At 34.6% G+C, this 57,671-nt stretch carries 57 protein-coding genes and 4 tRNA genes (1 of these 61 running past the window's edge); 37 read left to right on the forward strand and 24 right to left on the reverse strand.

The window, feature by feature from the left end; genetic code table 11:
- The first annotated feature begins 90 nt into the window (after positions 1 to 90).
- The 6 genes from ACRD62_RS13510 (at position 91) to ACRD62_RS13535 (ending at position 6,062) form a co-directional block, all read left to right on the forward strand.
- Complete coding sequence (locus ACRD62_RS13510) at positions 91 to 1,626, forward strand: hypothetical protein (protein WP_430820640.1); 1,536 nt, start codon at positions 91 to 93, stop codon at positions 1,624 to 1,626.
- Position 1,627: 1 nt separating this feature from the next.
- Entirely contained in the window at positions 1,628 to 2,713 is a 1,086-nt protein-coding gene (locus ACRD62_RS13515) for a sensor histidine kinase (RefSeq protein ID WP_430820641.1), read from the forward strand.
- A 6-nt stretch (positions 2,714 to 2,719) separates the two neighbouring features.
- The gene (locus tag ACRD62_RS13520) at positions 2,720 to 3,439 is read left to right on the forward strand and encodes a LytR/AlgR family response regulator transcription factor (protein WP_430820642.1); all 720 of its coding nucleotides are present in this window, start codon (positions 2,720 to 2,722) and stop codon (positions 3,437 to 3,439) included.
- 98 nt (positions 3,440 to 3,537) lie between these two features.
- Positions 3,538 to 4,386, forward strand: a complete 849-nt coding sequence (folP, locus tag ACRD62_RS13525; RefSeq protein WP_430820643.1) for a dihydropteroate synthase — start codon at positions 3,538 to 3,540, stop codon at positions 4,384 to 4,386.
- Positions 4,387 to 4,392: 6 nt separating this feature from the next.
- Positions 4,393 to 5,160 (forward strand): diadenylate cyclase CdaA, encoded by a 768-nt coding sequence (gene cdaA / locus ACRD62_RS13530; protein WP_321410831.1) that lies wholly within the window; start codon positions 4,393 to 4,395, stop codon positions 5,158 to 5,160.
- Between the two features lie 35 nt (positions 5,161 to 5,195).
- Positions 5,196 to 6,062 (forward strand): TIGR01777 family oxidoreductase, encoded by an 867-nt coding sequence (locus ACRD62_RS13535; protein WP_430820644.1) that lies wholly within the window; start codon positions 5,196 to 5,198, stop codon positions 6,060 to 6,062.
- A 73-nt stretch (positions 6,063 to 6,135) separates the two neighbouring features.
- Here ACRD62_RS13535 and xerD read toward each other — a convergent pair whose 3' ends face one another.
- The gene (gene xerD / locus ACRD62_RS13540) at positions 6,136 to 7,035 is read right to left on the reverse strand and encodes a site-specific tyrosine recombinase XerD (protein WP_321410827.1); all 900 of its coding nucleotides are present in this window, start codon (positions 7,033 to 7,035) and stop codon (positions 6,136 to 6,138) included.
- Between the two features lie 189 nt (positions 7,036 to 7,224).
- Here xerD and aroQ point away from each other — a divergent pair, with 189 nt between their 5' ends.
- From aroQ to ACRD62_RS13570, 6 genes are all read left to right on the forward strand, one after another.
- Positions 7,225 to 7,653 carry a type II 3-dehydroquinate dehydratase gene (gene aroQ, locus ACRD62_RS13545; protein ID WP_430820645.1) on the forward strand — a complete coding sequence of 143 codons (429 nt, stop codon included), beginning with the start codon at positions 7,225 to 7,227 and terminating at the stop codon, positions 7,651 to 7,653.
- Positions 7,654 to 7,757: 104 nt separating this feature from the next.
- Complete coding sequence (gene pyk, locus ACRD62_RS13550) at positions 7,758 to 9,185, forward strand: pyruvate kinase (RefSeq protein WP_430820647.1); 1,428 nt, start codon at positions 7,758 to 7,760, stop codon at positions 9,183 to 9,185.
- Positions 9,186 to 9,480: 295 nt separating this feature from the next.
- A tRNA-Asp gene (locus ACRD62_RS13555) sits at positions 9,481 to 9,554 on the forward strand.
- 38 nt (positions 9,555 to 9,592) lie between these two features.
- A tRNA-Asp gene (locus ACRD62_RS13560) sits at positions 9,593 to 9,666 on the forward strand.
- Positions 9,667 to 9,689: 23 nt separating this feature from the next.
- Positions 9,690 to 9,763 (forward strand) — tRNA-Asp (locus ACRD62_RS13565).
- A 22-nt stretch (positions 9,764 to 9,785) separates the two neighbouring features.
- A tRNA-Asp gene (locus tag ACRD62_RS13570) sits at positions 9,786 to 9,859 on the forward strand.
- Between the two features lie 47 nt (positions 9,860 to 9,906).
- On the opposite strand, the gene ACRD62_RS13575 is transcribed toward ACRD62_RS13570, so the two are convergent.
- From ACRD62_RS13575 to ACRD62_RS13600, 6 genes are all read right to left on the reverse strand, one after another.
- Entirely contained in the window at positions 9,907 to 10,338 is a 432-nt protein-coding gene (locus ACRD62_RS13575) for an acyl-CoA thioesterase (RefSeq protein WP_430820648.1), read from the reverse strand.
- Positions 10,323 to 10,703 (reverse strand): NifB/NifX family molybdenum-iron cluster-binding protein, encoded by a 381-nt coding sequence (locus ACRD62_RS13580; RefSeq protein WP_430820649.1) that lies wholly within the window; start codon positions 10,701 to 10,703, stop codon positions 10,323 to 10,325. Before ACRD62_RS13580 ends, ACRD62_RS13575 begins: the two co-directional genes overlap by 16 nt.
- Before the next feature lie 15 nt (positions 10,704 to 10,718).
- On the reverse strand, positions 10,719 to 11,006 hold the full coding sequence (locus ACRD62_RS13585) for a DUF134 domain-containing protein (protein ID WP_430820650.1): 288 nt from the start codon (positions 11,004 to 11,006) through the stop codon (positions 10,719 to 10,721).
- A gap of 103 nt (positions 11,007 to 11,109) precedes the next feature.
- Positions 11,110 to 11,643, reverse strand: coding sequence for an RsmD family RNA methyltransferase (locus ACRD62_RS13590; RefSeq protein WP_430820651.1), 534 nt, complete (start codon positions 11,641 to 11,643; stop codon positions 11,110 to 11,112).
- Entirely contained in the window at positions 11,634 to 12,488 is an 855-nt protein-coding gene (locus ACRD62_RS13595; protein WP_430820652.1) for a DUF3822 family protein, read from the reverse strand. Before ACRD62_RS13595 ends, ACRD62_RS13590 begins: the two co-directional genes overlap by 10 nt.
- Before the next feature lie 4 nt (positions 12,489 to 12,492).
- Positions 12,493 to 13,122, reverse strand: coding sequence for a hypothetical protein (locus tag ACRD62_RS13600; protein ID WP_430820653.1), 630 nt, complete (start codon positions 13,120 to 13,122; stop codon positions 12,493 to 12,495).
- Positions 13,123 to 13,212: 90 nt separating this feature from the next.
- On the opposite strand from ACRD62_RS13600, the gene ACRD62_RS13605 reads away from it, so the two are divergent.
- Entirely contained in the window at positions 13,213 to 14,637 is a 1,425-nt protein-coding gene (locus ACRD62_RS13605) for an ATP-dependent DNA helicase (protein WP_430820654.1), read from the forward strand.
- A 50-nt stretch (positions 14,638 to 14,687) separates the two neighbouring features.
- Here the strand turns inward: ACRD62_RS13605 and ACRD62_RS13610 are convergent, their stop codons facing one another.
- The 6 genes from ACRD62_RS13610 to ACRD62_RS13635 form a co-directional block, all read right to left on the reverse strand.
- A complete protein-coding gene (locus tag ACRD62_RS13610; protein WP_430820655.1) occupies positions 14,688 to 16,433 on the reverse strand; it encodes a phospho-sugar mutase in 1,746 nt (581 codons plus the stop codon).
- Between the two features lie 26 nt (positions 16,434 to 16,459).
- Entirely contained in the window at positions 16,460 to 17,332 is an 873-nt protein-coding gene (rfbD, locus tag ACRD62_RS13615; RefSeq protein ID WP_430820656.1) for a dTDP-4-dehydrorhamnose reductase, read from the reverse strand.
- A 2-nt stretch (positions 17,333 to 17,334) separates the two neighbouring features.
- Complete coding sequence (rfbC, locus tag ACRD62_RS13620) at positions 17,335 to 17,886, reverse strand: dTDP-4-dehydrorhamnose 3,5-epimerase (protein WP_430820657.1); 552 nt, start codon at positions 17,884 to 17,886, stop codon at positions 17,335 to 17,337.
- Positions 17,887 to 17,955: 69 nt separating this feature from the next.
- Entirely contained in the window at positions 17,956 to 18,828 is an 873-nt protein-coding gene (gene rfbA, locus ACRD62_RS13625) for a glucose-1-phosphate thymidylyltransferase RfbA (RefSeq protein ID WP_430820658.1), read from the reverse strand.
- An 18-nt stretch (positions 18,829 to 18,846) separates the two neighbouring features.
- Positions 18,847 to 19,806: a UDP-glucuronic acid decarboxylase family protein gene (locus ACRD62_RS13630; RefSeq protein WP_430820659.1), complete on the reverse strand. Its 960-nt coding sequence runs from the start codon at positions 19,804 to 19,806 to the stop codon at positions 18,847 to 18,849.
- A gap of 120 nt (positions 19,807 to 19,926) precedes the next feature.
- A complete protein-coding gene (locus ACRD62_RS13635; RefSeq protein ID WP_430820660.1) occupies positions 19,927 to 21,237 on the reverse strand; it encodes a UDP-glucose dehydrogenase family protein in 1,311 nt (436 codons plus the stop codon).
- Between the two features lie 363 nt (positions 21,238 to 21,600).
- Between ACRD62_RS13635 and rpsA the strand changes: the two genes are divergently transcribed.
- The 3 genes from rpsA to ACRD62_RS13650 are packed head-to-tail and all read left to right on the forward strand — an operon-like array spanning position 21,601 to position 24,773.
- The gene (rpsA, locus tag ACRD62_RS13640) at positions 21,601 to 23,469 is read left to right on the forward strand and encodes a 30S ribosomal protein S1 (protein ID WP_430820661.1); all 1,869 of its coding nucleotides are present in this window, start codon (positions 21,601 to 21,603) and stop codon (positions 23,467 to 23,469) included.
- A 25-nt stretch (positions 23,470 to 23,494) separates the two neighbouring features.
- A complete protein-coding gene (locus ACRD62_RS13645) occupies positions 23,495 to 23,851 on the forward strand; it encodes an STAS domain-containing protein (RefSeq protein ID WP_321410793.1) in 357 nt (118 codons plus the stop codon).
- Positions 23,852 to 23,855: 4 nt separating this feature from the next.
- The gene (locus ACRD62_RS13650; RefSeq protein ID WP_430820662.1) at positions 23,856 to 24,773 is read left to right on the forward strand and encodes a ribonuclease Z; all 918 of its coding nucleotides are present in this window, start codon (positions 23,856 to 23,858) and stop codon (positions 24,771 to 24,773) included.
- A gap of 8 nt (positions 24,774 to 24,781) precedes the next feature.
- Here ACRD62_RS13650 and ACRD62_RS13655 read toward each other — a convergent pair whose 3' ends face one another.
- From ACRD62_RS13655 to murB, 5 genes are all read right to left on the reverse strand, one after another.
- Positions 24,782 to 25,291, reverse strand: a complete 510-nt coding sequence (locus ACRD62_RS13655) for a UpxY family transcription antiterminator (RefSeq protein ID WP_430820663.1) — start codon at positions 25,289 to 25,291, stop codon at positions 24,782 to 24,784.
- Between the two features lie 112 nt (positions 25,292 to 25,403).
- Complete coding sequence (locus ACRD62_RS13660; protein WP_430820664.1) at positions 25,404 to 26,594, reverse strand: FprA family A-type flavoprotein; 1,191 nt, start codon at positions 26,592 to 26,594, stop codon at positions 25,404 to 25,406.
- A gap of 123 nt (positions 26,595 to 26,717) precedes the next feature.
- Positions 26,718 to 27,167 (reverse strand): SPOR domain-containing protein, encoded by a 450-nt coding sequence (locus ACRD62_RS13665; RefSeq protein WP_430820665.1) that lies wholly within the window; start codon positions 27,165 to 27,167, stop codon positions 26,718 to 26,720.
- Positions 27,168 to 27,270: 103 nt separating this feature from the next.
- Positions 27,271 to 28,338, reverse strand: a complete 1,068-nt coding sequence (gene mltG / locus ACRD62_RS13670) for an endolytic transglycosylase MltG (RefSeq protein WP_430820666.1) — start codon at positions 28,336 to 28,338, stop codon at positions 27,271 to 27,273.
- A gap of 75 nt (positions 28,339 to 28,413) precedes the next feature.
- On the reverse strand, positions 28,414 to 29,427 hold the full coding sequence (gene murB, locus ACRD62_RS13675; protein WP_430820667.1) for a UDP-N-acetylmuramate dehydrogenase: 1,014 nt from the start codon (positions 29,425 to 29,427) through the stop codon (positions 28,414 to 28,416).
- Positions 29,428 to 29,541: 114 nt separating this feature from the next.
- On the opposite strand from murB, the gene ACRD62_RS13680 reads away from it, so the two are divergent.
- The 5 genes from ACRD62_RS13680 (at position 29,542) to ACRD62_RS13700 (ending at position 35,733) form a co-directional block, all read left to right on the forward strand.
- Positions 29,542 to 30,447 carry a 1,4-dihydroxy-2-naphthoate polyprenyltransferase gene (locus ACRD62_RS13680; protein ID WP_430820668.1) on the forward strand — a complete coding sequence of 302 codons (906 nt, stop codon included), beginning with the start codon at positions 29,542 to 29,544 and terminating at the stop codon, positions 30,445 to 30,447.
- A 1-nt stretch (position 30,448) separates the two neighbouring features.
- Positions 30,449 to 31,495, forward strand: coding sequence for an o-succinylbenzoate synthase (locus tag ACRD62_RS13685; RefSeq protein ID WP_430820669.1), 1,047 nt, complete (start codon positions 30,449 to 30,451; stop codon positions 31,493 to 31,495).
- The gene (locus ACRD62_RS13690) at positions 31,495 to 32,601 is read left to right on the forward strand and encodes an AMP-binding protein (RefSeq protein ID WP_430820670.1); all 1,107 of its coding nucleotides are present in this window, start codon (positions 31,495 to 31,497) and stop codon (positions 32,599 to 32,601) included. The genes ACRD62_RS13685 and ACRD62_RS13690 overlap by 1 nt, the downstream gene beginning before the upstream one ends.
- Before the next feature lie 43 nt (positions 32,602 to 32,644).
- Positions 32,645 to 34,393 carry a DUF4091 domain-containing protein gene (locus tag ACRD62_RS13695; protein ID WP_430820671.1) on the forward strand — a complete coding sequence of 583 codons (1,749 nt, stop codon included), beginning with the start codon at positions 32,645 to 32,647 and terminating at the stop codon, positions 34,391 to 34,393.
- 155 nt (positions 34,394 to 34,548) lie between these two features.
- A complete protein-coding gene (locus ACRD62_RS13700; protein WP_430820672.1) occupies positions 34,549 to 35,733 on the forward strand; it encodes a C1 family peptidase in 1,185 nt (394 codons plus the stop codon).
- A gap of 587 nt (positions 35,734 to 36,320) precedes the next feature.
- Here ACRD62_RS13700 and ACRD62_RS13705 read toward each other — a convergent pair.
- Together ACRD62_RS13705 and pheT are read right to left on the reverse strand one after the other, a co-directional pair.
- Positions 36,321 to 36,821 (reverse strand): O-acetyl-ADP-ribose deacetylase, encoded by a 501-nt coding sequence (locus ACRD62_RS13705; RefSeq protein ID WP_430820673.1) that lies wholly within the window; start codon positions 36,819 to 36,821, stop codon positions 36,321 to 36,323.
- Between the two features lie 223 nt (positions 36,822 to 37,044).
- Entirely contained in the window at positions 37,045 to 39,492 is a 2,448-nt protein-coding gene (gene pheT / locus ACRD62_RS13710; protein ID WP_430820674.1) for a phenylalanine--tRNA ligase subunit beta, read from the reverse strand.
- 384 nt (positions 39,493 to 39,876) lie between these two features.
- On the opposite strand from pheT, the gene surE reads away from it, so the two are divergent.
- The 16 genes from surE (at position 39,877) to ACRD62_RS13790 (ending at position 54,697) form a co-directional block, all read left to right on the forward strand.
- Positions 39,877 to 40,653: a 5'/3'-nucleotidase SurE gene (gene surE, locus ACRD62_RS13715; protein ID WP_430820675.1), complete on the forward strand. Its 777-nt coding sequence runs from the start codon at positions 39,877 to 39,879 to the stop codon at positions 40,651 to 40,653.
- Positions 40,643 to 40,939, forward strand: a complete 297-nt coding sequence (locus tag ACRD62_RS13720) for a hypothetical protein (RefSeq protein ID WP_430820676.1) — start codon at positions 40,643 to 40,645, stop codon at positions 40,937 to 40,939. The genes surE and ACRD62_RS13720 overlap by 11 nt, the downstream gene beginning before the upstream one ends.
- A 24-nt stretch (positions 40,940 to 40,963) precedes the next feature.
- On the forward strand, positions 40,964 to 42,106 hold the full coding sequence (lpxB, locus tag ACRD62_RS13725; protein WP_430820677.1) for a lipid-A-disaccharide synthase: 1,143 nt from the start codon (positions 40,964 to 40,966) through the stop codon (positions 42,104 to 42,106).
- A gap of 8 nt (positions 42,107 to 42,114) precedes the next feature.
- Entirely contained in the window at positions 42,115 to 42,846 is a 732-nt protein-coding gene (gene gldF / locus ACRD62_RS13730; RefSeq protein WP_430820678.1) for a gliding motility-associated ABC transporter permease subunit GldF, read from the forward strand.
- Positions 42,847 to 42,869: 23 nt separating this feature from the next.
- Positions 42,870 to 44,558, forward strand: a complete 1,689-nt coding sequence (gene gldG, locus ACRD62_RS13735; RefSeq protein ID WP_430820679.1) for a gliding motility-associated ABC transporter substrate-binding protein GldG — start codon at positions 42,870 to 42,872, stop codon at positions 44,556 to 44,558.
- A gap of 195 nt (positions 44,559 to 44,753) precedes the next feature.
- Positions 44,754 to 45,881, forward strand: a complete 1,128-nt coding sequence (dnaN, locus tag ACRD62_RS13740) for a DNA polymerase III subunit beta (RefSeq protein WP_321410754.1) — start codon at positions 44,754 to 44,756, stop codon at positions 45,879 to 45,881.
- Between the two features lie 176 nt (positions 45,882 to 46,057).
- Positions 46,058 to 46,396, forward strand: coding sequence for a hypothetical protein (locus ACRD62_RS13745; protein ID WP_430820680.1), 339 nt, complete (start codon positions 46,058 to 46,060; stop codon positions 46,394 to 46,396).
- 88 nt (positions 46,397 to 46,484) lie between these two features.
- On the forward strand, positions 46,485 to 46,685 hold the full coding sequence (locus ACRD62_RS13750) for a hypothetical protein (protein WP_321410750.1): 201 nt from the start codon (positions 46,485 to 46,487) through the stop codon (positions 46,683 to 46,685).
- A gap of 250 nt (positions 46,686 to 46,935) precedes the next feature.
- Positions 46,936 to 48,084 (forward strand): COG1470 family protein, encoded by a 1,149-nt coding sequence (locus ACRD62_RS13755; RefSeq protein ID WP_430820681.1) that lies wholly within the window; start codon positions 46,936 to 46,938, stop codon positions 48,082 to 48,084.
- 3 nt (positions 48,085 to 48,087) lie between these two features.
- Positions 48,088 to 49,053, forward strand: a complete 966-nt coding sequence (locus ACRD62_RS13760; protein WP_430820682.1) for an ABC transporter ATP-binding protein — start codon at positions 48,088 to 48,090, stop codon at positions 49,051 to 49,053.
- Complete coding sequence (locus ACRD62_RS13765) at positions 49,046 to 50,011, forward strand: ABC transporter permease (protein ID WP_430820683.1); 966 nt, start codon at positions 49,046 to 49,048, stop codon at positions 50,009 to 50,011. The genes ACRD62_RS13760 and ACRD62_RS13765 overlap by 8 nt, the downstream gene beginning before the upstream one ends.
- A 102-nt stretch (positions 50,012 to 50,113) precedes the next feature.
- Positions 50,114 to 51,037, forward strand: a complete 924-nt coding sequence (locus tag ACRD62_RS13770; RefSeq protein ID WP_430820684.1) for an ATP-binding cassette domain-containing protein — start codon at positions 50,114 to 50,116, stop codon at positions 51,035 to 51,037.
- A gap of 30 nt (positions 51,038 to 51,067) precedes the next feature.
- Positions 51,068 to 51,793 (forward strand): ABC transporter permease subunit, encoded by a 726-nt coding sequence (locus ACRD62_RS13775; protein WP_430820686.1) that lies wholly within the window; start codon positions 51,068 to 51,070, stop codon positions 51,791 to 51,793.
- 11 nt (positions 51,794 to 51,804) lie between these two features.
- Positions 51,805 to 53,304: a GldG family protein gene (locus ACRD62_RS13780; RefSeq protein ID WP_430820687.1), complete on the forward strand. Its 1,500-nt coding sequence runs from the start codon at positions 51,805 to 51,807 to the stop codon at positions 53,302 to 53,304.
- A complete protein-coding gene (locus tag ACRD62_RS13785) occupies positions 53,297 to 54,262 on the forward strand; it encodes a DUF4340 domain-containing protein (protein ID WP_430820688.1) in 966 nt (321 codons plus the stop codon). The genes ACRD62_RS13780 and ACRD62_RS13785 overlap by 8 nt, the downstream gene beginning before the upstream one ends.
- Before the next feature lie 216 nt (positions 54,263 to 54,478).
- Complete coding sequence (locus tag ACRD62_RS13790) at positions 54,479 to 54,697, forward strand: Nif11-like leader peptide family natural product precursor (RefSeq protein WP_430820689.1); 219 nt, start codon at positions 54,479 to 54,481, stop codon at positions 54,695 to 54,697.
- Positions 54,698 to 54,789: 92 nt separating this feature from the next.
- Here the strand turns inward: ACRD62_RS13790 and ACRD62_RS13795 are convergent, their stop codons facing one another.
- The 4 genes from ACRD62_RS13795 to ACRD62_RS13810 form a co-directional block, all read right to left on the reverse strand.
- Positions 54,790 to 55,233: a GNAT family N-acetyltransferase gene (locus ACRD62_RS13795; protein ID WP_430820690.1), complete on the reverse strand. Its 444-nt coding sequence runs from the start codon at positions 55,231 to 55,233 to the stop codon at positions 54,790 to 54,792.
- A 135-nt stretch (positions 55,234 to 55,368) separates the two neighbouring features.
- On the reverse strand, positions 55,369 to 56,043 hold the full coding sequence (locus ACRD62_RS13800) for a response regulator (protein ID WP_430820691.1): 675 nt from the start codon (positions 56,041 to 56,043) through the stop codon (positions 55,369 to 55,371).
- A gap of 291 nt (positions 56,044 to 56,334) precedes the next feature.
- Positions 56,335 to 57,183, reverse strand: coding sequence for a hypothetical protein (locus tag ACRD62_RS13805; RefSeq protein ID WP_430820692.1), 849 nt, complete (start codon positions 57,181 to 57,183; stop codon positions 56,335 to 56,337).
- Positions 57,184 to 57,283: 100 nt separating this feature from the next.
- Positions 57,284 to 57,671, reverse strand: the 3' end of a protein-coding gene (locus ACRD62_RS13810; RefSeq protein ID WP_430820693.1) for a mechanosensitive ion channel family protein. 509 nt of this gene lie beyond the right edge of the window; 388 of the gene's 897 nt are visible here — the last part of the coding sequence; its start codon lies off the right edge, out of view; its stop codon occupies positions 57,284 to 57,286.

Genomic DNA, 57,671 nt, shown 5'->3' on the forward strand with positions numbered 1-57,671 from the left:
TCAATTCAAATCGTCACGCTATTAAAAATCGCTACAAGTACGACTAACAAAGAATTTCAAAGATCGTTTTTTAATCTTAATCGCCCACTAGTGAAAACTGCTAATACAGAAAGAATTGTTAGGGACTTTGTAAAAGAACAGGAAGAAAAAGTAAAGCTACACCAGAGTCTTATCAATGAATCCTACTGGCAAATGGCCCTTCAGGTTCAGAATGAAGATAGTCTTTTAGATTATTTTAGTCTTTTATTACAACAACATTCCATTTATCAGGAATTACAGTCATGTAAAGAACCTCTATTTAATGATTTTTCAGATTTTGAGTTTCTAAAAAAGGTAAGAGAGTCAGGTGTTTTAAAAGATAAACTACTTCTTAAACAAGTTGATGAATTATGGAAGTTATTTCTTGCTTCACAATTAGGATATAATAAAATAGAAGAACAGCGAGCAGATATACTCAAACAATTATTTGAATTAAACCAAAGAACTCAAAAGGCCTGGAGAAAGAATGATTCTCTTTGGATGTATTATCAATCAAATATATTAAATCTGCATTCAGGGTTGAAAAAACTGGTTTTGTCATCAAATGATTTTGCTACTCAAATGGGCTATAATAATTACTTCTCTTTAATTCTTGAAGAAAGTAAGATGAATGAGCTGTCTTGGACAAATATGATAGCATCAATTGACAGTATAACGCGATCAGATTACATAGTAATGAAAAAAGAGTCAGAGAAATTTCTTTGTGACAGTTTAGGTTTAAAAAGAAATGTACTGACATTTAAACATTATGATCTGTTATTTAAACAATGCAGGTGGCCAATAAATTGGCATAAAAGTATTAGTGTGGATGAATTAAAAAATCAAACCAATAAACTTTTTCTTTCATATGGATTAGACCTAAAGCACTATGTTGATAAGAGTAATATCTATTTGGCAAAGAACGACTCAGTTGGTCGTTCAATCGTTCTTAACTGTGATAATTTCTATGATATAAGATGCTGTTATGCTTCATACAATACTGAACTTGATAAGGTCTTATTTATGACAGAACTTGGTGAGGTTGCAGCTTCTGCAATTATTGATGAAAGTGTACCCTATTTCTTGAGAGGACCTAACCATGTAGTTGAGAGCGTAATGCGAAATTTATGGGGTAATTTACCATATATTTCTGCAGATGCCCGGCGGGTATTGCATCTAAATAAGCCTGAATTCCAAATTGCATTTAGTACAGATCATTCATGGTATTTATACAGATTAAGATATCTTTTGGTTATTGCTCAAATGGAACATGAAGTTTTGGATAATCCTGACCAGAATTTTACAAAATTGTATTGGAGTTTAGTTGAAAAATATATGCTTATTAAAGTGCCGGAAAGACTCCAAGATGACTACTGGGTCAATGATCGTAATCTCATGTTAATGGATGGATCAGTTCAATACGAATTGATGGGAGCAATTCTCGCCGGGCATATTTGGCATACTATGACAAACGAAGAGGATGAGAAATTGATCGAATTACTTTGGTATTCGGCAAGTGATATTGACATGTATAACAAGATTGAGGCATTAACGAAGGAGACTATTAATCCAGCATTTATTAAAGGACTTTATACAGAGGAGGGATGATATGGGAAATATAAAGTTTCATTTTCAGTTTTGGGTAGTTTACATCACATTAATTGCGGCTCTTGTCAGTCTTGAAGGAAGTTTTCCATTTACTTTTTATTGGATGCATTTCTTATTGGATTTACCCGCAATTGCAATTTGTGCTTATCCTTTAACCTATTGGATTTATTTATTATATGGTTCTAAAAATATTTATTTATTAGGAGGTTTGGCTTTGTTCTTTTTAATCATTGCCAGTATTCTAAAGCTTTTTACAACTTATTACTTATTCTACAATATTTATTTGCCAAATGAATTGGCTCCGGATAATCTTTTTTCCTTGGAGCAGTTTGCAAGAAACCTGTTTTGGGTTGCTTTACCTTCAGCTTTATTGTTGTTATTCAGGTTAAATAAAAGTTGGATTTTTCTGCAGAATGAGCGATCTGAACTCCTAAGGTATCGTTTAGAGGCAGAATTGCAGATGCTTAAATCACAATTGAATCCGCATTTTCTGTTTAATGTGCTAAATAACTTGTATGCTCTTGCATTAATCAAGTCAGAGAAAACACCTAATCTGATAGCACGACTGTCAAATTTATTCGAGTATATGCTTTATCAAAGCAATAAATCGGTTGTGACCTTAGGAGAAGAATTAGAATTAATAAAAACATATATTGAACTACAGGAAATGAAATATGGAAACAGGTTAAAAGTATCTGTTAAATATGATAAGCATGCTGTTAATTTAAAGGTAGCTCCTCTATTGTTATTTCCTTTTGTTGAAAATTGCTATAAGCATGGTTGCAGTAATGACCCCATTAATCCTAAAATTAGTATTGAAATTCAAACGAATGGGGATCGAATTGATTATTTTATAGAAAATACAAAACCTGGTAATACCAATTCAAATAGTCCGAATCAAAAACACGGATTAGGAATAAAAAATACAATCAAACGATTACAAATACTTTACCCAAATAAACATAGTCTTGATATCAAAGATGACGAATTTTCTTACAAGGTTCATCTTAGTTTAATCGGGAATCCGTTAAATGAAAGAAAAATTGACAAAAATGTTATTTGGGATACAAACCTGGCACTAAATTGAGATATAATGAAAACTTTGTGTTTAGTAGTTGATGATGAGCCATTGGCACGACAATTAATACGTGAACATATTGGTAAGATACCTGGTTTTGAATTATCAGGTGAATGTAGTTCTGCGATGGAAGCAATGGCCTTTTTAAGAGAAGAGCGTGTTGATCTAATTTTTTTAGATATTCAGATGCCTCAAATAACAGGTCTGGATTTTTTAAGAACCATCGTAAAAAGACCCAAAGTTATTATTACTTCAGCCTATCGAGACTATGCTTTGGAAGGATTTGATTTGGATGTTATCGATTATCTTTTGAAACCAATCACTTTTGATCGTTTCTTTAAATCGATTACCAGGTATTGTCAATCAAATCAACCTGGTACATTAAATGAAGTTATAGTAAATGATAAATCTGCTCAGAACTTTTTATATGTTCGGGAAAACAAGCGATTTGTTAAAGTTGTGTATGATGATGTGCTTTATGTTGAAGGGTTTAGTGAATATGTAAAGATATATACTACCGAAAAGAGAGTAATAACAAAGCTATCGCTTTCATGGATGGAAGATCAGCTTCCTGAAGATAAATTTATTCGTATTCATAAATCATATATAGTGGCTTTAAATAAAATTGATGCCTTTACTTCCGGTTCAATTGAAATAGGAAGTAAAAAATTACCAATAGGTAGAAGTTTCAAGTTTAGTGTAGCTCATGTTCTTAATTTGGGAGTGGTGCAGTAATAAAGATAGTTTGGAGTTGTTGTGAATATTAAAAGTAAATTGGCTTATTTTGTACTTACTCATTAAAAGCAAAGTATCCAATTTCATTTATTGGCAACATGACTAATCTTAAAGGAAAAACAATAAACCTAAAAGGACAATTATATAACTGGGATATTCCAATGGTAATGGGTATCCTTAATATTACACCCGATTCGTTTTTTGATGGAGGCCAATATCAGCATAAGGTTGATATTCTTCATCGTTGTGAACAAATTTTAAAAGAAGGAGCTCAGATAATCGATATTGGAGCTTATTCAACCAGACCAGGGGCAGAGAATATATCGGAAGCAGAAGAACTTAAACGACTTACGACCTCATTAGAATGGATAAGAAAAGAATTTCCGGATATTATTATTTCAGTTGATACATTTCGATCGTTTGTAGCAGAAAAAGTTGTTTGTGATTTTGAAGTAGATATCATTAATGATATAGCTGCAGGTGAGCTTGATCAAAAAATGTTTAAGACTATTGCCCGTTTAGGGGTTTCTTATATCATGATGCATATGAAAGGAACACCTCAGAATATGCAGGAGAATCCACAATTTACGAACCTCATTCAGGAGGTGAGTTCTTATTTTTCCAGAAAGGTTGAAGAACTAACATGGCTTGGTGCAAACGACATAATTATAGATCCTGGGTTTGGATTTGGAAAAACGCTGGATCATAATTATCAGTTGCTGCGCGAATTAAAGCAATTTCAGCTTTTTGAATTACCTGTTTTGGTTGGAGTTTCCCGTAAGTCAATGATTTATAAGTTACTTGAGTTAGATGCTGCACATGCATTAAATGGTACATCTGTTATAAATACAATAGCTTTATTAAATGGAGCCAATATTTTACGAGTACATGATGTGAAAGAAGCGGTGGAATGTGTTAAATTAGTGCAGCAACTTCAAAATGCTTAAGATTAGATGACATTTTTAGAAATTCGATTAATAGATCTTGTAGATATAGTACTTGTAGCGTACCTGATGTTCCGTATCTATAAACTTATAAAAGGTACAGTTGCACTTAATATCCTAATCGGAATCTTTGCTTTCGTCTTATTATGGCTGTTAATAAAGGCCTTTAATATGGAATTATCTGCCAGTATTATGGATAATTTCGTAAATGTTGGAGTATTGGCATTTATTGTTGTGTTTCAACAAGAGATAAGACGATTTCTTATTTTATTGGGATCAAAATATAACCTTTCATCGAAGTTTTCGCTTGATAAAGTTTTTATGAATGAATCCAAAGGAATGATGGATATTTATAACATACCTGTGGTCAGGGCCTGTGAAAATCTTACCAAGACGAAAACCGGAGCACTAATTGTTATCTCAAAAAATTCAGAACTAATTGATTATGTACAAACAGGTGAGTTGATTAATGGGGTTATCTCAACTCAATTGCTCGAAAATATATTCTTTAAAAACAGTCCTTTACATGATGGTGCTGTAATTATTACCCGAAATAAAATAAAAGCAGCTGGTTGTATTTTGCCGGTATCACAAAACAGGAATTTACCGAAAAAAGTAGGCTTGCGACACAGGGCTGCCATGGGTATTACTGAGGCAACAGATGCCATGGCAATTGTAGTTTCAGAAGAAACCGGGAGAATTTCATTTTTTAGTAAAGGACAAATGGAAATGGGCGTTAGTCCTGATGAATTAAAAGAACTTTTATTGAATAATTAACGTAAGGCTAATTAATTGATACAATACTGGGTTTAATGAAGGTGAAAGATAAAATAGCAATTAGTGGAGCTACCGGCTTTATTGGCAAAGAATTAGTTAGTTTTCTTGAGAAAAATGGCTATGAGGTTGTGAAATTGAGTCGTGAACTATTGCATGAACCTTCAGAATTAACAAAGGCGATAAATGGATCAGACGCTGTAATTAACCTGGCCGGTCATAGTATTGCAGGCAGATGGAATGAGAAAGTGAAGAAGAAAATTCTTTACAGTCGTTTGAATGTAACACGAAGAATAGTTGATGCAATAGAAGCAGCAGTTGATAAGCCCAATGTTGTTATTTCAGCTTCTGCAGTTGGAATCTATGATACTTTTGAAGTTCATGATGAATTCTCAACAAATTATGCGAATGATTTTCTGGGTGAAGTTTGTCAGAAATGGGAAGAAGAAGCTTTGCGATTAGGTCATTCAAAGGATGTTCGTCTTTGTTTAGTTCGTTTGGGAGCCGTGTTGGGTAAAAGTGGAGGAGCATTTCCAAAATTAGTGAAGCCATTCAAATTTGGTTTAGGTGCGTCAATGGGAGACGGCCATCAGGTATTTCCAATAATTCACATTCAGGATGTATTAAGTAGTATTTGGTATTTACTGAAAAGAGAAGCGTCAGGAGGTATTTATAACCTGGTTGCCCCTGAAATGATATCTAACCTTGAATTCAGTGTAGCATTAGCAGAAAAACTAAAACGCCCTCTTTGGCTGAAATTACCCGAATTTCTATTGAAGTTGTTATTAGGAGAGGGTGCTGTTATTTTATTGGAAGGACAGAAGGTTATACCTAAAAGAATGTTAAAGGATGATTTTCATTTTTCTTTTCCAACGCTGGAATCAATGCTTGACGATCTTTGTTAAAACCATCAACAATCTATACAGCATAAAAAAGGGCTATCTTTTCAGATAACCCATTATTCAGTTTTGTTTTTTATTACGATCTTGGATGAAATTGTATTAAAGTATTCTTTAAATACTCTTTATCAAGATGAGTGTAAATCTCAGTAGTAATAATAGATTCGTGACCTAACATTTCCTGAACAGCTCTTAAATTAGCACCACCATCAATTAAATGTGTAGCAAACGAATGACGGAAAGTGTGCGGACTAATGTTTTTCTCAAAACCTAACTTTTTAGTAAGGTTTTTGATGATTGTAAAAATCATTACCCTTGATAATTTCTTTCCTCTTCTATTTAGGAATAGAATATCTTCGTCATCATGATTTATCTTAAGATTACGACGATATTCACTCAGGTAAAGATTAATTTCTTTAATTGCCTTAGTACTGATTGGAACTAATCTTTCTTTGTTTCCTTTTCCTTCAATTTTAATAAAACCTGATTCGAAGAAAAGATTTGAGATTTTAAGGTCAATTAATTCTGAAACACGAAGACCACAGCTATACAAAGTTTCCAAAATAGCTTTGTTACGTTGTCCTTCTGGTTTCTTGGTGTCTACAGCACTGATGATAGAATCAATTTCCTGAACAGAAAGAATATCTGGTAATTTTCTTCCAATTTTAGGTGATTCTAATAATGCAGTTGGATCTTTTTCTACTTTCTCTTCAATTAAAAGAAATTTATAGAAAGATTTAATGCCACTGATTACCCGGGCTTGAGTTCTTGGACTGATCCCCCTATTACCAATCCATTCCATCATTTCTTTAAGGTCTGCAAGAATGATATCTTCAGGACCTTTTTTCAACTTCTTATCTTCAAGGAAGGTCACCAGCTTGGTGAGGTCAGTCACATAAGCGTGAATGGAGTTTTCCGATAAACCTTTCTCGATTTTAAGATAGTTGCGAAACTCATTAATTTCTGATTCCCAATTCATAATTTTTTAAGTTTATTACAGTTTCCCAATTGTAAGTATAACCAAAAATAAATATTACAGTAACAAAGATCAAATATTTTACTAAAAATTACTATTATAAATATTAAAAACTGTTATTGTTAGGTGTTTTAAGTTTTATATTCCAATAAACAATCGTAATTTTGCGGCATTAATATCAAGAGGTATTATATGAACATACTTATAATTAATGGTCCAAATCTTAATTTATTAGGCAAACGAGAGCCTGGTATATATGGATCGGATACTTTTGAAGATTATTTTAATATTCTTCTTGAGAAATTTAATGGTGTTGATTTAGAATATTTTCAATCTAATCATGAAGGCGAAATTATCGACAAGCTTCATGAAAAGGGATTTGAAATTGACGGTATTGTTTTAAATGCTGGTGCGTTTACACATACGTCATTAGCAATTGCCGATGCCATTTCTGCCATTAAAAGTCCGGTTGTTGAAGTACATATTAGTAATGTATTTAAAAGAGAGGCAGTAAGGCATCATTCATTTATAAGTCCGGTATGTATGGGAAGTATATCAGGCTTTGGTCTTGATTCATATCGTTTAGGAGTTGAGGCTTTATTGAGTATTAAATCAAAATAATTGTTACAATTAAATATAGAATTTTATTAATTTTTTGGATCGAGCAGGGGAAGGGCTGGATTCAATATGTTTAAATAGTTGCATACCTCCAGAAAAATTTAATTATGAAGAAGTTTACGAAAATTGTTGCTACAATTTCAGATCGTGATTGCGAAGTTGACTTTTTAAAGCAGTTGTATAAGGCTGGGATGAACGTTGTTCGTTTGAATACCGCTCACCAGGACTTCGAAGGTGTTAAAAAAGTAGTTGATAATGTGAGAGCTGTTTCTGACAAAATCGCTATTTTGATTGACACTAAAGGCCCGGAAATTAGAACTTCAAAATGTGAAGGTAACCTCAAGTTTAAAACGGGTGATGTTGTTAAGGTTAAAGGCGGAATTGAAAATGAATCGTCTAAAGAATGTATCTATGTAAGCTACGAAAGCTTTGTTCAGGATGTACCTGTTGATGGTGATATCTTGATTGATGATGGTGAAGTAGCTCTTAAAGTTAATGCAAAAGAAGGTGATGCATTGGTTTGTACTATTACCAATGATGGTGAAGTTGGAAGTCGTAAGAGTGTGAACGTTCCAGGTGTTCGTATTAACTTACCTTCCGTTACTGAAAAAGACAGAAATTTCATTAAGTATGCAGCTGAGATCGGAATTGACTTTGTAGCACACTCTTTTGTTCGTAATAAGGAAGATGTTTTAGAAGTTCAGTCTATTCTTGATGAGAAGAACAGCCCGATGAAAATTATTGCTAAGATTGAGAATCAGGAAGGTGTTGAAAACCTAGAGGAGATCTTAGAGCATGTTCACGGTATCATGGTTGCTCGTGGAGATTTAGGTATTGAAGTTGCTCAGGAAAAAATTCCTGGAATTCAGCGTCAAATGATTCGTGCTTGTGTTGAGGCTAAAAAACCGGTTATTGTGGCAACTCAGATGTTACACACAATGATTAAGAATCCTCGTCCAACACGTGCTGAGGTTACAGATGTTGCAAATGCTATCTATCACCGTACTGACGCAATCATGTTAAGTGGTGAAACTGCTTATGGTAGTTATCCTATTGAGGCTGTTAAAACAATGTCAAAAATTGCCAAAGAGGTTGAAGCTGCCAAAGATTCACGTAACGATATTCCTGTGCCTAAAAACGAAGCTGAAGTTACAGCTTATTTGGCAGATACTGCAGTTAATGCAAGTAAAACATTGGATATTAAAGCCGTGTTAACTGAAGCTTTAACAGGAAAAACAGCTCGTTATATTGCTGCTTTCCGAGGAACAGCTCCTGTATACGCATTGAGTCACTCTGCTGAAGTTGGTCGTCAATTAGCTCTTTCATATGGTGTTTATCCTCGTGTTATGGAAGAAGGTGCTGATAGCAACGATATTCTTAAGAAAACCCTTAAAAAACTAATGAAAAAAGAAGTTTTAGAAGGAAATGATTTGGTTGCCTATTTAGGTGGAAGTTTAGGATTTGGTGGTGGTACCACTTATCTTGAAATTATCACAGCTGATGCTTTACTTAAGAAAATTGATGGAGCAAAATAATTATCACAGATATTAAAAGGAGCGCCATTCTTACGAATGGCGTTTTTTTTGATCATTTTTAAATTTTATAAAAAGCTGATAAGCAGTTGTTGTTGGATTTAGTGAAGTTAATTTTTTAAATGATTTTGAAAATAGGTTTGCATATAAGAAAAGAAGAGTTACCTTTGCATCGCTTTCAGAAAAGGACATTCTTAGTGATCTGACGAAAGTCTTACTAGTTAAGGGGTACAGAAGAAAGCAATTGAATTTCAAATGTGAAGTTCGACAAAAAAAGATGTTGAAAGATATCTAAACTGGTCTGGTAGTTCAGCTGGTTAGAATGCCGGCCTGTCACGCCGGAGGTCGCGGGTTCGAGTCCCGTCCAGACCGCTAGTTTAGAAAGAAGATTTTGTGATAATCCAAAAGAGGGTCTGGTAGTTCAGCTGGTTAGAATGCCGGCCTGTCACGCCGGAGGTCGCGGGTTCGAGTCCCGTCCAGACCGCTTTCTTTGACATTATCATTTTAGGTCTGGTAGTTCAGCTGGTTAGAATGCCGGCCTGTCACGCCGGAGGTCGCGGGTTCGAGTCCCGTCCAGACCGCAATCTTTTTTAAAACATCTTAGGTCTGGTAGTTCAGCTGGTTAGAATGCCGGCCTGTCACGCCGGAGGTCGCGGGTTCGAGTCCCGTCCAGACCGCAAAAAGGGAGCAATTTGCTCCCTTTTTTGTTTTAATAATTATTCTTTTAAACCAACACGGTTTTAGTAATCAATCGCTCTTTGATAAATTCAGGTGTCCTTACTGGTTTACCTGAATCTGCTTTGATAAATGCAAGAGTTACCATCGCCTCATTAATTAGCTCACTATTTTGGTTAAACGTTCTGTAGGTAAAGGCTAATTTAATGTTTAAAATGTTCTCAACCCTAACTTCTATACTTAGGTTGTCATCGTAAAAAGCAGGCTTAATAAACTTAAAATCCATGTTTATAACCGGCATGAATAATCCCTTCTCTTCAATAGCAGAATAAGGAATATTAAGTGATCTGAAAAACTCCCATCTCGCATTTTCATAGATACGCGCATAATTGGAATGATGAAGAAACTGCATTTTATCTGTTTCTGCATAACCAACTCTGTGGTGGTGGATATAAGAATTGCTTTTTAGTGATGACTGCATTGATGATCTTCTTTGTTGTTATGACTTGAATGAGAATCACACACTATTTTTGAGTCAATGGCTTCACCTTTAATGTACGATTGAATAACATCTTCAATCGGACCAGAACATCCTCTTATTACGCGGATATTGGCATTATTTATTTTGTTAACTGCTCCCTGTCCCATATTTCCTGCAAGCATAACAGTTACACCTTTATTTCTAAGTGTACCGACTATGTCGGTCTTACAGCCACATCCATTGGGTGAAGGAACTTCTTCGATATCAACAATTTTATTATTGTCAACTGTAGCTATGCTAAAATATTGACAATGTCCAAAATGATCATCTACTAAATTGTCTTTAGTTGGAATTGCAATTTTCATAATCTGTATTTTAAATTATTCACTTTGTATATCTTTAATCGCAATAGCCTGACCTTTGATTAATGCTTCGGCTATTTTTTTATGTGCAGAGGTAATAATGCGACCAAATGTTTGACGACTAATATTCATTTGTTTGGCAGCTTCTTCCTGATATAATCCCATAAAATCTGCCAGGCGGATACTTTCATATTCATCGAGAGTTAACTCAATTTCTTCAATATCTCTTAAAGGTACTCCTGCAGGTTTATAGTAGGTTATGGTTGGTTTACCACAAATATGTCGTTGCGTCTTTTTTCTTGGCATATGCTCATTATAAAATCATGACAAATATAAGCATATGCTCATAATATACAAATGAATATGCGTGTTTAAATTTGAAGGTTATTTGTATCTGGTATAAAATGAGCTAACTAAAGAAACTGAAGTGTACCTTTCCGTATTTTTTTACTTCCTTAAAATAAGGATGAGATTCAAATGTTTTTTTATCCGAATGTTCAAGAATGAAAATTCCATCTTCTTTCAGTAGGTGCTGTTTAAAAAAGTGGTCAGGAATTGTATCGAAATTTTTTAAGTCAAAAGGAGGATCAGCAAATACAAGATCGAATTTTTCACTCGTTTTTTGGAGGTATTTAAAAGCATCAGCCTTTAAAATTCTAATGAACTGATCAATTTCAAGTTCTTGTATTGTTTTCTTGATGAATATATAATGGTTATAATTTAATTCAATAGTAGTAATGTCTTCACAACCTCTCGAAGCGAATTCATATGAAATACTACCAGTGCCAGCAAATAGATCCAATACTTTCAATTCTTCAAAGTTTACACGGTTAACTAAGATGTTGAATAAACTTTCGCGTGCTATATCTGTAGTAGGACGAGCTTTAAAGCTTTTGGGTGGTGAAAATCGTCGGCCTTTTAAAAATCCACTAATTATACGCATATCGCTAGATTGAAAAGATTGTGATGCTCTTGTTTAACTTGTTCCTTTATCTTTAATGTATCACTAAAATTAAAGTGAAAAGATGAATCTGTGATTTTAGTGTTTCTTAAATAATTTTTAAGAGCTACATAATTAGGATTTTGTCTGTCGTAAATACCGTGTAAGTGAATTTTTGTATTATCGGTTGACATTTTTAACTGTTCAAATGCAAAAAGAACAAAATAGACAAAGTCGTTGGTATTAGTAAATTTAAATGAATTGCATAGTTTGAGTGATCTTGATTCCATAACAACAATATCAAAAAAGTTTTGATGAAGATTAATGTGAATACTATTCTCCTGCTTTTGATTTTGAGCAGATAGCAAGCACCCTTCAACAAAAGGTGAATATTGCTGATAAAATGATACAGAATCAAATTGGTTACTTATCAGGTAATAAAGAAACTTAGGGATTGCAAAAATATTCCAGGCATCTGCCATTTTTATTTTTTGATCCTTTAGAATCCAATCATCCGTTGTTATACTATGATTTAAATTGTATAATTCGCGCTTTTTTGCAGGATCATATAAGGCTGATGGAACTAATGTTGCATAAGGTGTTTCTATCATGAATAATACCTTCTTATAAGGTAAATTCAGAAGTTTCTCTGTGATTAAAAGCTCCTGCGTTTTAATATGATCTGTGCTTGTATCTCTGAACGGAATATCTGCGTAGGCAATATAGGTATTCGTTACAGGATCAAGAACACAAAAAGAAAGTCCATCCGAAGCAGATCGGATGGACAAAAAATAAGAAGTTGTAATGCTTTCGTCGAATGACGGAGATACAACGTATGTTTTGGTCATATTACTATTCCCAGTTACCAGCATTATTGTTAGCTTCCTCTAATGAACCTACTTTAAGTCCAGGATATTTTTCAAATTTCTGAGTCTTGTCATTTAAGTTGATAATTTCCTGTTCTTCAAGTCCTTTTAGATAAATGTTGTTGTGTACTTTAGCTTCAAATACATGAACTTTAACACCTGAACCTGTTTCAACAACTCCGGCTCCCATTTCATATTTTTCGCCGTCAACAAAAGGAATAAATGGTAATGAATCAACCGAATATCCTACTGGAAATAAAGAGTCTTTAACACTAACGCGAATAGTGTCCCTTGTAATTATGCCTAATGCTAAAGCTTTTACTTCAGTCATACCAGCCTCCAACATACTGTCGGTTAAACTACCTTCTTTCATAACTAGCGGTAGTGAATCGTTTTTGATAAAATTAATCAAAGTGTCGAAGCTTCCTGTATATTTGTTGTAAACAGACTTGTACGCAACCTGTGCATCGCGCATAAACATCAACTTTTCCACATTAGCTTTCTTTCTCAATTCATGAGCATCCTGAAAGCGGATTGGTTTTTGAATACTCTCAACACACAAATAGCCTAAAGCAATAATAGCAACTGTAAGGACAATCTGAATCACTGTTTTCATTATCTTCGGAATTTTGTTTTAGTTTGAATGCCCCAAAGTTAAAAAAAAAATCAAATTATGATTTTTTGTGAGGCTTTATATACAATAAAAATGCTAAATAAACATATAAGTAACTTAATTAAGGAAGGGTTTCAATTCGAACCAACACCTTCTCAAAGCAAATTGATTGAAGGTTTAGCTGATTTTGTTGTTTCGGAAGAAAGTGAAAGTGTCTGTCTTATAAAAGGATATGCAGGAACAGGTAAAACAACTTTAATGAAAGCATTCACTGATATGCTAAATCAGTTGGAAATTCCGTTTCAGCAGATGGCTCCAACCGGAAGAGCTGCAAAAGTATTAAGTAGTTATACTGGAAAACCTGCATATACTATACACAAGCAAATTTATAGACGGGAATCATCCAATAACGATTTTAGTAATTTTCATCTAAACTATAATAAATCAAAGGATGCAATTTTTATTGTTGATGAGGCATCAATGATTTCCAATAGTAGCTTGGAATATACATCCTTTGGGTCTGGTAGGTTATTAGAGGATTTATTGAATTTTGTTTTTGGCAAAGGGAATTGTAAACTTATATTAATTGGAGATATCGCTCAGTTACCTCCTGTAGGTTTTGATGATAGTCCGGCATTAGACAAAGATAACCTGCGCAGCCTTGGATTAAATGTTCATGATTATTTTTTAAGTGAAGTAGTTCGACAGGAGGGCAATAGTGGTATTCTTCATAATGCAACTAAGCTGAGATCTAAAATGGAAGAATCTTTTTTTGATCTTGGATTCCCCGAATTGGAAACAAAAGGATTTGTTGATTTTAAAAGAATTACCGGTGAAGAACTCATTGATGAATTAAACTGGTGTCAGGAACATTACGGTTTGGATGAGACATTGGTCGTTTGTCGTTCTAATAAAAGAGCAAATCTTTTTAATAAAGGCATTCGAAACAGTATTTTATACCGGGAAGAAGAATTAACCTCTACAGATCATTTATTGATTGTAAAAAACAATTATCATTGGTTGAAAGATAGTAAAGAAGCTGATTTTATTGCAAATGGTGATATTGCAGAGGTTGTTCGAATCAACGGCTATGAGGAATTGTATGATCGACGATTTGCCAATGTAACATTAAGGTTGACTGATTATAAATATCTGGAAATTGATGCAAAAATTGTTTTGGATGTTTTACATACCGATACGGCTGGTTTTTCAAAAGATGAACAGGAAGCCTTCTTTAATACAGTAATGGAAGATTATCAGTTTGAAAGATCAAAGCAGAAGCAATATGAATTATTGAAGCAGAATCCTTATTACAATGCTCTTCAGGTAAAGTATGCTTATGCCATGACTTGTCATAAATCGCAAGGTGGACAGTGGAAGGCTGTTTTTATTGATCAGGGTTATGTGCCAGAAGAACAAATGGGGAAAGGGTATTTTCGTTGGTTATATACAGCGATTACCAGAGCTACAGAGAGGGTTTATCTGGTTAATTTTAAAGATGACTTCTTCGATGATTAAATCAAAAAAAACTCCGCTCAAGGCGGAGATTTTTTGATTATCTTTTAGAATTAAATTCCTAAGTCTTTTACCATGTTTGCAATGATTTCATCTGCTTTTTCGTTAGCAGACTGGAACTCATCTTTACTATTCATGAGTACCTGAACTTCAAAATAGAACTTAATTTTTGGCTCAGTACCTGAAGGACGAACAGATACTTTATATCCTTTTTCGGTGAAGAATTGTAATACATCAGAAGTTTCAGGTAAATCAATTGCTACATTTTTGTCCTCTAAAACATATTGCGCGTTTAATTTCGAATAATCTTTAATGATACTTACCTTGTCGCCACCTAATGATTGAGGCGGTGTAGTTCTGAAATCTTTCATTAGTTGTTTGATTTCATCTGCACCACTCTTGCCTTCACGAACAATATAAATCATTTTCTCCTTTGAGAAACCATATTCCATGTAGATGTCCTGTAAAACTTCATACAATGATTTACCATTATCTTTTGCCCATGCAGCAATTTCAGCTGTAATTGTAATGGCTGCAACAGCGTCTTTGTCACGAACATAGTCGCCAGGAAGGAATCCATAAGATTCTTCACCACCACAAATGTATTTTTTCCTACCTTCTAATTCGCGAATGACTTTTGCAATCCATTTAAAACCTGTGTAAACATCAAAGTATTCAACACCACTTTTAACCGCGATTTCTTTTAAAAGCTCAGAAGTAACGATTGTTTTAACAATAAACTCATTGCCTGTTAAACGACCTTGTTCTTTCCATTTTTTAAGAATGTACCAAGTCAAAAGGGTAGCAGTTTGATTACCATTAACCAATACAAATTCTCCTTTATCATTTCTTACCGCAATGCCCAAACGATCACTGTCAGGATCTGAAGCCATAACAAGATCAGCGTTTGTTTCGTTGGCTTTGTTAATAGCCATTTCAAGAGCAGCAGGTTCTTCAGGATTTGGTGAAACAACTGTTGGGAAATCTCCGCTAACAACATCTTGTTCCGGAACGTTAATGATATTTTCAAATCCACATAAACGTAATGCTACAGGAATCATTTTTACACCAGTTCCGTGAATCGGAGAGTAGACAATTTTAATATCCTTGTTGCGGTTGATAACTTCCTGGTCTAAAACCAAAGATTGAACTTGTTTAAGAAATTTGTTATCCATTTCTTCACCAAGAATTTCAATCAAATCTTTGTTTCCTTCGAATTTAATATCAGCAACAGAAGTAATTTTATTAACCTCGTCAATAACATTTGTATCATGAGGTGCTGTTAACTGAGCTCCATCGTTCCAGTATGCCTTATAACCGTTGTATGCTTTAGGGTTATGAGAAGCCGTGATAATAACACCACTCTGGCAACCCAACTGACGAATGGCATACGAAATTTCCGGTGTTGGACGTAGATCTTCAAATAGATATGCCTTGATTCCATTGGCACTGAAAATATCAGCAACAACTTCTGCAAATAATCGGCTGTTATTACGACAATCATGTCCGATAACAACACTTATCTGATCAAGATTTGAAAATTCAATGTTCAAGTAATTAGCCAATCCTTGAGTAGCAGCTCCAACTGTGTATCGATTCATTCGATTTGAACCCGGCCCCATGATACCTCTTAAACCACCTGTTCCGAATTCTAAATCTTTATAAAATGAATCAATAAGTGCAGTTTTATCTTCATTGTCCATCATTTTTTTGATGGCATTCTTTGTTTCTTCATCGTAAGCTCCATCCAACCAGGATTGTGCTTTTTCTACTACTGAATTTAATACGTCCTTTTGCATCTTTCTTTAATATACAGTGTGTTAGATTACTGATTAATGTTTGCTATACATTCCTTTAAACTGTCTTTCCAGTATGGAATATCTACATTATAAACTGTTTTGATCTTTGATTTATTCAAAACACTATAATGTGGTCTTGGTGCAGCTGTTGGGTAATCTTTACTTTCAATAGGTTTAACATTACAGGTAATATTAGCTATCTCGTGGATCGTTCTGGTGAAATCGAACCATGAACAAACGCCTTCATTACTATAATGGTAAATGCCACTCTGAAAAGAAATTTCAAAGGTAATGTCTTTTTCTATAATATTCAGAATGACTTTTGCTAAATCTCTGGCAAAAGTAGGGGAGCCAACCTGATCAAAAATTACATTTAGATCAGATCTTTCTTTGCCTAACGTTAACATGGTTTTTACAAAATTATTTCCAAACATTGAATACAACCATGATGTGCGCAGTATGATCGAATTAGCATTTGCATTCATCAATGCCTTTTCACCAGCTAGTTTGGTTTTACCATAAACTGAATTGGGAGATGTTACATCAATTTCAGTATACGGCTTATAGTTTGTGCCATCAAAGACATAATCAGTGGATACATGAATTACTTTTGCACCAATTTCAGAAGCGCTTTTACCAATTGTTTTTAAAGCCTGATGATTTATTTGATCGGCTAAGGCCTGATCACTCTCCGCTTTGTCAACTGCCGTGTAAGCAGTGCAATTTATAATGTAACTATAAGAATCAGACGTAATCTGGTTTGTTAAATCAGTTTGATTGGTTACGTCAAGCGATTCTATGGTTGTAAAAGTAAATTCCGCTTTATCGAAATTGGAGTGAAGTAATTTTAATTCACTACCTAATTGTCCTTCTGATCCAATTACTAATATCTTTTTCATTTTTAAACAAAGTTATGTTCTGCCTCCTTTAGAATAGGTAGAATATTATCTTTCTGAGATACGATGACTTTGTCTGTAGGTATTTTCCAGTCTATATTTAATGCAGGATCATTATATGCCAGACCTCTTTCTGCTTCACGATTGTAATAATTATCGCATTTATACATGAAAAGGGCTGTTTCACTTAAAACCGAAAATCCATGAGCAAAGCCTTGTGGTATAAAAAACTGAATTTTGTTTTCGGCTGTTAGTTCAATCGCATAATGTTGACCAAATGTTGGAGATTTTTTTCTCAGGTCAACAGCTACATCCAAAACCTTACCTTCTAACACCTGAACCAATTTAGACTGAGAAAAAGGAGCCAATTGATAATGCAATCCCCTAACAGTACCATAACATGATCTTGAAATATTATCCTGAACAAAGTGTGGAAGTACTTCATTTTCAAAATATCTGGATTCATTGTATGATTCCATGAAAAAGCCTCGGTCATCAGCAAAAATCTGAGGCTGAATAATTACCAATCCTGGTATATGTGTTTTTTTTATTTCCATTTAAAGTTGATTGAATTGCAAAAATAACAATGCTGATTTAATTGTACATCATTACGGGGAGTTTCATCATTATTTTGCTATACGAATCAGATATTTTCCGTACTCGTTTTTCTTTAATGGTTCTGCTAATTGTAATAATTGGTCTCTATTTATATATCCTTTATTAAAAGCAATTTCTTCAATGCAGGCAACTTTCAATCCTTGTCTATTTTCAATGGTAGAAATAAAATTACTTGCTTGTAATAAACTATCGTGTGTGCCTGTATCGAGCCATGCTGTTCCCCTTCCAAGTTTGCTTAATTGCAATCTCTTTTCATTTAAGTAAAGCATGTTTAAGTCTGTAATTTCTAATTCGCCACGTTTTGATGGTTTTAAACTTTTAGCCTTCTCAACAACATCATTAGGGTAGAAGTATAAACCGGTTACGGCATAGTTTGATTTGGGTATTTCTGGTTTTTCTTCAATAGAAGTTACCATTCCTGACTGATCAAATTCTGCAACTCCGTATCTCTCCGGATCTGTAACGTAATAACCAAAAACTACTGCTGCATCTTCTGTTTTTGATACTCTTGAAAGTGTTTCGCTAAAAGCATAGCTATAAAAGATGTTATCCCCCAGAACCATTGCAACGTTACTGTCCCCAATAAACTCTTCCCCAATAATAAAAGCCTGAGCTAAACCGTCAGGTGATGGTTGTTCTGCATAACTAATTTGTAAACCAAGATCAGAACCATCTCCAAAGAGATTTTTGTATAGAGGCAGGTCGTGAGGGGTGCTAATAATCAGTATTTCCTTTATGTCAGCCAGCATTAAAACTGATAGAGGGTAATAAATCATTGGTTTGTCATAAACAGGTATGATCTGTTTTGAAATACTTTTAGTTGCAGGATATAATCTTGTGCCAGAACCACCTGCCAGGATGATGCCTTTTCTTTTATTCATAGGATTTAGTTTAATATTTTATTTTCTTGTCCAACCTTGTTTAAGTAAACCATCAAAATATTCAATGGTTTTAGTTAGACCTTCTCTTAGTTGAATTTTAGGTTCCCAACCATTTAATTCCTTTTGAGCAAGTGAAATATCAGGTTGGCGTTGAGTTGGGTCATCAGCTGGTAGAGGTTCGAAAGATAGTTTAGATTTTGAGTTAGTTAATTCAAGTATCGTATTTGCCAATTCAATCATTGTGAATTCATTCGGGTTGCCAATGTTAACGGGACCAACAAATTCCTTGCCTGTAGCCATCATTCTGATCATTCCTTCTACCAAATCATCAACATATTGAAAACTGCGGGTTTGTTTACCATCACCAAAAATAGTAATGTTTTCACCTAAAAGTGCCTGTACAATAAAATTTGAAACCACACGTCCATCCTCAGGATTCATCTTAGGGCCATATGTATTAAAGATTCTGATGATCTTTATATCAACATTATTTTGTACGTGGTAATTAACAAATAAACTTTCTGCACAACGTTTACCTTCATCGTAACAAGAGCGGATTCCAATAGGATTCACATTCCCCCAATAGGATTCCGGTTGTGGGTGGATTAATGGATCACCATATACTTCGCTTGTCGAAGCTTGAAGGATACGGGCTTTAATACGTTTGGCCAGACCTAACATATTGATCGCTCCCATCACTGAAGTTTTTATTGTTTTGATCGAGTTGTATTGGTAATGCACAGGTGAAGCGGGACAAGCCAAATTGTAAATTTCATCAACTTCAATGAAATAAGGGTGAGTAACATCGTGACGAATTAATTCAAAGTAGTGATTGTCAAGCAGATGTACTATATTGTCTTTAGCGCCTGTAAAGTAATTGTCCATACAAATCACTTCATTGCCTTCACTTAATAATCTTTCACATAAGTGAGAACCAATAAATCCAGCCCCTCCTGTTATTAAAACTCTTTTTTTCATTGAAGATATTTAAATCACTACTTTTTAAAGTAGAATGAATATTAATTGCAATATTATGAAATTAAATAAAAAAAGTCTGGAAAAGATTTGTCCAGACTTCTTATTATGGGAATAGTTTTATTAACGACCTATACCATAGTAGGTAAATCCATTTTCTTTAATTTCAGCAGGGTCGTAAATATTACGGCCGTCAAAAATTACTTTTTCATTCATTAATTTTTCCATCACCTTAAAGTTTGGCATTCTGAATTCAGGCCATTCCGTGATTAATATTAATGCATCAGTATCAATTAATGCATCATATTGATCTTTACCATATTCAATGGAATCACCTAATATTTTATGAGCCTCTTCAATTGCTACAGGATCGTATGCTTTAACTTTGGCACCAGCTTCTATTAAAGCCTCAGCAATTACCACAGATGGCGCCTCGCGCATATCGTCAGTTTGTGGTTTAAAAGATAGTCCCCACATACCAAATGTTTTACCTTTGATATCACCAAAATGGCTCATGATCTTTTTTACAATCACCTTCTTTTGATCATTGTTTACATCTTCAACAGATTCTAACAATCTTAATCGGTAATTATATTGTTGTGCTGTTTTAATTATTGCTTTCACATCTTTAGGAAAACAAGAACCTCCATATCCAGCACCTGCATAAATGAATTTATTACCAATTCTTGAATCAGATCCGATGCCACGACGAACATTTGAAACATCAGCACCAACTATTTCACATAGGTTGGCAATGTCATTCATGAAACTGATTTTTGTTGCAAGCATTGCATTAGCTGCATATTTTGTCATTTCTGCTGATGGGATATCCATGAAAAGAATCGGATGGCCATTTAACACAAATGGTTTGTACAACCGTTGCATTATTTTTTCTGCTTTTTCAGATTCTATTCCCACAACAATTCTATCCGGTTTAAGAAAGTCTTCAATGGCATTTCCTTCTTTTAAGAATTCAGGATTAGATGCAACATCAAAGTCAATTTGTACACCTCTTTTTTCTAATTCATCCTGTATCGCAGCTTTAACTTTTTTAGCAGTCCCAATCGGCACAGTACTTTTGGTAACCACTACTATATGATTATTAATATGTTTTCCTATCTCGCGGGCTACAGATAATACGTGACTTAGATCTGCGCTACCATCTTCTTCTGGAGGGGTGCCAACAGCAATAAAAACTGCTTCTGCACCTTCAATACTGTCTTTTAAACTTGTTGTGAAATGCAGTCTGTCTTTTTCTACATTTGAAAGAACCATTCTGTCTAAGCCTGGTTCATAGATAGGTATTATACCTTTTTTAAGTTTTTCAATTTTGTCCTTATTTATATCAACGCAAGTTACATAAATACCTGTGTCAGAGAAGCATGTTCCTGTAACTAGTCCAACATAACCAGTCCCTATAATTGAAATTTTCATAATTCTTATTTATTCTGTTTAGAAATAAAGTTGATTGAGTATTGATCTTTCAATCTTCAAAAATAGAAAATATTATATGAATTGAACAGTCTAATATTGTGGATTCATATTTGATGATGTAAAAGTGGTAGATAATCAGATGTCTGAGTAATGAGTGATGGTTGAGAAAATATTTGGATGAAACTTAATATATGTGGTTTTTAATAATATAAACATCTTGACAAAAATTTATTCTCCAATTATTTTTAATACTTAGCTTAAATTATTGGCTTAGAAAGTTTTTTAACTCAGAAAAAGTTAATAATTTTGCACGGATTTTTACAATATAATGTCTAACTACTAGTTATTTAACGATTTAGAGAAATGGCAGAAGAAAAAGAAAATGTTCAGGAGCCTGTAGAAAATACTCCTGAAGTAAACGAAACTCCTGTTGCTAACGAGCCAGTTGCAACTGTTCCAGCTGATGATTTTGACTGGGATAGCTATGAAGCAGGTGATGTATTAGGCGCTGGTGCATCAAAAGAAGAATTGGCTAAAATGTATGACGAAACTTTATCAACTATTTCTGAAAAAGAAGTAATTGAAGGAGAAGTTATCGCATTAACAAAACGTGAAGTTGTTATTAATATCGGATTCAAATCTGATGGTATCGTTAGCCGTAACGAATTTCGTTACAATCCGGAATTAAAAGTTGGCGATAAAGTAGAAGTTTACGTTGAAAGTCAAGAGGACAAAAAAGGACAATTAGTTCTTTCTCACAAAAAAGCAAGAGCATTACGTTCTTGGGATCGCGTAAACGAAGCTTTGGATAACGATGAAGTTATCAAGGGTTACATCAAGTGTCGTACTAAAGGTGGTATGATTGTGGATGTATTTGGTATTGAGGCTTTCTTGCCAGGTTCACAAATTGATGTTAAGCCTATTCGCGATTACGATATGTATGTAGGTAAAACTATGGAATTCAAAGTGGTGAAAATCAACCCAGAATTCAAAAACGTAGTTGTATCTCATAAAGCACTTATTGAAGCTGAACTTGAGCAGCAGAAAAAAGACATTATTTCTAAGCTTGAAAAAGGTCAGGTTCTTGAAGGAACCGTTAAAAACATCACTTCTTATGGTGTATTTATCGACCTTGGTGGCGTAGATGGTTTGATTCACATTACTGACCTTTCTTGGGGCCGTGTGACTCATCCGGAAGAAATTGTTCAATTAGATCAGAAATTGAACGTTGTAATTCTTGATTTCGATGATGAAAAGAAAAGAATTGCATTAGGTTTGAAACAATTGACTTCTCATCCTTGGGATTCATTGGATTCAGAGCTTAAAGTTGGTGATGTAGTGAAAGGTAAAGTGGTTGTTATGGCTGACTATGGTGCATTTGTAGAAATTGCTCCAGGTGTAGAAGGTTTGATCCACGTTTCTGAAATGTCATGGTCACAACACTTACGTAGCGCTCAGGATTTCTTGAAAGTGGGCGACGATGTAGAGGCAATGGTATTGACTTTAGATCGCGACGAGCGTAAGATGTCTCTTGGTATTAAGCAATTAAAAGCTGATCCATGGGAGAAAATCGAAGATGTATATGCTGTTGGAACTAAACACAAAGCATATGTACGTAACTTCACTAACTTCGGTGTGTTTGTAGAAATTGAAGAAGGAATTGACGGATTGATCCACATTTCTGATTTATCTTGGACGAAGAAAATTAAGCACCCAGCAGAATTTACTGCAATTGGTGACGAAATTGATGTAGTAGTTCTTGAAATCGACAAAGAAAACCGTCGTTTGAGTTTAGGTCACAAACAACTTGAAGAAAATCCATGGGATGTATTCGAAACTATCTTCACTGTTGATTCAGTTCATGAAGGTACTATTGTTGATATTTTCGACAAAGGTGCTGTAATTGCATTGCAATACGGTGTTGAAGGATTTGCTACTCCACGTCACCTTGTAAAAGAAGACGGAGCTCAGGCTAAAGTGGAAGAAAAACTTGATTTTAAAGTGATTGAGTTCAATAAGGCTGCTAAGCGTATCATACTATCGCATTCACGTATTTTCGAAGATGTACAGAAAGATGAAGAAGTAGCTGCTAAGAAAGCTCAAACTAAAGCCACTAAAAAAGGTGTGAAGAAGTTGAATGATAACTTAGAAAAAACTACTTTAGGAGATATTTCTGAATTAGCTGCCTTGAAAGATCAATTGGAAGCTGATGAGAAATCATCTAAAGAATAGTTATTACTAAGTTAAAACGATAAGAATGGACTTTAAAATTGATAAATTAGACGGATTTACATTGGTTCAGGTTTTGAAAGAAAAGTTGGATACGCATATTGCACCAACGCTGAAATCAGAGTTAGTGTTACTTTCGGGTAATGGTGAGAAAAATATTCTGCTTGATCTTGGAAAGTGTAATTATTGCGATTCGTCTGGTTTAAGTGCCATTCTTGTTGCTAACAGACTTTGTAAAAATGCCGATGGGGTATTTGTATTAGCAGGATTACAGCCTGCGGTTGAGAGATTAATCTCGGTTTCGCAGTTGGATTCTGTTTTAAACATAGCCCCGTCATTAAATGACGGAACTGAAATGATACGTAAAGCGATTGATTCGAACTAATTCGATGAGTAGCTTTTCAGTAACCATTTTAGGAAGTAATTCAGCATTACCAACATCGGATAGATATCCTACCGCTCAGATACTACGTGTATCTGAGCGTTTTTTTTTGATTGATTGCGGTGAAGGAACACAGATGCAGTTGAGGAAGAATAAGATTAATTTTTCCAAAATTCATCATATTTTTCTTTCTCATCTACATGGCGATCATGTTTTTGGTTTAATGGGTTTAATATCAACTTTTGGATTATTGGGTAGGAATAAAAAACTTACTATTCATGCACATCCAGATTTGAAAACATTATTAAAACCACATTTGGATTATTTTTGTGAAGATCTTCCGTTTGCCATTGAATTCAATGATCTAACATACGATTCATCTAAAGTTATTTATGAGGATAAAAAGGTGACTGTTGAGTCATTTCCTTTGTCTCATCGCATACCTACTTGTGGTTTTCTTTTTAAAGAGAAAGAAAAGGAACCAAACATTCGTAAGGAAGCCATATTCAAATTCAATTTAGGTATTGCCGATATTGTATCAATAAAGAATGGGAATCCATATTTTGATGAGGATGGGAGAGAGGTTAATCAGAAAGAGTTAATTATTCCTGCGCCTAAAGCACGTTCATATGCTTTTTGTTCAGATACAAAATATTTCAGAAAAATCATTCCTGTAATTCAAGGCGTCGATCTTTTGTATCATGAAGCTACCTTTTTGCATGAATTAAAAAGTCTTGCAAAATCGTCTAGTCATACAACTGCACATCAGGCTGCCACAATAGCAAAGGATGCTGCTGTTGGTAAGTTACTAATTGGACATTTCTCCAGTAGATATTTCGATCTTACACCTCTTAAGGAAGAAGCCTCTGCAGTATTTGAGAATGTTGAGTTAGCCCTGGATAATAATGAGTATTTTATCGATTAGATAAGCGTTTAACTTTCTTTTGTAAAGGAAGCGTCGGCTAAATCAACTACCAGGGTATAACCAATATTACTGATTCTTAGATATAGCTTTTTAGCACCTTGTACTTCCAATACTTCGCCAGTTATACCTTTTAGTGGCCCTGATGTAACAGTTATTGTCTGACCTTTTTTAAGTTGGTCTGTTTCGACATCAAAATCCAATTGATTCTCTATGGTGCGTCTCATGGCTTCAATATCAGAATCAGGAATAGTACAGGCATGTCCTTTATAGGATACATAAGCAACCACACCATTTGCTTCAAATACTTTACGGTAATCTTCTTTGAGGATGTTTACGAAGATGTATGAACTGATTACTGGCATTTCAACCCATTTCTTGCGATCGCTCCATTGACGAAGGATTTTTTTCATGGGAAGATATGCTTTAATACCCATATTGGTTAATTGTTCCAATACCTTCTTCTCAGCTCTTGACTTGGTATAAAGGGCATACCAGGTGTATTTCTTCTTATCGTCCAAAATAGTTCGTGTATGTTTGTCGCGAAGGTAATAAATTTGCCTTTTTTGACATGATAAAACAAAAAAAAGAGCACTTGTTCAATGCTCTTTTTTGTTAGTTTATTATACTCGATTAACTTCTTAATTTGTCGGCCATGGCTACACCTAATTGCCAGCAGGCTTCGTATTTGTCTTCTTTAAGCGAGTGTTTCTCTTCAACAGGTTCAGCAACAGCTTCCCATTTTAGTGACTCCGCTGCTTCATTTAGTTTCTTAACTGAAGCCCCGGCCCATGTGTAAGAACCAAGTATTCCATAGTAGTGATTAGTTACGCCCATATGTTGAAGTTTTGAAACCAACGCTTCCATGTTAGGATGTAATTCATTGCTATACGTTGGACTTCCCAAAATAATTCCTTTGAATTTGAAGATGTCTGAAATTATGTAGGATGGATGTGTTTTACTTACATCATAAACTCTTACATTTTTAATCCCTGATTCAGCCAGTGCTCTCGCAGCTACTTCAGCCATCTCTTCGGTATTACCATACATCGATGCATAAGCAACAACAACGCCTTCTTCACCTTCATATTGACTCCATTGATTGTACCAATTAATCATTTGAGTAATGTTTTCGCGGTATATTGGTCCATGAGAAGGGGCAATCATTTTCATTTCTAAGCTACCTAATTTTTGAAGTGCTTTTTGAACAGGATTTCCATATTTACCCACAATATTGGAGTAATAGCGTCGCATTTCATCTTTGAAATATTCAAAATCCAATTCATCATCAAAAATGCCACCATCTAATGTTCCAAAGCTTCCAAAAGCATCAGAAGAAAATAGTATCTGGTTGGTTTCTTCAAAACATACCATTGATTCAGGCCAGTGAACCATTGGGACCGTATAAAATGTTAATTTGTTCTTGCCTAATTCAAGAGTGTCTCCTTCTTTAATTTCTTTAAAGTTAGAGCTTATGCCATAATACCCTTCTATCATGGGAAGTGTTTTTTTGTTCCCAACAATTTCCATATCAGGATATAATTCTGTAAGAATGCGAATTGCCCCTGAGTGGTCGGGTTCCATATGATTAACGATGAGGTAGTCAATAGGACGATCATTGATAACAGCGCGTACTTTGGCAATCCATTTTTCAAAATGACCGGCTTCAACAGTGTCTATTACAGCTACTTTTTCATCGGCAATAAGGTATGAGTTATATGAGACTCCACGATCTAAGGGCCACATGTTTTCAAACAATGCTGTTCGGCGGTCGTTTACTCCAACGTAGAAAATTTGTTCAGATAGATTTACTGGTCTATACATCTTGAATCTGGTTTTATCTTTAATTGTTACTAATTCGGTATTTGAATGCGCAAAAATAAAAAAAAGATAGTGGTTAAAATAAAAAAAGCTCCTGAAAAGGAGCTTTTAAGTCTTATTTAAATTTTACATTTTTCTAATTAATAACCATACATCACTATATTTTTCATAGTTAGCACGTATACTTCCAATCTTTGTGCGGGCTGGATTTTCATCGTTATAAGCTGCAACTGAAACACGGTATAATCCATTTTCATTTTCAAGTATAACGGGCGTAAAACCTTCGTTGATTAATTGTTGTTTGTAGTTTTTTGCATTATCAAGTACTTTAAAAGAACCAATGATGACATAGTATTTAAATACTTCGTCTTCGTTGGCATCAACGGTTTTTACTTTCTCCTCTTTAACAACAATTTCTTTTTCAGGTTTTGGTTGTTCCTTAACCTTTGGCTTCGTTTCTTCTGTAACATACGGACTGTCACTATCATCGAAGCTAGAAGAGCCTTTTTTTAAGGATGCACAAGAAGCCAAAATGGATATTGAAATAAGTAAGGTGAAGATGGTTGATAATTTCATATACTATTGTTTTATCAGGTTACTGTATTATTCTAAAATGATTTTCAGTTTACGAAAATAATTCAATTTTCTATTAAAGTTACGTTAGGCGTTAAAATAAAAACTATCGATAGATCTTTCTTTTATTAAGGGCTTTCTGAAATTTGGCAGCATTCTGATTATGCTGTTTTAATGTTTTTGCAAAGTTGTGGTATCCCGAGAAGTCTTCTTTTGCACACATGTATAGGTAATCATGTTTTGTGTGATTTAGTACAGCATTAATTCCCGAAATTGAAGGAATTCTTATTGGTCCAGGAGGAAGACCACCATATTTGTAGGTATTATAGGGTGAGTTTATTTCCAAATCTTTTGTAAGAATTCTTTGGATACTAAAGTCGCCTAATGCATATTTAACCGTGGGGTCAGCTTGAAGACGTATGTTCTTTTTTAGTCGATTGAGATATAAACCGGCAACCATTGGTTTTTCATCAGGTTTGATAGTTTCTTCATCTACTATGGCAGCCAAAATACTAACTTGTTTTGGAGTTAGGCTTAATGCCTTTGCTTTTGCTGTTTTTTCATCATCCCAAAACTTTTGATATTCAGCGTTCATTCTTTTAATAAACTTTTCTGCTGTTGTATTCCACCACAATTCATATGTATTCGGTAAAAACAAGGAGAGAATGGTTTCAGAATTGACTCCTAATTCACTCAGTAGTACCGGATCATTTAAACTCTCAAGTAAACTAATACTATCTGCTTCGATATAATGACTAATTGTGCCTGCTAGCTCTTGTTTGGTTCGGATGTTATTAAAAGTAACTTTGACTGGAGTCTGTTTACCTGAACGAAGAAGATTAATTAAGGTGTTGTTCGACATTCCTTCTTTTATCTGGTATCGACCAGGTTTTACTGTATTGAACTTCTTAATGGTGGCGACCCATTCAAATGATTTTTTGTTTAAGAGCAATTCATTCTCGTCAAGAATTGTTTGCAGATCTTCAAATGTAGAGTGTGTTGGTATATATAGAAATTCTGCTTGCTTATCAGATAAATTAATGTTGTCGGAAAATATCCATTTGTAATACTTCAATCCCATTAAACCAACAATTGCAAATACACCAAGTATAATAGTAAGCCCAATTAAAAGCTTACCTGTTTTCTTCTTTTTATTACGCTGTTTTATTGTCATTTAATAATTTTGTTTGGATGATAAAATTAATCATTCCGACCTCTTTAATCAACGGTAATTTTTCGTGATTATTTTCTAAATGATGTTAACTTCTGGTTCCAAAGTAATTCCAAAACGGTTATTTATGTCAGTGATAATGTTGTTAGCCAGATTGATAATGTCCTGTGCCTTAGCCTTATTTTGGTTGATTAAAACCAATGCTTGTTTTTCATGTACAGCTGCTCCGCCAAATGATTTACCTTTCCAACCACTTGTTTCAATTAACCATCCGGCAGGTATTTTTATTAAGTCTTCTGACAAAATATAGTTCGGAATTTGTGGAAAGTCTTTTTGTAAAGAATCGAACTGACTTTTTGTAACAACAGGATTTTTAAAGAAAGAACCTGCATTTCCTATTTCGGAAGGTTCAGGTAATTTACTTTTTCTAATTTCTATTATTGTCTCCCTTAATGTTTTTAAATCTCTTTCGTCCTTTTTAAATAATTCATCTTTTACCGGACCATAGGAGAGGTTTAATTCACCTGCTTTATCAAGTTTATAAACCACAGATGTGATTATAACTTTATTTTTTAGTTCATTTTTAAAAATGCTGTAACGATAATCAAACATACATTCATCATTGTCCATTGTAAATGGCGTTGCATCCTCAATATAAATTCCGTTTACTTCTTCAATGCAATCTTTTACTTCAACACCATATGCGCCAATATTTTGAACAGGTGATGCGCCAACATTACCGGGTATATACGAAAGATTTTCGAGTCCATAGAAGTTGTGGTTGACACAAAAAGCTACTAAATCATCCCAATTCTCTCCAGCACCGGCTTCAATCCAAATGTGTTTTGGATCTTCTTTAATTACTTTAATGCCTTTTATTGTTGGATGGATAATAATTCCATCAAAATCCTTTGAAAATAAAAGATTACTTCCACCACCCAGAATAAGATAAGATGTTGGGTTTTTATGCAAATAAGTTATGATTTCAAGTAAACTTTCATGATCAGGGCAAATGGCCAGTTGATTGGCTTTTACTTCAAGGCCAAATGTATTATAGGGTTTTAGATTAGCGTTTTTTTCTATCGAAAGCATATTGTGTGTTTTGAAATGCAAATATAGTTGATTCCTATTCTCATGAAAATTATGAACTTTTTTCAGGTTCAATAATTATTACAAATATGTACTTTTGCCTCAAATAGTTTAAATATGTCATCAACTAAAGCCTGGATAACAGCTTTTCGTTTACGTACCTTGCCACTCGCTTTTTCATCAATCTTGATGGGGAGTTTTATCGCAGCCTATTATGGTAAATTTCAATGGAGTATTTTATTGCTTGCATTGTTAACAACCTTGTTTCTGCAGATACTGTCAAACTTGGCAAATGATTATGGTGATAGCGTTAATGGAGCTGATCATGATGGAAGACAAGGTCCTCAAAGAATGGTTCAAAGTGGGGCTATATCATTGAATCAAATGAAAATTGCCATCATTATTTTTACACTTTTGTCTCTAGGTTCAGGTATTGGTTTAATTTATGCTTCTTTTGGAGGTTTAATTCAAATTCGATTCTTACTTTTTTTGCTTATTGGATTGGGTGCTATTGCGGCTGCTTTAAAATATACTATGGGTTCGAATCCATATGGATACAAGGGTTTAGGTGATGTTTTTGTACTAATATTTTTTGGATTGGCCGGAGTTGGAGGTACCTACTTTTTGCATGCCAATGATTGGGATTGGAGAGTTTTATTACCAGCACTGAGTGTTGGTTTTTTGAGTTCAGGTGTTCTGAATGTGAATAATATGCGTGATATTGAAAGTGATCGTACGGCAGGCAAGAAAACGATAGTTGTGAAAATGGGCTTGAAAGCAGCGAAGGTTTATCATTATGTATTAATTTCATTCTCATTTATCTTTTTATTGATTTTTGTTTTAATCAATGATTTTAGGTTGATTCATCTACTTTTTATAGCCAGTATGCCATTATTTCTTAGTCATATCTTATCCATTAAAAAGGCATGGGTGGCCGATGATTTTGATCCTCAGCTTAAGAAGCTAGCTATATCAACATTAATTTTTGTGCTGTTTATGGGAGCAGGATTAAACATGTTCTAGTATGTTGGAAGCTGATTTTAAAAAGCATATTCTCAAGTTTAATTTTCCTGGTGGGACATCGCGAGGGGTGCTTTATGAAAAGCCAAGCTGGTATCTCAGATTGCGGGATGATAATGGAAAAACCGGGATAGGAGAAATTTCAGTTATACCCGGATTGAGTCCTGATGAAGAAAGTCATTTAGATGAAATGTTGCCGGAGCTATGCAGTAATATAAATACAATAATTCCTGAATTTCATACGAAATATAAGAGTTTACCAGCATTGCGTTTTGGAATAGAAATGGCATTGCAAAGCTTACAGGCTAAATCAACATTTGAATTATTTGAATCGAGCTTTACAATTTGCAGTGATTCAATAAAAATCAATGGTTTAATATGGATGGGTGATATCCCGAATATGAATCGTCAGATTGAATCTAAACTGGAACAAGGTTTTTCTTGTCTAAAAATGAAAATCGGAGCCTTGAATTTTGAAGATGAGTTAAAGGTGCTTCAAGGAATCAGACAAAGGTTTTCAAAAGATGTGCTTGAAATAAGGGTTGATGCAAATGGATCCTTTCAGATGGAAGATACAATGAATAAGCTCGATCAATTGGCAGCATTGCATTTGCATTCAATAGAACAACCAATTAAGGCAGGGCAATGGGAGAAGATGTCAGAGATATGCAGTAAAACGCCATTACCTATTGCATTGGATGAAGAATTGATTGGAGTTCATGATTCTGAAGAACGAAATAAGATGCTTTCCTTAATTAAACCTCAATACATCATTTTAAAGCCAAGTTTGACAGGCGGTTTTGCATCTTCAACTGAATGGATAAAATTGGCAGAAGAAAGAAGAGTCGGTTGGTGGGTAACGTCAGCCTTGGAAGGCAATATAGGTTTAAATGCAATTGCTCAATGGGTATACACATTAAATAATAAAATGCCACAGGGTTTGGGCACTGGTCAAGTTTTTGGCAATAATATTGAATCACCATTGTATTTAAAAGGTGACAATTTGAATTATAATCCAACGAAGTCATGGGTTAATCCGTTTGATGAATAATGAAAGAAGAATTACTTCATAAAAAGTATTTGACACTTAATTTCAATCATCAATTATATGAAGATGAAGAAGGATTGAGTAAACTTATTTATCTGTTGAAGAAAGAAGCCGATAGAAACGATTGGAAATTGGCTTTAAGTAGCTTTTTGGAAGAGTGGATGAATGAATCTGTACATATTGAATTGTTCACATCAGGTAGTACTGGAAGTCCTAAGAAGATTATTATGTCAAAGGCTTCCATGATTTATTCAGCGCAACGAACATTGGAATTCTTTCATTTGAAGGAAGGGGATAAGGCATTGTTGTGTTTATCGGTTAATTATATCGCCGGTAAAATGATGGTGGTACGTGCTCTGATTGGAGGGCTTCATCTGATCACAAGTGGAGTGCAATCAAATCCGTTTGTTGATCTGGAGGAAGAAATTGATTTTGCTGCTTTTGTTCCAACTCAGGCACTATGTGCATTTGAGCGATCGAAAGAGAAGTTTCAATTGGTAAAGACAATGATTCTTGGTGGTGCAAAAGTTGATAAGAATCTTGCTGATAAGATGTGTCAGGTATCATCAAAAGTATGGGAAACCTATGGAATGACTGAAACAGTATCGCACATTGCCTTAAAGCGAGTTAAAAATGACGTGAATGAGCCTTTTACTGTTTTAAATAACATCCAAATATCTACAGATAATAGGTCATGCCTGGTTATTGAGCCTTCTGATATTAATCCTGAATTGATAGTTACAAATGATATTGTGGAACTAATCGGAGCAAATCAATTTATCTTGAGAGGACGTTTCGATAATGTAATCAATTCGGGAGGAATTAAAATCTTTCCTGAAGAGCTGGAGGCTAAGTTATCTGTTTTTATCAATATTAATTTTGTAATAATCGGATTACCTGACGAAAAATGGGGAGAGTCTGTTGTATTAGTGTTAGAATCGAAAGAAAGCATAGCGATTGAGAATTCTATGCTTGATTCTATAAATAGTTACGAAAAGCCAAAGAGAATTTATTGTTTGGATACTTTTCCAAGAACCGAGAGTGGGAAAGTCAAAAGAGGAGAGATAAAAGAAAAAATAGTTAACAACATTAATTCAAATATAGCATAAGGCAATAATGTTATATTTGTATGAATGGATAGAAAATAATGTAATGAACCGAATTCACATCACCATACTTCTTGCCTTATTCTTAACAGCGTGTTATAATCAACGTCCTAAATTAGAGATTAAAACTTATAAAGAGGCTGAAATAATGCCTGATGCAGAAGATCTTTTATGGGAAAAGACTGGGAGAGGTCTGCATGCTTCATTTGGATCAACTGATATGCGTTATTCAAAGTATCAGGTTCCAATGGAGATTGTAGTTAAAGATATGGAACTGTCTGCCTGGAGAGGTGAACGAATAAATATGCAATTGGTTTTGTGGACGGTTTCTGATTTAAAGCAGGTTGAATGTGTTTGGCAACCCTTGGTGAATGAGTCCGGAGATAGTATCATTACTGATAATATTAATACGCGTTTTATACGGTATGTTGTTGCAGATGAGTATAAAAATGGTTGTGGGCTACGTTCAAATGACCTTGAATCTGCTCACCTGGAGCCGGATGTTCTGGATAATTTGTCAGCAATGGATATGGCCGGTAAAACAGTTAGGCCGGTATGGATTTGTATTGATGTTCCGCAAACTGCTCAACCAGGTATTTACAGTTCATCAGTTAAGATTTACTCAAAAATGAATTCGCCACAGGAATTAAGGATTAAATTATATGTTCAGGATAGAACAATACCCTCTATTGCCAATCGCGAGTTTCACCTTAATCTTAAGCAAAATCCCTTAGCAATAGCTTTGTGGCATGATGTTAAACCATGGAGTGAGGAACATTTTGAGGCAATGAAGCCTTATATGCAACTTTTAGCCAAATCGGGCCAGAAAAGTGTAAGCTGTTTATTGTATGAAGGTGTAAGTGAAGATGTGACTTTCAATACACCAACCTCGATGATAAAATGGTCTAAGACAAGTGATGGTAATTGGAAGTTTGATTTCAGTATACTTGAACGATGGATTCGGTATATGGATGCAATGGGGATTAATAAGCACATAAATCTGTATTCTATTTTACCATTAAACAAGCAACTGTTTTATCACAATGAAATTAATGGTACCAATACACTAATTTCACTACAGGAAGATAGTGATGCAAGAAGAAAAATATTGAAGGCTTATTTTTCAAATCTTAGTCAGTTTTTGACTGAACAGGGGTGGATGGATAAAACAAGTATTGTTATTGAAGATAAGAATCAGGAGAATCTAGCTGATTTTATTTATTGGATGAGAAAATATGAGCCTGAATTTCAGATTACTTTAATTACCAAAAGATATCGTCCAGAATTACTTGATAGTGTTCAACATTTGGGATTATCAGCGCAATATATTACAGCTGAGTCGATGATTGAAATGAAAAAGACTGATGATACAAAAACAAGTCTTACTATTGACTGTTCGTTGGAAAGACCTAATTTATTTACTTTTTCTTCCCCTTCGGAAGCTGCCTGGTTTGGTTGGTTTGCTGCTGCTCATCGTCTTGATGGATTATATTATTCAGGATTCAATGATTGGACTGCAGAACCATTGATTGATGGAAGAACAACAGACGCTCCTTCCGGAGCGAATTCTCTTATATATCCTGATTGTCGTAGTTCAGTAAGATTTGAAAAATTGATGGAAGGAATTCAAGACTATGAAAAATTAAATCTTCTGGAAAAAGACTTAACTAGTATCCAGTTGGAGGAATTGCATAAACTTCAGTCACGTTTTACAGTGCATCGCATGGATGATAACGAAGCGGCCATTGTTGTTCGTAAAGGCCGTGAAATTATTAATCGTTTATCTGATCTGTAATTCATCAAAAAAATATAAAACCATGAATAATGTCATAAATTTTATGGCAACTGTGTGGTTATTTTGTTCAAATTGAAAACAAACCCTTGTTTTTTTAGTGTACATTACTAAAAACGATGTTTTTATCGTTAGAGGGATAAATAAACCTTTATTATATGAAAGTATTAATTACGTTATTAATGGGATTATTTTCTGTGGCAATAATTGCACAGGATAAATCCGAAGGATATCAATTTGAGACAATCTATGATCTGGATGCGACATGTGTAAAAGACCAATATCGTTCAGGAACCTGTTGGAGCTTTTCCGGATTAGGCTTTTTTGAATCAGAGATGATCCGATTGGGTAAGAATCCAGCAAACCTTTCTGAAATGTTTGTGGTTCGTCACTGTTATTCTGATAAGGCTGAAAAATATGTAAGACTGCATGGATCTTTGAATTTTGCTGGTGGAGGTGCTTTTCATGATGTTGTTTATGTTTTGAAGAACTACGGCATGGTGCCGGAAGACGTATACTCAGGACTAAACTACGGCGAAAAGAATCACGTTCATGGCGAGATGGATGAAGTATTAAAAGGGTATGTAGATGGTGTTTTAAAAAATAGGAATAAGAAACTTACAACAGCCTGGAAAAATGGTTTAGAAGGTATTTTGGATGCGTATTTAGGAGAGTTGCCAGAAACTTTTGAGGTAGAAGGTAAAACATACACTCCACAAAGGTATGTGAAAGAAGCTATGGGAATCAATCCTGATGATTATATTCAGGTTTCATCTTACTCGCATCATCCATTCTATTCAAAATTTATTATAGAAGTACCTGATAACTGGATGTGGGGAGAAGTATATAATGTGCCTTTAGATGATTTAATGAGTATTTTCGAAAATTCCTTGAAAAGCGGTTATACTGTTGGATGGGCAGCTGATGTTAGTGAAAAGGGATTCTCTTATAGAAATGGATTAGCCATTGTTCCTGAAAGTAATATAGAAGAATTAGCCGATTCGGAACAATCTAAGTGGGAAGCAATGACAGAAGCTGAGCGTCAAAAAAGATTGTATAGTTTTGATGAACCTGTTACAGAAATGAAAATTACGCAGGAGATTCGTCAGGAGGCATATGATAACTATGAAACAACTGATGATCATGGAATGCAAATTACCGGTATGGTAAAAGATCAGAATGGAACCATTTATTATAAGGTTAAAAATTCATGGAATACTAATAATAAATATGAAGGTTATTTGTATGCTTCAGATGCGTTTGTTAGATATAAAACCATGTCAATAATGATTCATAAGGATGCTTTAACTAAGGAATTGAAAAAGAAATTAGGGATTAAGTAAAACTTATCAAAAATGCTAAGAGAAGGGCGATTTACAAATCGTCCTTTTTTTATGCCAATTCAATATTTCAATATCTTTCTCTAATGAAAGCAAGAGTTAATTTTTTAATTGAATTTAATTGTGTGTAACCGTTTGGCTCGGTGTGTAATAGTAATTAGGTAATGAATTATTTCAATATACAAGGGTAAAGATTTTTTAAAAAAGTTTCCATTTTTAAAAAAAAGTTCCATATTTGCATATGTTAAAATGTGTAAACAAAAGATGATATTTAGTTGTTTACATTAACAAAAGGAACAAGATTACATTGTTGAGTTAAAAAAGGTTAATTAATTAAATTAAGGTTGCTAAGTTTATAACCTTTTTAAGTCAATTTAGTATAAAGAGTTATGAAGCTTTCTTCATAAGTTAGGGTTAAGGTTAGGTTGAAGAAGGAATGTTCGAAATGTCGGGCATTCCTCTTTTTTTTAACAGTTATTCGAACAATTAGATTGGATTAGATGTTATATAATAGAAGAATTTATTCATAGATTTGGATTTTAAGTTAGGGTTAGATGAAAAGAGAGGATAGCAGAGTCCTCTCTTTTTATTTAAACATTAAGCTTTTCTTCGTATATCCTGAAATTTTCAAGATCAAATACTGCAAAAATAAGCTCGTTCGGTACCTTACTCGATTCTAAAAAATGTCTAACCGTATTTATTGCTATGTCAGCAGCCAATGATTTGGGATATCCATAAACCCCAGTGCTAATATTTGGAAATGCAATTGACCAGAGATTATGTTTTTGTGCTAATAATAGACTATTGTAGTAACAATTGGCAAGCAATACATCTTCGTTATCATTTCCTCCATGCCATACAGGACCTACTGTGTGTATCACAAATCTGGACGGTAAGTTGTATCCTTTAGTTATTTTAGCCTCACCCGTAGGACAGCCATTCAGATTTCGGCATTCTTTTAGTAATTCCGGGCCGGCTGCACGATGTATGGCACCGTCAACACCTCCACCTCCTAATAATGAAGAGTTAGCTGCGTTTACTATGGCATCTACCTTTAGTTGGGTAATATCGGTTTGTATTAATCGTATCATAATGGAAGCTCTTTATTAATTAAATTTATAATAAGAATTAAATTATATCAAAATTTGAGAGATAAGATCAGACAAGTTTGAACTTTTGGATCATGATTTAGTGATTGTAGTAATACAAAAAAAGCGAAGCCTTTCGACCTCGCTTTTATTTATTTTTAATTGTTAAATCTGTATCGCAATAGTACTTCTAACAAACTACTGACTACAGACTAAAAACTTAATCTTATTTTCTAATCTGTGCACCCAACTGATGCTCGTATGTCGACATTAGCTTATTCATAATTTTATCAATCTGCTTATCTTTCAGGGTTGAGGTTTCATCCTGAAGAATAAAGCTAACTGCGTAAGATTTTTTACCTTCACCCAGTTTTTCGCCTTCAAATACGTCAAATAACGAAACACTTTTCAATAGTTTCTTTTCTGTTTTTAGGGCTATTTGTTTAACCTGGGCAAATTTTACATCCTTGTTAAGTACAAGAGCTAAGTCGCGTTTTACCTCTGGAAATTTCGAAATCTCCTTATAGATAATCTCTTTCTTAGCACTTTTCTTTAATAGCAAGTCCCAATCGATTTCGGCATAGTAAACAGCTGCATCAATATCAAATGCCTTTAAAAGCTTGCCATTGACTGTGCCAAATGTTATAACTGTTTTGCCTGCAGAATAAGCTAATCCTTCACCCAATAAATCAGAAGTTGTATCTTCTTCTTTAAAATCATCGAACGACAATCCTAAACGAACCAGGATGTTTTCGATATGATTTTTTAAATCGAAAAAGCTGGTTGCTTGTTCCGAAGTGTTCCAGTTGGTTTGTGTTTTATTTCCGGTAAGAAATAAAGCCAGACGCTGGCCTTCGCTATAATTATTTAAATCTGTTTTTTCTGATTCCGGTTTAATGGAGTAGCAATTACCGAATTCGAAAAACTTAAGATCTGAATTTCTACGGTTACGGTTGTGCTGAATTGATTCCAAACCGCCAAATATTAATGTCTGGCGCATGCCATTCAAGTCGTTGCTTAAAGGATTGGCTAATTCAACTACCTGATTGCGTGGATAGGATTCCAAACCTTCGTAATAATCTGCTTTAGTCAATGAGTTACACATGATTTCATTGTAACCAACCGACATTAATTGATTGGCAATACGGTTTTTTACTTTATGATCATCAGGCTTTTGTGAATACACAATGGTGCTGTGCACCGTATTGGGCATCTCGATATTATTGTATCCGTAAATTCTTAAAATGTCTTCAATTACATCTGCTTCACGTTGCACATCTACACGGTAAGGAGGAACTGATAGTTTTAAACCTTCAGTTGTTTCTTCTGTGATTTCCATTTCCAATGCAGTCACAATTGCTTTAATTCTGTCTGTACCTATTTCTTTACCAATTAAGCGTGCCACATTCTTGTAGGAAATGGCTACCTCAAATGGTTGAACAGGAGACGGGTAAATGTCAGTTATCTCGCTTGAAATGGTCCCTCCGGCTACTTCTTTAATCAATAAAGCAGCACGTTTAAGAGCATAAATGGTAATGTTTGGATCAATACCGCGTTCGAAACGGAAGCTGGCATCTGTGCTTAAGGTATGACGTTTGGCTGTTTTACGAACCCAAACCGGATTGAAGTAAGCACTTTCCAAAAATACTTTGGTAGTAGCTTCACTAACACCACTTTTACTGCCTCCGAAAACACCGGCAATACACATTCCTTCTTCTGCATTACAAATCATCAGGTCATTATCTGATAATTCGCGTTTCATCTCATCCAATGTCTCAAATTGAGTTCCATCAGCCAGAGTCTTTACAATAACCTTATCGCCTGTAATTGCTCCATCAAAAGCATGAAGCGGCTGACCAAGCTCGTGTAAAATAAAGTTGGTAACATCAACAATGTTATTGATAGGGTTCAGACCAATTGCTTTTAAACGGTTTTGTAGCCATTCTGGTGATTCTCCAACTTTTACATCGCTAATGGTAACACCACAGTATCGGGGACATGCCTCATTATTTTCAACGGTTACAGTAACCGGAAAATTATTATTATCAATTTTAAAATCGTCAATAGAAGGAAGAGTTAATTCAACAGCTTCGCCACTTTGTTTAAGGTAAGCTGCTAAATCGCGGGCAACACCATAGTGAGATGCGGCATCTATACGGTTTGGAGTAAGATCTACTTCAAAAACAGTATCATTTTCTATTTTAAAATGATCTTTGGCCAGAGTGCCTACCTGAACATCAGAAGGCAAAACCATAATTCCGGCATGACTTGTTCCCAAACCAATTTCATCTTCGGCACAGATCATACCTTCAGAGACTTCACCACGGATTTTTGATTTTTTAATGGTGAAACTTTCATCTCCATCATACAAAACTGTTCCAACAGTGGCAACGACTACTTTCTGACCGGCAGCTACATTGGGAGCGCCGCAAACGATTGGAAGAGGTTCATCTCCGCCAACATTAACAGTAGTAACACTTAATTTATCAGCATTAGGGTGACGTTCACAGGTAAGAACTTCGCCAATTACCAAACCTTCCAATCCGCCTTTCACAGACTGAATCTCCTCAACGCTTCCAACTTCCAAACCAATAGAGGTAAGTATTTCAGAAATTTTTGTCGGAGCTAAATCAATGTTTAAATAGTTTTTAAGCCAGTTGTATGAAATGTTCATATGTAAATATTTTCTCTCGTTAATTTCAGTAATTCAGCTACCCGAGTGGGATTATAAGGAGTAAAAAGAGCTAATTCAATCACATTGTTTTCAGCCTTTAATCACTCACTAAAACTGATTGTTTTTTTAACAGCCAACAAAAGTAATGATTTTGATTTCTGATTGCTAATAATGAAGTTAATTTTCAAATAATCAGATATTGAAATTTACTGGTAGAAATTAATGCTAAAAAAAATATCATTTAATAATGATATGAAAATTGATTATTATTAATTGTTTCATGGATTCACTCTCAGTGCTTATACAACAATTGGATGTTTTTTTTGTAGCTTTTTGTAGCTATATTAACAATACATATCTTTGAAGAATAAAGATAAAAGAAAAATGCAAAACGCTTCGGACGGTAAACCCTTAATATTAGTAACAAATGATGACGGTATTAAGGCTGGTGGATTGGTTGCACTGGTAAATATGTTAGTTGAGTTTGGAGATGTGGTGGTGGTGGCACCTAATCAATCATATTCTGGTATGTCGCATGCTATTACGGTTAATCACCCTTTGTATGCAAAGTTAGTCAGAGAAAAAGAAAACCTGAAGGTATATAAAGTAAATGGCACACCAGTTGACTGTGTTAAATTAGCTATTAATCAATTGCTTAATAAAAAGCCGGATTTACTGGTTTCCGGAATAAATCATGGAGCTAATTCAAGCATCAGTCTGCATTATTCCGGCACCATGGGTGCAGCACGAGAAGGTGCTTTGAGTAAGGTTCCTTCCATTGGTTTGTCATTACTGGATTACAGTTATGAAGCCGATTTTACCGAAGCGGTAGTGTATGCCCGTAAAATAATTAAAAAGGTTCTTATGAATGGATTGTCTGCCGGTGCATATCTGAATGTTAATGTTCCGGAAACATCTCCATTAAAAGGTTTGAAGGTTGTTAGACAAGCGAATGGAAAGTGGAAAGAGGACTTTATCGAGCGTACTGATCCTCGTGGCAGAACCTATTATTGGTTAACCGGTCGATTTGAAAACCTTGAGCCGGATGCAACTGATACAGATGAATATGTTTTGTCTCAGGGTTATGTTTCGGTGGTGCCTTGTAAACTTGATTCTACTGATCATGAGTTGATTCCTCAATTGAAAGATTATGAATTGTAAATGCAATAAACTGATTATTGGCCTTGCCATTGGATTGATCGTACCCATTTTAATGTCTGTATTGTTATACCATTCCCTTTATCATGGAGAAAAGACTTATTGGCCATTTTTGCAGGAATTGGTTCGGATGGGTAATATAGGCAAACTACTAAGCATAAGTGTACTGCCTAATTTGATCATTTTTTTTATTGCAGTTAATAAAGAACGATTACTGGCCGCAAGAGGAATTGTTACAGCAACATTAGTATATGCGATTGTTGTGCTGATTTTTAAATTTATGTTGTAAACATATCATAGAAAGATATTATTCATGCGATATTATTTAATTGCAGGTGAAGCTTCGGGCGATTTACATTCGTCTAATTTAATGAGAGCCATCAAAGAGAAAGATCCTGAAGCTGAATTTCGGTATTGGGGTGGTGATTTGATGAAGGCACAAGGAGGTACATTAGTTCGCCATTATAAAGATACTGCAGTAATGGGAGCATGGGATGTATTGATGAATTTGGGTAAGATCAAAAAGAATTTTGATTTATGTCAGACTGATTTGATGGATTATAAACCAGATGTGCTTATTTTGGTTGATTATGCCGGATTTAACCTTCGCATGGCAAAATTTGCGCATCAGCATAATATTTTGGTTTACTATTATATTTCTCCCAAAGTGTGGGCCTGGAATCAAAGTAGGGTAAAGAAGATAAAGGCTTCTGTTGATCGTATGTTCACCATTTTACCTTTCGAAACTAAGTTTTTCGAAAAGCATGGAGTTGATGTAAAGTATAGTGGTAATCCTGTATTGGATGCCATCCATAATCGACCTAATAAAGAGGAATCATTTGATACCTTTATTGAAAGAAATAAATTAGATAATCGACCCAAAGTTGCATTGCTGGCAGGCAGCCGGATAAGTGAAATAAATTACAACCTGCCTGATATGTTGAAGATGGTTGATAAATTTCCACAGTATCAGTTTGTGATAGCCGGTGCACCATCGTTTGAGCTTAAAGATTATCAACCATTTATAGAAGATGCAGATGTTGCTGTTGTTTTTCAGCAAACCTATGAATTGGTGCAAAATGCAAGAGCTGCATTGGTTACTTCAGGTACGGCTACTCTGGAAACAGCTTTACTTAATTGTCCGCAGGTAGTGTGTTATAAAATGTGGGGTGGTGGATTTACCGACTTTGTTGCCAAAAAGATTTTAATTAAGGTAGCTTATATTTCTCTGGTCAATCTTATTCTGGATAAAGAGGCAGTGAAAGAACTGTTCCAGAAATCGTTTACTCTGGAGAAGCTTGAGAATGAATTAAAAGCCTTGCTGGATGATTCGCCTGTTCGAAAACAGATGTTATTGGATTACGAAGAATTACATCGTATTATGGGCGGACCCGGATCAAGTTTAAAAACAGCAACTTTAATGTTGGAATCATTGAAAATAGATAAAGAAAAATAGAATTACCTATGATAGCATTATTAAAACGCGAAATTTCTTCTTTTTTCAGTTCGATTACCGGAGCACTTGTGGTTTCGGTATTTCTGTTGATTACAGGTTTGTTTATTTGGGTTATCCCGGGTGATTTAAACCTGATATTTGGCGAATACGCTACATTAGATTCGTTGTTTTATATTGCTCCCTGGGTTTATTTGTTTTTAGTTCCGGCCGTTACCATGCGTTTGTTTGCTGATGAAAAAAAATCGGGTACCCTGGATTTATTATTAACCCGCCCTATTTCTTCATTTGAAATTGTTTGGGCTAAGTTTTTGGCAGGACTACTGGTAGTAATAATTAGTTTATTGCCAACATTCATCTACATGTTTTCGGTTTATCAATTAGGTAATCCGGTTGGTAATATGGATATGGGAGGAACCTGGGGTTCATACATTGGATTGTTTTTTCTTGCTACAATCTATGTTGCCATTGGAACATTTTCATCAGCCTTAAGCGATAACCAGATTGTTGCTTTTGTCATCGCAGTTGTACTCAGCTTTGTTTTTTATACGGGTTTTGATTCTGTCTCAGGTATTCAAAGTTTAAAAGGAATAGCTGAAGCCATCCGGCAATTGGGGATTGATGCACATTACAGTTCGTTGAGTCGTGGAGTCGTTGATTCACGTGATGTAATTTATTTCTTCTCCGTGGTTTTTGCCTTTTTGTATTTTACCAAAATGGTTTTGTCGACAAAGAAAAACTAAACCCAGTCAAAATTGATTAAGCAATGAAATTCAATATAAAAGCCATAACTCAGTTAGTCGTTTTATTAGCCGGATTGATCATCCTCAATCTAATAGCATCTCAGTGGTTTTTTCGCATCGATTTAACTTCTGAAAAGCGACATACTTTATCCTCTACTTCTGTAAATATGCTAAAAGAATTACCATCAGAGGTGTTAATTAAAGTATATCTGGGAGGAGAATTAAATGTTGGATTTCAAAAACTTTCACGCGCTACAAAAGAGATGCTGGAAGAGTTTCAGAGTGTTGGTAAGAAAAAGATTGATTTTCGTTTTCTTGATCCAAATGATGGAAATGCCGATGAGAAAAAAGCCTTATTAGAACAGCTTCGGGAATATGGATTTGAACCACAACCAGTTTTTGAGAATGCGGAAGACGGACGTCAGATACAATCATATGTTTTTCCTTATGCTTTGATCAATTTTAACGATCGTATAATTGGTGTCAATTTATTGGAGAATCTACCTGGTAAAGGAGGAGCTGAAAATCTTAATATTTCTATTGAAAGTCTCGAGTATAAGCTAACTGATGCTATTCGTCGATTAACAACAGATGAAATGCCAAAAGTTGCTTTCCTCGAAGGACATGGTGAGTTGGATGAACTGGATGTTATTGAAGCAACCGATGCATTATCCCATTACTATCAGGTTGATCGGGGACGATTAGGAACCGATGTTACAATATTAAACGATTATAAGGCAGTTATTGTGGCCAAGCCTTCAAAGTCTTTCTCCGAAAAAGATAAGTTCATTCTGGATCAATACCTGATGAATGGAGGGCGTTTACTTTATCTGATCGACGCTGTTAATATCACTTTGGATAGTCTTAGGAAGGAGCCACAAACGCTTGGTTTATACAATGATGTAAACCTTGATGATCAATTGTTTCGTTACGGTATCAGGGTTAATCCGGTTTTGGTAGAAGACATACAGGCCGGACGAATTCTTATGAATGCCCGTCCGAACGGACAACCTCAATTGGTTCCTGTACCTTGGTTATACAGTCCTTTGTTAACTCCTTCGGGTGATCATCCGGTTACACGAAACATTAATATGGTGCGTGGTGATTTTACCTGTACTATTGACACTGTCGGTTCTGAACTTAATTTGAAAAGAACGGTGTTATTAACTACTTCACGCTATACAAAACTAAATGGAACGCCTGTTTTTGTTACAATGGCTGATTTTAATAAGAAACCGGTTCAGGAGGAATTTAGTGCTTCTTTTATGCCTACAGCTATAATAGAAGAAGGTGTTTTTACATCCGTTTTTCAGAATAGACCTGTGCCTAATGAATTAAATTATGCTTCATCTAAGGTTAGGACTTCAAGTTTGCCAACGCGATTAATGGTCATTGCAGATGGTGATATAATCAAAAATGAAGTACGTTTCAAAGAAAGTAATCCCAGGATTACACCATTGGGATATGATGAAGGCTCTCAGCAGGTTTATGGCAACAAGGATTTTATTGTGAACGCGGTTAACTATCTGTGCGACGATGATGGTTGGATGCAATTAAGAGGTCGTCATTTAACATTGCGATTGCTTGATCGTGCAAAATTATCTCAGGGCACAGCTAAATGGAAATGGTTAAATGTTGGTCTACCTGTTGTTTTGGTAATATTCGGTAGTTTATTATTCTTTGTTATCAGAAAGAAGAGATACGGTAAATAATACCTTAAGATAGGTTTTTAATAAATACATTGATATTGTTAAAAACTTATGAAAAAAGGATTGAACTGGCACTTTATTCATGTATGTATTTTAGTATCTTTCGGCTTGTAAACAGATATGAATAAAAGATTTTATTAATCTGTCTAATTAACTGTTTTTTTGATATATTTGATAAAAACTTAAATATTAGAATAAATGAAATTTGTAGTTTCCAGTACAGAATTACTTTCACATTTACAAGCTATCAGCCGCGTAATAAGTAACAAAAGTACTTTACCTATCCTCGATAATTTTTTATTCGACTTAAAAGATAATAAGCTGGTTTTAACAGCATCAGATTTGGAAGTAACAATGGTAACTTCACTTGATCTGGAAAATTCCGACGGAGAGGGTATAATTGCTTTACCTTCGCGTATTTTGCTGGAAACCCTTAAGAAATTTCCTGAACAGCCATTGAATTTCGATATTAACATGGATAACTATGGTGTTAGTATCATTACCGAAAAAGGTAAATTTAGTGTTGTAGGTCAAAATGGTGAAGATTTTCCTGAATTACCAAATCTGGATGGAGACAAAAGTTCAAGTCTGCAAGTATCTGTTGATTTGCTTCAAATGGGTATCAACAAAACTTTATTTGCTACAGCCGATGATGAGCTTCGTCCGGTGATGAATGGTATTTTGGTTGAGTTGTCACCAGAAAATATGACATTTGTGGCTTCCGATTCTCACAAATTGGTTCGATATCGCAGAATGGATGCAAAAACTGATTTTGAAGCCTCATTCATTCTACCTAAAAAACCGGCTGGTTTATTGAAGAATGTATTACCAAAGGAAACAGGTGACGTGGTTGTTGAGTTTGATGACAAAAATGCCTTCTTTACCTTGCCCAATTACAAATTGGTTTGTCGTTTGGTAGAAGGAAATTACCCAAGCTACAATGCTGTAATTCCTCAGGATAATCCTTATAAGGTAATTATTGATCGTAGTGAATTCCATAATACTTTGGGTCGTGTTTCTATTTTCTCTAATCAGGCAAGTAACCTGGTGAAATTGAAGATGGCAAATAACGAATTAACTGTATCTGCTCAGGATATCGACTTTAGTATTTCAGCATACGAACGTATCAGTTGTCAATATGAAGGTGATGAAATGGAGATTGGTTTTAAATCAGGTTTTCTGGCTGATATTTTGGATAATCTTAATTCAACTGATGTAATTCTTGAATTGTCAGATCCATCTCGTGCTGGTATTTTATTGCCTTTTGAAAATGGAGAAAACGAAGATGAGTTAATGTTGTTAATGCCAATGATGATTAATGTATAATTCATTTATTTATATAGAGATCCGCTTCTAAACAGAAGCGGATTTTTTTTGCTCTCTACTTTACTTTTAACTTTTCTTTAACTGTGTTTAACCCAACCTTAACCAAATCGTTTGGAGCTGTTTAATAAATTTGGATCAACAAAATGAATAAATAATAATTGTAAATCGAAAAGAAAATGAAACGGTTTGGATTATTAATACTAGTAGCAGTTTATGGGAGTGCACTAACTATTGGTACATTCAATGTTTTAGACTTAAAAAGTAATCAGATTGTAAAATCAGAAATAGTTTCTGCCTTTTCTAATGGTGGAATATTGTTTGATTTTAATCAACAAGGAGATGTTGACTCAATTGAGTTCGACGATATTTCTGACGATGTGTTACCGGTGGGCGAAATATCTACATCTTCGCAGCTTTCATTCTTCAGTAATTATCATCAACAGATTTATGTAAGCTCCTTTCTTACCTGTTTTGACAACGATCCTTTTAGTCAAATGTACAGGTCTTCAGTATAGAGTTTTCCAACTCTCATTTCATCAATTATCATTTTTTGCTTTTGTCTTTACAGGCAATGTTTTGTTTAACCTTTTAACGTAAAAGAATATGTTAGAAAGTTGTAAAACTGTATTAAATGGTGTTCATGACGACAAGTTCCTTTTTCGCAAAGAATTGATTAAATCTCTTTCATGGCTTGAGGCTGATGATCAAGTGAAACTACAGGCATGGGTTAGAAAGAATTTCTATAGTGAACACGCAGATATAATTGAAGAAATATTGAATACAAAGTACAATTTTGCTTCATAGCTACATCTCAATAGTGTGTGTCATTTTATATGGCACATGCTTAATCTGTTAACATTTTCAGATAAGATCATCATGTTGTAAGAATTATATTCTCTTACCAACAAGTGATGCACATACACTCTAATTCTATTAAACTATGGGATATTGAGTTTGTATGTTAAATCCGAACGGTATACAGCGAGCTATGAGGTCAATTTTAGCAAAGTTTTTTAATTCTAATTATTAATAAAATCAGTTTAAAAAGACCTTTATGAAAAGAATTAATTTCTACCTGAGATTATTATTGTTGGCGGTTTTACTTCTGAATTTCAAACAGAATATTCTTGCTGCCGATATCAATCTGGAAATATATACACCATTTACTAAAGTGTCTGTATCTCCCGGAAGTACTGTAAATTATAAATTGGATGTGATTAATAATGGTGATCAAACCATTAAAGAAAACATCAATTTAACAAATATTCCCCGATCGTGGACATATACACTTACTGCAAGTGGTTTAAATATTAATCAGATTGCGGTGTTAGGCAAAGAGAAAAAAACTCTTGATCTGAAGGTGGAAGTGCCTTTTCAGGTGCGAAAAGGATACTACACTTTCTATGCAAAGTTAGGTGATAGAGTAAGTTTGCCTTTAACCATTAATGTTACTACCGCAGGATCAAACGAAACTGAGCTTACCTGTGATCAGAAAAATATGGAAGGAACTTCCAAGTCGAATTTTAATTTTAATGCAGTTCTCAAAAATAAAACACCTAATAAGCAGAATTATGCATTAATGGCAACTCCGCCAAAAGGTTGGACTGTTTTGATTAAGCCAAATCATAAACAGGCAACTTCAACAGAAGTAGATGCAAATGGGACTAAAAATATTTCATATGAAATAAAAGCTCCTTATAATGTTAAAGCCGGCACCTATAAAATACCAGTAAAAGCAATTTCCGGATCCACATCAGCTGAGATGGAACTTGAAGTTGTGATCACAGGAACTTATGAAATGTCGTTTACAACACCCACAGGTTTATTAAGTGCAAAAACAACTGCAGGGGAAGAAAAGAAAATAGAATTACGGGTTAAAAATGCTGGTTCGACTAAACTAAAGGATATAGAGTTGACTGCCAGTAAACCTAAAAATTGGGAGGTTACCTTTGATATTTCAAAAATCGAAAGTCTTGAACCGGGAAGTTCAGCAACAATTTATGCGACCATAAAAGCAGATAAGAAGGCGATTCCTGGAGATTACATAACGAATATAAAAGCAAAAACTGCAGAAACTAACCATGAGTTGTCTTTCAGGATAATGGTTAAAACGCCTATGTTAATGGGATGGTTGGGTATCATCATTATTCTTGCTGCTATTGGGGGTGTTTATTTTTTAGTGCGAAAATTCGGAAGGAGGTAAGTTATGGATGATTCTGTAATCCAATTGAATAATGTTACAAAAAAATATGGTGGTTTCAAGGCAGTAAATCAATTGAGTTTAACCATTAACAAAGGAGAAATATTTGGACTGTTGGGTCCTAATGGTGCCGGAAAATCTACTACCATATTAATGTTAATGGGATTGACTGAGCCATCAGAAGGCCGCGTTCAAGTTTGTGGTATTAATTCAACCACACATCCCATTGAAGTGAAGCGAAAAGTGGGGTATTTACCTGAAGATGTAGGTTTTTATGATGATTGGTCGGGACTGGATAATCTTATTTATACGGCACGTTTAAATGGTTTGAACCCTCAGGATGCTAAGAAAAAAGCAAATGATTTGATGGAACGTGTTGGGTTAAGTACGCAAAAGGATAAAAAAACAGGTAAATATTCCAAGGGGATGCGCCAACGCTTAGGTTTAGCCGATGTTCTGATTAAAAATCCGGAAGTTATCATTTTGGATGAACCTACAACAGGTATCGATCCCAAAGGTGTGCAAGAGTTGTTAAGTCTTATTGTAGAGTTACGAAACGAGCATAATATAACTGTTTTGTTTTCGTCACATAACCTTCATCAGGTTCAGCAGGTGTGCGACAGGGTTGGCATTTTTGTCGAAGGAAAACTTCTGGCAGAAGGTAAGATTGAAGAACTATCAAAGAAACTCTTTACGCACGGAATGTATTTAATTGAACTGGGATTAGATACCGATCATAAAAAAGTGCCGGACAAAGAAGTGTTGCAAAGTTTATTGGAGCCACTCGATGGTATTCAGTCTGTAAAAAAAGAGCAGGAACATTTTGCCATCGAATGTTCATCCGATTTATCATCGGGGATTGCACAGGCGGTAATGAATGCAGATTACAAGCTAAATTATCTGAATAAAAAAGAGTATGGTTTGGATGCCATCTATAACCGGTATTTTGAAGGAGGGCTAAGTCATGTATAAATCACAGACAGTTAGTAATCCGTTCTGGATTATGGTTGGAAAGGAAATATCTGACACTGTTCGTAGCTGGAAATTTTTAATTATGGTTGGACTGGTGTTGTTGACCTGTCTGGGATCGCTGTATACTTCATTAAGTGATTTTACTGAAGCAATAAAAGGAGCCAGTGCTGATGAAGATTTTTTCTTTCTCAAGTTATTTACTCATTCTGATGGTTCAATGCCATCATACATTGTTTTTGTAAGCTTTTTAGGGCCTTTATTGGGTATCAGCATGGGATTTGATAGTGTGAATTCTGAACAAAACAAGGGAACACTTAGTCGGGTGCTGGCACAACCAATCTATCGCGATTATATATTAAATACAAAGTTTACAGCATCTCTGATTGTGTTGAGTTCATTGTTTCTGGCATTGAGTTTCCTTGTTTTAGGTTTTGGTTTAATCTTTTTGGGAATTCCTCCAACAGCTGATGAGTTTTTGCGAATATTCATCTTCTCCATTGTAAGTATTGTTTATGTCGCATTCTGGTTGAATTTGTCCATACTTTTTTCAGTGAAGTTCAGGCAAACAGCAACTTCTGCATTGGCTGGGATATCTATATGGCTGTTTTTTACCATCTTCTATAATATCATTGTCAACTTAATTGCAAAGGGACTGGCACCGGTAAGATTTGTTAGCGAAAATCAGGTTGTTAAGTTTCAGGGATTCATTCAAAACCTGATGCGTTTTAATCCTGGTCAGTTATTTAATGATGCTACCACAACCTTATTAAGGCCATCTATCAGAAGTCTTGGGCCACTAACAACAGAACAAACAATAGGTGCCATACCTAATCCTTTGCCGTTAGGTCAGAGTTTGATGTTGGTATGGCCACAGGTAACAGCATTGATAGGAGGTACTATTCTATTTTTTGCAATTGCCTATACTTTATTTATGCGTCGTGAAATACGCTCAAGATAGATCGCTTTAAATGGTTTCAATTTATGTTGAAGCCATTTAATGTTTAAGTTTTAATTATGATGAATTCTGTAAGTGAAATAATAAATCAAACTAAAAGTAACAATGGACATTTCTGTTAAAAACGTTACAAAAATGTACGGTACTCAAAAAGCTTTGGACAATCTTTCGTTTGAGGTAAAAACAGGAGAGATACTTGGTTTTTTGGGACCCAATGGAGCCGGAAAAACAACCACAATGAAAGCAATAACCTGCTATATATCACCTAATGAAGGAGATATTCTTTTGGGTGGAACTTCTGTGGCTAAATCTCCTGATCTGGTGAAGAAAAGTATTGGGTATTTGCCCGAAAGTAATCCTTTGTATCTGGATATGCCTGTGATGGATTACCTGGCTTTTATTGGTGAATTACAAGGTGTAAGTAAGGAGATTATTGAATTTCAGGTGCAAAAAATGGTTCGTATATGTGGGTTAAACCTGGAAAAACACAAAAAGATAGGCGAGCTATCCAAAGGATTTAAGCAAAGAGTTGGTTTGGCTCAGGCTTTAATTCACGATCCTGAGGTATTGATATTAGATGAACCAACTACGGGACTCGACCCTAACCAGATAATAGAGATTCGTGAATTGATTAAGGAAATAGGAAAGGAGAAGACGGTTATATTAAGTTCTCATATTCTGGCCGAGGTCGAGGCTACCTGCGATCGTGTTTTAATTATCAACAAAGGAAAGATAGTTGCTGATGGTACTCCGGAATCTTTGCGTAAAGAAGCTCAGGGTAAAGAAATTCTTAAAGTAGGTGTGAATGCTAACGACAGGAATGACGTGTTTACATCATTGCAACAATTGCCCGAAGTAGATTTGGTGTCTTTTGTTGATGATAGCAAACTATTTGAAATTGAAAGTAAGGTGGGGATGTCATCTGTAGAATCAATTTTCAGAATGTGTGTTGATAAAGGATGGTTTCTTACACAACTTACTCCCGTTGAAAAGAATCTGGAAGATGTATTTAGAGAACTTACCAAATAACAGAATCAGTATTGCTTAAACAAATACATTATGAAGCAAATTTGGATTATAACTAAAAAAGAACTCAAGGGATATTTCGATTCCCTGATGGCATATATACTAATAGTGGTGTTTTTAGGATTAAGTGGATTTTTTACGTGGTTATATGGCAGTTTTGATGTATTCTATATCAATCAGGCTACCATGCAACCATTTTTTAGTGTTGCCTATTGGACACTGTTTATTTTTATTCCGGCTTTAACCATGAAGCAACTCGCCGAAGAATACAAAACAGGTACCATCGAATTGTTATTGACAAAACCGGTATCAGACTGGCAAGTGGTTACCGGAAAGTTTCTGGCAACCTTTTTGTTGATTGCAACTACTTTGGCATTAACGCTACCATATTATATTTCAATAGCGTCTATTGGTCCCATTGATCATGGCTCTGTATTAACCGGATATCTGGGCTTGCTTTTAATGAGTGCTGCTTATATAAGCCTGGGAATCTTTGCAAGTAGCATTACCTCTAATCAAATTGTGGCATTTTTGTTAGCATTGATTATTGGTGTTTTCTTCCAAATCTTATTTGGAATTATGTCCGGTGCATTTCCGGGAACTATAGGTGATGTGATTTCATACATGGATATGCAATACCACTATCATAGCATTACGCGTGGTGTAATAGATAGTAAGAACATCATCTATTTTGCTACAATCATTATGGCTGGTTTAATGGCCTCTGAACTTTCACTTGTTAAACGAAACATTAACTAATAAGAGTAATCATGATTGATAAACGCAGATTTAATTTATATATCATCCTGGTTGTAGGTATTTTAATACTCGTTAATGTACTTGCCAATAGGTTTTTCTTCCGGATAGATTTTACCGAAGACCAGCGATACACCCTTAGCGAAACAACAAAAGATATACTTAAGGGAATTAACGAGCCGGTAACTGTTACTGCTTATTTTTCAGAAGGTCTTCAGCCACAGTTTGATCAGTTGCGCAAAGATTTCAAAGATCTACTAACAGAATATGCAACCCGCTCTAAGAATCAGGTAGTTTATGAATTTATTAATCCCAATGAAGATCCTGCACAGGAGCAAAAAGCTGTGCAGGAAGGGATTCAGACAGTGATGATTCAGGATAGGGAGAAAGATCAGTCAACGACTAAGAAAGCTTATATGGGAGCTGTGATTCAGATTGGCGAGCAAACAGAGACGATACCTTTTATTCAGCCAGGTGCTCAAATGGAATATGCTTTAACAACAGCAATCAAAAAGATGATTGTGCCGGATAAAGCAGCTATCGGGTTTATAACTGGGCATGGAGAAGCATCTATCAGTGAGATGGTTCAGGTAATGCAGGGGTTAGATGTGTTATATGTACCCGAGGAAGTTATTCTTTCGGATAGTGTTAATTTAAGTAAATATAAAACACTGGCCTGGATCAACCCGCAGGATTCTATTCCATCAGAAGCCTTTAAATATGTGGATGATTATTTAAATCAGGGAGGTAACCTATTTGTAGCTTTCAATAGGGTAGATGCACAGCTGAATAGAGGAATGGGTTTTGCCAAATATACAGGATTGGCGGATTGGTTGAAAAAAAGAGGAATCACTGTAAATGAAGATTTTGTGATAGATGTTACCTGTGGTCAGATTAATGTGCAGCAACATCAGGGTATGTTTACTGTTAATCGTCCAATTAGTTTTCCATATCTGCCTGTACTGTCAAATTTTGCCGATCATCCTGTCACAAAGGGATTAGGTACAATGATGATGCAGTTTGGTAGTTCAATGACTTATAATAATGATTCTACCCGGAGTTTTACTCCATTGGTTTTTACTTCTGATAAATCAGGAACGCAAGCCAGTCCGGTCTATTTCAATATCGATAAACAATGGACTCAAAATGATTTCTCATCTCCTAAGTTGACTGTAGCTGGTTTACTGGAGGAAGGTAATCATAAGATAATAGTAATAAGCGATGGTGATTTAGCCATTAATGGCTCAGGTGAAAATATGCGTCAGGTGCAACCTGATAATGCAAATTTTGTCGTAAATGCTATCGATTTTATGAGTGACGATACTGGACTGATTCAACTCAGAAGTAAGCAGGTTAAGATGCGTCCTTTGGAGCAACTGGAAGATGGAGATAAGAACTTTCTGAAAATTCTCAATTTTGTATTACCACTCATTGTCATTCTTGGTTTTGGTGTTTACCGTTATCAGAAAAGGAAATACGTTCGACTAAAAAGGAAAGGAGAGAGCTATGTTTAGAAAACTGAATATAAAATTACTGGGACTTGTTTTTTTAGGGTTGCTGGTTGTTACTGTACTTGTAAAAGTTATTGATGGCTCAAAGGGTATCAATACTTTAAAAGATAAATTATTTAGTGTAGATGAGACTAAAATAACATCGGTAGTTATTCAACCAAAAATGTTGAATGGCCAGCCTATTGAGTTGAAAAAAGAGAATGATAGCTGGAAAGTGTTATTTGAAGGTAAATCGTATCAGGGTGATAAGAATTTGATTGAAAGTTTAATAAGTCAGGTAAATGGATTAAAGCCATTGCGTCTGGCTGCACAAAGTACAGAAAGATGGGTAAATTATGAACTTACTGATTCATTAGCCACGAAGGTTCAACTAATGGGTTCTGGTGGTGAATTAGCAACATTATATATCGGTAAGTTTTCTTATCAGCAACCTAAACAAACTGCCATGATGCAGCAAAATCCATACATGCAGCAAAGAGGAACAATGACAACCTATGTTCGAAGTGGAAACGATTCGGAAGTATATGCAGTTGCTGGATTTTTGGGTAGTTCAGCAAACAGAGATGCCAATTCTTTCAGGGATAAGACGATTGTGAAAGTGGATAAAGGAAGTATTAATAAGATTGATTTTACTACTCCTGAAACTTCTTTTACCATGGTAAAGAATGAGAATACCTGGATGGTTGATGGAACAGCATTAGATTCAACAGCCGTTGCAAAATATTTAACCGAAATATCATCGTTAAAAGGAACTTCTTTTGTAAATGATAATACAGGTAGTTTCTCTCATAAACTTACCATTTTTTCCGACAATGGAGAGAATATTGAAATAAATGCGATTATTAAGGATGAGGATGTTGTTTTAACTTCAAGTCAAAATTCAGGTTCCGTTTTTAAGGAGAAGAAAGACAGAATTTTTAAGAAGTTATTTGTATTGAAGAGTGATCTGGAAAATAAATAAATTCTATTTTACTTCCATTGAAAACCGTCTCTAATCTGGGACGGTTTTATTGTATCAAGACCATTCATAATGAAAGTATTTTTTATTGTCTTTAGTGGTAATTGTAAATATATTGCGCTTGTGTGTTGATAAATGAAAATAAAAAGTACATATAAGTTACAAATAGAAATAAAAAATCTATTTATATTTACAATCGTTAAACTAAACTATAAAAATATGTCAAAGGAAAGCGTACAACAATTACTGGACAAAGGAGGTGACGATAGACAATTTCGTATTAAGTACGATAACACCTTTTCTGAAGAAAAATTTGTAGACTTAGCCAAAGAAGATGGCTTTGATTTTACAGTTGAAGAATTAAAAGAAGTACTTCGTGAGAATGGCGATAACTTCGAATCTTATGGTAACCCGCCAAAAAAGGGTATTTGGGTATAACTGATCTTGATGATTTAAACGATGGTTTTATACCCACTTATGAAAAAATATTCGGGACCCTTATTGCAGTTATGCATAAAATGGGGCCCGTTTTATTTTATCCAAAAATCACAATTCATCTCAGTGTCATCAACTATTGCACCTAATTTTTTGTAAAAGCTAATTGCATTTTTGTTCCAACCTGATACCTGCCAATGAACCTTTTTACAACTATCAACTTTTGCTTTATCAATAACAGATTCAATCAATTTTTGACCATAACCATTTCCCCGGTAAGCAGGTTTTACATACAAATCATCCATGTATAGCGATTTGCCAGTCCAGGTGTAGTAAGCATAAAAGTAAGTAGCATATCCAATTAACTCTCCTTTATCTTTTTCAAGAACGAATCCATTTACGAAATCCGATTCTTGTTCCATTTGTTCAACTGAATTCTTCATCCTATCAGCCGATTTTTGAAAGGTGGCAAATTCTTTGAACATAGCAATCATTTGGATATAGTCTGTTTTTTGCAATGGCCTTATTTGAATATTCATTTAAGTCTCAGAATTAATAATTACAAAAAATTCATTTAGAATTTAAATCTCTCAAATTTAGTAAAAGAAGCTATGTTATTTATAATATTAATTGCTTAAGAGAGTGCTAATCATATAAATGTTTTAAACTTCAGTTTATGAAGCCATCTGATCCATTAAATTGATATCTATGAGGCCATGTTTCAGACTATAAAATATCAGTTCCATTACATTCTTACAATGTGTCTTTTTTAAAATATTTTCTTTGTGTTTATCAACAGTTCGTTCAGAAATAAAGAAACGATTGCTAATTTCTTTTCTAGATAATCCTGCACAAAACACTTTTAATAATTGAACTTCTCTTTCCGATAATTCAGCAGGTATGCCAGTATAATGTGTAGACACACCACTAACTATTTGTTTTGAGAGTTTAATGATTACTCGGGGAGAGAAATAACTTTCACCCTTAAGTACTGTTTCTGTTGCAGTAACTAAATCTTTAAGAGATGTATCTTTTAGAATATAACCATTTACCCCTGCTTTAATCATATTTTCAATGAACTCAAGACTTTCGCTGGAAGAAATGGCTATAATTTTAATGTCTGGGAATTGCTTTTTTATAAACATTGTTGCAGTAATGCCATCTGTGTCAGGCATTAGTATATCCATGAATATTAAGTCAATTAATTGATCTTTTTCTATGTGTTTGATTATTTCTTTACCATCACTGAACTCAAGAAATTTATATTGAGAACCTGATATTTCTAATGTATATCTAAAACCTTCGCGGAATAAAGGATGATCATCTACAATTGCAAGGGTGTAATTCATAAAACTAGGATTTAATCATTAATTAATGTAATGATTACGTTATAAGCTAGTAACAAATCTTAAGCAATTTGGATCATTGACATGTAAAAAAAACAATAATAATATACATATATATAGATGTATATAGTAAATTTAAGTTCTCATTTTTATTAAAATCGATCTATTTATCATTTAGAAAAGGAAAGTTCTGGTTGTAGCAATGATTATAACAGACGAATACCAAACCTCAATATGTATGTTTATTTTGATGTATGGAATTAGTATGTAAATATTAAATAATTTTGCAAGTGATTAGTTACAGCGAACTTTGTTACGAACCAATGCATATTGTGTATTTCCAATTCTCCATCTGCCAGCTTTTAAATAATTGATGTTATAAACGTTGGTACTTGTTTCGCCATTATCGTACTGTAAAAATACGGCAGGCTGACCTTCGTAGGTAATCAGTTTCCATGTGCCAGTTTCGTGCGAGCTGGATGCGCCACCTGCATATCCGCCATAATTACCCGATACACTGAACGAACCGTCGTAGTTGATCGAAAAACGACCGTTAGGGCAAAAGTTTACATAGGTAATGGAGCTTGCAAGATTGTCGCTAACGTAAGAAGTACGTTGGTAGTATACTAGCTGGCTTCCTGATATCAAATTAAGTAATTCCTGGTTCTGGTTATTTTGTGTTTGGTATTGTGTGTTGTTATTTGTAGCTGTTTGATTATTCTGCTGTAGCTGTTCACTACCTGAATATTGATTTTGATTATTAGCATACTTCTGGCTAAAATCAACCATGTAAGGAGTTAAATCAAGGTTGGCAATGTAATGTACGTCGGCTAGTTTATAGAACGATTCATTACTTCCTGCCGAATTTAATGTAAGGTTGGTTCCCTGTAAGGTAGCCGTAAAGTCAAATGGTCCGTTCATGCCATAAATAGTACCAACCAATTGATTATTATTTAATTGAGCTTTCATGGCAAAGTTGGTGCCAGCAGTAGAAAGCATTCCATGATAATCTTTATCCATTTTTTTAAACTGCAACGATATGTTATTGCTATTATTCATAAATGTACCCTCAAAAGAAGAAGTTTGGGCATTCATCACTAAACTTATCAGCAATACTGTTAATAGGGTCAAAGTCTTTGCCATTTCTTTTTTTTTCTAAAGAAACTATTAATTGGGCTTATTGTTTTAAATAAAACATCTGTTTTTTATTGTTGTGTTAATGTTATTGATATTGCGATTGGTTTCAAATATTTTCGCCTGGTTTATAAAATCTTGTTGTGGGATAAGCAAAATCAATATCAGAATGTTGTTTAAACTGTTGGAGTATATCTTGCCAGATCTCATCTTCAGAACCTCGTCGACGCCTTGGATTACATAAATAACGAATGGTGAGCTCTACACCTGAATCTTTTACTTTTGTATAAATAATAGGGGTAAGATTCTTATAATATATCATATAGTTTTTACTTGCTTCAAAAATATCTTTTTCAGCTCCTTTGCTAATATGCTCAGCATGTTGATTGATGATTTCCTGAAGAATATTTTTTGCTTTCTCCCAATCACTTTCAAATGTAAGCAAAACCGGAATTTCGTTCCAGATGTACTCAAAAGCAGTACTGTAATTAGCTTGC

The sequence above is a fragment of the Carboxylicivirga caseinilyticus genome (assembly GCF_050589785.1).
Lineage (GTDB): Bacteria > Bacteroidota > Bacteroidia > Bacteroidales > Marinilabiliaceae > Carboxylicivirga > Carboxylicivirga caseinilyticus.

Bases quoted from the DNA above. Each gene is read 5' to 3' on its own strand.
- murB (WP_430820667.1), bottom strand. From the start codon at position 29,427: ATGCTTTCGATAGAAAAAAACGCTAATCTAAAACCCTATAATACATTT.
- ACRD62_RS13690 (WP_430820670.1), top strand. From the start codon at position 31,495: ATGAAAGAAGAATTACTTCATAAAAAGTATTTGACACTTAATTTCAAT.
- aroQ (WP_430820645.1), top strand. From the start codon at position 7,225: ATGAACATACTTATAATTAATGGTCCAAATCTTAATTTATTAGGCAAA.
- ACRD62_RS13760 (WP_430820682.1), top strand. From the start codon at position 48,088: ATGGATGATTCTGTAATCCAATTGAATAATGTTACAAAAAAATATGGT.
- ACRD62_RS13605 (WP_430820654.1), top strand. From the start codon at position 13,213: ATGCTAAATAAACATATAAGTAACTTAATTAAGGAAGGGTTTCAATTC.
- gldG (WP_430820679.1), top strand. From the start codon at position 42,870: ATGAAATTCAATATAAAAGCCATAACTCAGTTAGTCGTTTTATTAGCC.
- ACRD62_RS13685 (WP_430820669.1), top strand. From the start codon at position 30,449: ATGTTGGAAGCTGATTTTAAAAAGCATATTCTCAAGTTTAATTTTCCT.
- ACRD62_RS13765 (WP_430820683.1), top strand. From the start codon at position 49,046: ATGTATAAATCACAGACAGTTAGTAATCCGTTCTGGATTATGGTTGGA.
- ACRD62_RS13805 (WP_430820692.1), bottom strand. From the start codon at position 57,183: ATGGCAAAGACTTTGACCCTATTAACAGTATTGCTGATAAGTTTAGTG.
- folP (WP_430820643.1), top strand. From the start codon at position 3,538: ATGACTAATCTTAAAGGAAAAACAATAAACCTAAAAGGACAATTATAT.
- ACRD62_RS13665 (WP_430820665.1), bottom strand. From the start codon at position 27,167: ATGAAATTATCAACCATCTTCACCTTACTTATTTCAATATCCATTTTG.
- rfbC (WP_430820657.1), bottom strand. From the start codon at position 17,886: ATGGAAATAAAAAAAACACATATACCAGGATTGGTAATTATTCAGCCT.
- ACRD62_RS13770 (WP_430820684.1), top strand. From the start codon at position 50,114: ATGGACATTTCTGTTAAAAACGTTACAAAAATGTACGGTACTCAAAAA.
- ACRD62_RS13520 (WP_430820642.1), top strand. From the start codon at position 2,720: ATGAAAACTTTGTGTTTAGTAGTTGATGATGAGCCATTGGCACGACAA.
- ACRD62_RS13700 (WP_430820672.1), top strand. From the start codon at position 34,549: ATGAAAGTATTAATTACGTTATTAATGGGATTATTTTCTGTGGCAATA.
- ACRD62_RS13720 (WP_430820676.1), top strand. From the start codon at position 40,643: ATGAATTGTAAATGCAATAAACTGATTATTGGCCTTGCCATTGGATTG.
- ACRD62_RS13780 (WP_430820687.1), top strand. From the start codon at position 51,805: ATGATTGATAAACGCAGATTTAATTTATATATCATCCTGGTTGTAGGT.
- ACRD62_RS13535 (WP_430820644.1), top strand. From the start codon at position 5,196: ATGAAGGTGAAAGATAAAATAGCAATTAGTGGAGCTACCGGCTTTATT.
- mltG (WP_430820666.1), bottom strand. From the start codon at position 28,338: ATGACAATAAAACAGCGTAATAAAAAGAAGAAAACAGGTAAGCTTTTA.
- lpxB (WP_430820677.1), top strand. From the start codon at position 40,964: ATGCGATATTATTTAATTGCAGGTGAAGCTTCGGGCGATTTACATTCG.
- ACRD62_RS13695 (WP_430820671.1), top strand. From the start codon at position 32,645: ATGAACCGAATTCACATCACCATACTTCTTGCCTTATTCTTAACAGCG.
- rpsA (WP_430820661.1), top strand. From the start codon at position 21,601: ATGGCAGAAGAAAAAGAAAATGTTCAGGAGCCTGTAGAAAATACTCCT.
- ACRD62_RS13610 (WP_430820655.1), bottom strand. From the start codon at position 16,433: ATGCAAAAGGACGTATTAAATTCAGTAGTAGAAAAAGCACAATCCTGG.
- ACRD62_RS13680 (WP_430820668.1), top strand. From the start codon at position 29,542: ATGTCATCAACTAAAGCCTGGATAACAGCTTTTCGTTTACGTACCTTG.
- surE (WP_430820675.1), top strand. From the start codon at position 39,877: ATGCAAAACGCTTCGGACGGTAAACCCTTAATATTAGTAACAAATGAT.
- rfbD (WP_430820656.1), bottom strand. From the start codon at position 17,332: ATGAAAAAGATATTAGTAATTGGATCAGAAGGACAATTAGGTAGTGAA.
- ACRD62_RS13580 (WP_430820649.1), bottom strand. From the start codon at position 10,703: ATGAAAATTGCAATTCCAACTAAAGACAATTTAGTAGATGATCATTTT.
- gldF (WP_430820678.1), top strand. From the start codon at position 42,115: ATGATAGCATTATTAAAACGCGAAATTTCTTCTTTTTTCAGTTCGATT.
- cdaA (WP_321410831.1), top strand. From the start codon at position 4,393: ATGACATTTTTAGAAATTCGATTAATAGATCTTGTAGATATAGTACTT.
- ACRD62_RS13705 (WP_430820673.1), bottom strand. From the start codon at position 36,821: ATGATACGATTAATACAAACCGATATTACCCAACTAAAGGTAGATGCC.
- ACRD62_RS13600 (WP_430820653.1), bottom strand. From the start codon at position 13,122: ATGAAAACAGTGATTCAGATTGTCCTTACAGTTGCTATTATTGCTTTA.
- ACRD62_RS13660 (WP_430820664.1), bottom strand. From the start codon at position 26,594: ATGTATAGACCAGTAAATCTATCTGAACAAATTTTCTACGTTGGAGTA.
- ACRD62_RS13800 (WP_430820691.1), bottom strand. From the start codon at position 56,043: ATGAATTACACCCTTGCAATTGTAGATGATCATCCTTTATTCCGCGAA.
- ACRD62_RS13575 (WP_430820648.1), bottom strand. From the start codon at position 10,338: ATGCAGTCATCACTAAAAAGCAATTCTTATATCCACCACCACAGAGTT.
- ACRD62_RS13595 (WP_430820652.1), bottom strand. From the start codon at position 12,488: ATGACCAAAACATACGTTGTATCTCCGTCATTCGACGAAAGCATTACA.
- ACRD62_RS13635 (WP_430820660.1), bottom strand. From the start codon at position 21,237: ATGAAAATTTCAATTATAGGGACTGGTTATGTTGGACTAGTTACAGGA.
- dnaN (WP_321410754.1), top strand. From the start codon at position 44,754: ATGAAATTTGTAGTTTCCAGTACAGAATTACTTTCACATTTACAAGCT.
- ACRD62_RS13585 (WP_430820650.1), bottom strand. From the start codon at position 11,006: ATGCCAAGAAAAAAGACGCAACGACATATTTGTGGTAAACCAACCATA.
- ACRD62_RS13750 (WP_321410750.1), top strand. From the start codon at position 46,485: ATGTTAGAAAGTTGTAAAACTGTATTAAATGGTGTTCATGACGACAAG.
- ACRD62_RS13515 (WP_430820641.1), top strand. From the start codon at position 1,628: ATGGGAAATATAAAGTTTCATTTTCAGTTTTGGGTAGTTTACATCACA.
- pyk (WP_430820647.1), top strand. From the start codon at position 7,758: ATGAAGAAGTTTACGAAAATTGTTGCTACAATTTCAGATCGTGATTGC.
- xerD (WP_321410827.1), bottom strand. From the start codon at position 7,035: ATGAATTGGGAATCAGAAATTAATGAGTTTCGCAACTATCTTAAAATC.
- ACRD62_RS13775 (WP_430820686.1), top strand. From the start codon at position 51,068: ATGAAGCAAATTTGGATTATAACTAAAAAAGAACTCAAGGGATATTTC.
- pheT (WP_430820674.1), bottom strand. From the start codon at position 39,492: ATGAACATTTCATACAACTGGCTTAAAAACTATTTAAACATTGATTTA.
- ACRD62_RS13745 (WP_430820680.1), top strand. From the start codon at position 46,058: ATGAAACGGTTTGGATTATTAATACTAGTAGCAGTTTATGGGAGTGCA.
- ACRD62_RS13795 (WP_430820690.1), bottom strand. From the start codon at position 55,233: ATGAATATTCAAATAAGGCCATTGCAAAAAACAGACTATATCCAAATG.
- ACRD62_RS13785 (WP_430820688.1), top strand. From the start codon at position 53,297: ATGTTTAGAAAACTGAATATAAAATTACTGGGACTTGTTTTTTTAGGG.
- ACRD62_RS13650 (WP_430820662.1), top strand. From the start codon at position 23,856: ATGAGTAGCTTTTCAGTAACCATTTTAGGAAGTAATTCAGCATTACCA.
- ACRD62_RS13790 (WP_430820689.1), top strand. From the start codon at position 54,479: ATGTCAAAGGAAAGCGTACAACAATTACTGGACAAAGGAGGTGACGAT.
- ACRD62_RS13590 (WP_430820651.1), bottom strand. From the start codon at position 11,643: ATGCGTATAATTAGTGGATTTTTAAAAGGCCGACGATTTTCACCACCC.
- ACRD62_RS13645 (WP_321410793.1), top strand. From the start codon at position 23,495: ATGGACTTTAAAATTGATAAATTAGACGGATTTACATTGGTTCAGGTT.
- ACRD62_RS13755 (WP_430820681.1), top strand. From the start codon at position 46,936: ATGAAAAGAATTAATTTCTACCTGAGATTATTATTGTTGGCGGTTTTA.
- rfbA (WP_430820658.1), bottom strand. From the start codon at position 18,828: ATGAATAAAAGAAAAGGCATCATCCTGGCAGGTGGTTCTGGCACAAGA.
- ACRD62_RS13630 (WP_430820659.1), bottom strand. From the start codon at position 19,806: ATGAAAAAAAGAGTTTTAATAACAGGAGGGGCTGGATTTATTGGTTCT.